We start from the raw sequence: 57,671 nt of genomic DNA on the forward strand, positions 1-57,671 counted from the left end.
CCTGGCGGCCCACACGGTCCACGCGGCGGTACGGCCCGTGTGACGGCTTGACCTGGAGAGCTCTCCAAGTGATGGACTCCCTGGCACGCAACGACACACGGGGGCCATGGCCGATTCTCCGGTAGCGCTCATCACCGGCGGCGGCAGCGGTATCGGCGCCGCCGTCGCACGGCGGTTGCTGGACGCGGGACAGCGGGTGGCCGTCACCGGGCGGGGTGAGGAGCGGCTGCGTGGTTTCGCGAAGGGACTCGGGGAGCCCGAGGACCTGTTGACGATCACCGGGAACGCAGCCGAGTACGACGACGTACGGACGGCGGTGGGCACCGTGCTGACGCGGTTCGGCCGGCTGGACACCGTCGTCGCCAACGCCGGTTTCGCCACCCACGACTCGGTCGCCGAGGGCGACCCCGCCGGGTGGACCGAGATGGTGCTGACCAACGTCCTCGGTCCCGCCCTGCTGATCAGGGCCTCCGTCGACGCCCTGAAGGAGACCCGTGGGCGGATCGTGCTGGTCGGCAGCGTCGCCGGGTTCGTGCACGGGCCCGGCAACCTCTACGGGGCCACCATGGGGGTACCTCCCGCTCGAGCGAAGCCGAGAGTGGGGGAGGGCGGTGACGGGGCTCGCCGAGAACACCCGGCGGCAGGTCACCGAGTGGGGCGTGGGCGTGACCCTGATCGCGCCCGGCCGGACGGAGACGCCGTTCTGGGACTCCTACGGCAGCCTCCCGCCCGGCCGTCCGCTCACCGCCGACCAGATCGCCGACTCGGTCGTGTGGGCCGTGGCGCAGCCGGCCGGTGTCGACGTCAACACCGTGGTCGTACGGCCCGTCGGCCAGCCCAACTGAGCACCGCGTCCCACGGGCGCACGACGGCCTCCCCCGGAGCGGGGGAGGCCGTCGTGCGCGTGGGATCAGCTGTTGACCTCCGCCGGGTCCGACCCGATGCGCCGGTCCTCGTTCAGCGCGCTGATCGCGGCGAGGTCCTCCGCGTCCAGGCTGAACCCGAACACGTCGATGTTCTCCTCGATCCGGGACGGCGTCACCGACTTCGGGATGACGACGTTCCCCAGCTGCAGGTGCCAGCGCAGCACCACCTGCGCCGCCGTACGGCCGTGCTTCCGCGCGATCGCCACGATCGCCGGGATCTCCAGGATCCCCTTGCCGGAACCGAGCGGCGACCACGCCTCGGTCGCGATGCCCTGCTCCGCGTGGTACTCACGCGCGGCGCCCTGCTGCAGGTGCGGGTGCAGTTCGATCTGGTTGACCGCCGGGACGACGGACGTCTCGGCGATCAGCCGGTCCAGGTGCTCCGGCAGGAAGTTGGACACGCCGATGGAGCGGACCCGGCCGTCGGCGAGCAGCTTCTCGAACGCCTTGTACGTGTCGACGTACCGGTCCCGGGCGGGCGTCGGCCAGTGGATCAGGTAGAGGTCCACGTACTCCAGGCCGAGCTTCGACAGGGACGTGTCGAACGCCCGCAGGGTGGAGTCGTACCCCTGGTCGCTGTTCCAGAGCTTGGTGGTGACGAAGAGGTCCTCGCGCGGGACGCCCGACTTCGCGAGGGCCCGTCCGGTGCCCTCCTCGTTGCCGTAGATCGCCGCGGTGTCGATGCTGCGGTAGCCGGCCTCCAGCGCCGTCGTCACGGCCGTCTCGGCCTCCGCGTCCGGCACCTGCCAGACGCCGAAACCCAGCTGGGGCATCTCGACGCCGTTGTTCAGGATGATCGGGGGGACCTTGCTCACGAGCTCTCGATCCTTCGGTTGTGGTCAGGTACTACAGGTGTTACCCCCATCGTCAACGATCACCGCCCGTGGCGCATTCCTGACCGGGAAATTCATGTCCGGTAGAGGGCCTCGACCTCGGCCGCGTACGCCTCTTCGATCGCCCTCCGCTTCAGTTTCAGCGACGGCGTGAGCAGTCCGTGCTCCTCGGTGAACGGCTGCGCCAGGATCCGGAACGTGCGGATCGACTCGGCCTGCGAGACCAGGGTGTTCGCCGTGACCACGGCCCGCCGCACCTCCGTCTCCAGGTCCGCGTCCCGCACCAGGTCGGCCGGTGGCAGCCGCGGCTTGCCGCGCATCGCCAGCCAGTGCTCGACGGCCTCCTGGTCCAGGGTGACCAGCGCGGCGACGTACGGGCGGTCGTTGCCGACGACGATGCACTGGCTGACCAGCGGATGGTCCCGCACCCGCTCCTCCAGCGCCCCCGGCGAGACGCTCTTGCCGCCGGAGGTCACCAGGATCTCCTTCTTGCGGCCGGTGATGGTGAGGTAGCCGTCCTCGTCGAGGGAGCCGAGGTCACCGGTGGCCAGCCAGCCGTCGTGCAGGGCCTCGTCGGTGGCCTCGGGGTTGTTGAGGTAGCCGTCGAAGACGTTGTCGCCGTGCAGCCAGATCTCGCCGTCGTCCGCGATGTGCACGGTGACCCCGGGGATGGGCCGGCCGACCGTCCCGTAGCGGGTGCGCTCGGGCGGGTTGGCGGTGGCCGCAGCCGTCGACTCCGTGAGCCCGTACCCCTCGTAGACGTGCACGCCCGCGCCCGCGAAGAACAGTCCGAGCCGGCGGTCCATCGCCGAGCCGCCCGACATGGCGTGCCGGATCCTGCCGCCCATCGCCGCCCGGATCCTGGCGTAGACGAGCTTGTCGAAGAGCTGGTGCCGCATCCGCAGCACCGCGGACGGGCCGGGTCCGGTGCCCCAGGCCTTCGCCTCCATCGCGTCCGCGTACCTGACGGCCACGTCGACGGCCTTCTCGAACGGCCCCGAGCGGCCCTCCCGCTCCGCCTTGCGCCGCGCCGCGTTGAACACCTTCTCGAAGATGTAGGGCACGGCGAGGAAGAACGTCGGCCGGAACGCGGCCAGATCGGGCATCAGCGCCGCCGCGTTCAGCTGCGGCTGATGGCCGAACTTCACCTTCCCGCGGATCGCCGCGACCTCCACCATCCGCCCGAAGACGTGCGCGAGCGGCAGGAACAGCAGCGTCGCCGCCTCGTCGCCCCTGCGGGAGTGGAACACCGGCTCCCAGCGCTCGATGACGGTGTCCGCCTCGTACATGAAGCCGCCGTGCGAGAGCACACAGCCCTTGGGGCGGCCGGTGGTGCCCGAGGTGTAGATGACCGTCGCGACGGAGTCGGGGGTGACCGCCCGCCGGTGCCGGTGCACCACGTCGTCGTCGAGGTGCGCGCCCGCGTCGTACAGCTCCTGCACCGCGCCCGCGTCGAGCTGCCACAGCCGGCGCATCCGCGGCAGCCGGTCGATGACGGTGGCGATCGTCATCGCGTGGTCCTCGTGCTCCACGATCGCGGCCGTCACCTCCGCGTCGTGCAGCATCCACAGGCACTGCTCGGCGGAGGACGTGGGGTAGACGGGCACGACCTGCGCGCCGATCGTCCACAGCGCGAAGTCGAAGAGCGTCCACTCGTACCGGGTACGGGACATGATCGCGACCCGGTCGCCGAACCGGACGCCGCCCGCGAGGAGGCCCTTCGCGAGGGCGAGCACCTCGTCGCGGAACTCCGCGCTGGTCACGTCCCGCCACCGGCCGGTGGTGTCCTTGCGGCCGAGCGCGATGCGCGACGGGTCCTCCTCGGCATACCGGAAGACCACGTCGGCCAGACCGCCCGCCGGGGGCTCCAGGGCCGACGGAGGGCTGGTGAACTCGCGCAATCCCGCTCCCCGCTCATCGGCGCCCGGACTGGTGCGGCGACGTCCTCGTCCCGCACGGCGCCGTGAAAGCTACCCCACGCGACCGGAGGGCGGGAGGGGGTCGGAAACCGGGCGGAGCTCATGTCCACGCCGGCCGGTGAAGGAAAAAGCGCTCACATGGGGAAGGGCCGGACAGAATCCTGACGGTCGAGTAAGTTCCGGTGCCGCAATCTCCACCGAATCCGTACGACCGCATGACCGTTCCTTGGGATGCCGCACCGGTCCCACTGGGTCAGCGTGCGGCAGGGCCGAAACGTCACCCCCGCCCGCCCCGGTGCAGCCGGTCGCCGCCCGCGAGGATCGCCGACGCCAGCGCGTCCGCCGCACCCTGCGCGGAGGGGCGGCGCCGCCCGTGCACCACCACGAAGTCCACCTCGCCCGGTTCCGGCAGCCCCGCCCGCTCCGGCATCCGCACCAGCCCCGGCGGGATCAGTCCGCGCGAGTGCACCATCACCCCGAGCCCGGCGCGGGCCGCCGCGAGCAGCCCGTTGAGGCTGCCGCTGGTGCACACGACGCGCCACTGACGGCCCTCCCGCTCCAACGCCCGCAGGGCGAGGGCCCGGGTGATGCCCGGCGGTGGGTAGACGATCAACGGCACCGGACGGTCCGGGTCGAGCCGCAGCCCCGGCGCGCCGATCCACACCAGCTCGTCGTGCCAGACCAGCTCGCCCCGCGGGTCCTCCGGCAGCCGCTTGGCCAGCACCAGGTCCAGCCGGCCCGCCGTCAGCCGCTCGTGCAGGATGCCCGACAGTTCGACCGTCAGTTCCAGATCGACCTCCGGGTGCTCGTGCCGGAACCGCTTCAGGATCTCCGGCAGCCGGGTCAGCACGAAGTCCTCCGACGCGCCGAACCGCAGCCGTCCGCGCGGCCGGGTGCCGGTGAAGAACTGCGTCGCCTGCTCGTGCACGTCCAGGATCCGCCGGGCGAAGCCGAGCATCGCCTCCCCGTCCTCGGTCAGCTCCACCGAGTGGGTGTCCCGCGTGAACAGCTGCCGCCCGGCGGCCTCCTCCAGCCGCCGTACGTGCTGGCTCACCGTCGACTGGCGCAGCCCGAGCCGCCGCGCCGCCTGCGTGAAGCTCAGCGTCTGCGCCACCGACAGGAAGGTCCGCAGCTGCGTCGGGTCGTACATGCGGCCAGAGTAGCGGCGGTCATCGCGGAACGTGATGACAGTGAGAGCGGTATACCGGATTCCCGATCACGGCGGGAGGGAGCAGGATGGGGAGGGGACGCCCGTGCACCCCTGAGTACCGAGCACATGAGCAAGTGGAGCACCGTGAAACGCCTGCGTCGGCCGAGTCGGCTGCCGATCGACCCGTACATCCTGCTGCTGCTCGGGACGGTGGGCCTCGCCGCGCTGCTCCCCGCCCGGGGGACCGGCGCGGACCTCGCCTCCGGCGCCTCCACCGCCGCGATCGCCTTCCTGTTCTTCCTCTACGGCGCCCGGCTGTCCACCCGTGAGGCCCTGGACGGGCTGAAGCAGTGGCGGCTCCATGTCGCCGTGCTGGCCTGCACCTTCGTCGTCTTCCCGGTGCTGGGCCTGGCCGCCCGCGGACTCGTCCCGGTGTTCCTGACCGACCCGCTCTACCAGGGCCTGCTCTTCCTCACCCTGGTCCCGTCCACCATCCAGTCGTCGATCGCGTTCACCTCGATCGCCCGCGGCAACGTGCCCGCCGCGATCTGCGCCGGCTCCTTCTCCTCCCTGGCCGGCATCGTCGTCACCCCGCTGCTCGCGGCGACACTGCTGGGCGGCAGTGGGGGCGGGTTCTCGGCGAACTCGGTGGTGAGGATCGTGCTCCAGCTGCTGGTGCCGTTCGTCGCCGGGCAGCTGCTGCGCCGCTGGATCGGCTCCTTCGTCTCCCGGCACCGGAAGGTGCTGGGGCTGGTCGACCGCGGCTCGATCCTGCTCGTCGTCTACACCGCGTTCAGCGAGGGCATGGTCCAGGGCATCTGGCACCAGGTGAGCCCCGCCCGGCTCGGCGGACTGCTCGCGGTGGAGGCCGTGCTGCTCGCGGTGATGCTGCTGCTGACCTGGTACGGCGCCAAGGCGCTGCGGTTCGGCCGGGAGGACCGGATCGCGATCCAGTTCGCCGGTTCGAAGAAGTCGCTGGCCGCCGGCCTTCCCATGGCGAGCGTGCTGTTCGGGGCGCAGGCCTCGCTGGCCGTGCTGCCGCTGATGCTGTTCCACCAGATGCAGCTGATGGTGTGCGCGGTGATCGCCAAGCGCCGGTCGCACGACCCGGTCGGGACGGACGCCGAGGAGGTCACCGTCCCGGACCGAGCCGGACGCTCACGAACCGAGGCCGGTACGGGGACACGTTCCGGCTGAGCGTCCCGGCCGCTCCGGCCGGTGAGGACCGGCATCACGGGCACGTCGTGCCGGCCCGGGGGGTCGTGCCGTGGAGGAGGTACGCGTCGACGGCCTCGGTCGCGCAGCGGTTGAAGGGGTACGACCCGTGGCCCTCGTCCCGCACCGTCAGCAGCACGCCGACCCCCTCGCCCAGCTCGGCCGCCATCCGCTCGGCGCCCTCGTACGGCGTCGTCGGGTCGCCGGTGTTGGCGACGACGAGGATCGGGGCGGCACCGTCCGCGCTGACGTCGGGGGTGGCGCTCTCGCCGCCGAACGGCCACTCGTAGCAGAGGTGGACGCCGGTGGCCCAGGTCTCGCCGAAGACGGGGGAGGCCGCCTCGATCCGCTTCGTCATCTCCTCGGCTTCGGCGAAGTCGGGGCGCAGGTCGGAGTCGGCGCAGGTGATCGCCGCGAAGGCGGACGTGCCGTTGCCGCCCGAGGTCCCGCCGCGGGCTCCGGCGCCGGCCCGGGTGCCGCGTGACTGGGTGTCCGGGCCGTGGTCGTACGCCTCCTCCAGCAACGCGTCGCCGGTGCCCCGCTCCATGACCTCGCGGAGCGCCTTCACCAGCGGCCCCCAGCCCTCCTTGCCGCTGTCCAGGTGGTTCGCGATGGCGTGGGCGGCGAGACCGTCGTCGAGTTCCCCGCCGCCGTCGGTGGGCGCGGGCTTCTCCCCGAGCTCGTCCAGCAGCTCGGTGACGCGTTGTCCGGCCTGCTCGGGGCCGCTGCCGGTGGGGCAGTCGTCGTAGGCCTTCGCGCAGTGTTCGGCGAAGCGGTCGAAGGCGCGCTGGACGGCCTTGACCTGGCTGAGCTCGCCCTGCAGGCGGTCCAGCGTCGGGTCGGCCGGGGCTTCGAGCACGAGCCGGCCCACGTTCCCCGGGAACAGGTGGGCGTAGACGCCGCCCAGTCTGGTGCCGTAGGAGACGCCGAAGTAGTGCAGTTCCTCGTCACCGAGGAGATAGCGCATCAGGTCCATGTCGCGCGCCGTGTGGGAGGTGCCGACGTACGGCAGCAGTTCACCGGAGTGCTTCCCGCAGGCGGCGGCGCCCTCGTACTCCTTCTCCCCGCAGATCACGGGGGCCGTCCCGCCGATGCCTCGCGGATCGAAACTGACCAGGTCGTACTGCTCGCCCAGCGCGGCGTAGTCGCTCGCGAACTCGGGGAGCCCCACGACGCCGGACTGGCCGGGGCCGCCGAAGTTGAGGAGGAGCGATCCGATCCGCTTCCGCTCCGGTCCGGTGGCCCTCTTCCGGATCATGGCGACGTCGATCGTGTCGCGGCCGGGCCGCCCGTAGTCCAGCGGCGCCTTCATCGTGGCGCACTCCCAGCCGTCGCCCGGGGCGTCACCGTCCCCCTGCGCCCCGGACGGCGCCGGGCAGGCCGACCAGTCGAGCCGCTGGCCGGTGGTGAAGGCCGCGGGCAGCCCCGGTGGCGGGTTCGTCGCCTTGCGCTCGTCCCTGCGGGGCGCCTCGCCGCCCTCGGAGGACGCGGACGGACCCGAGCCCGAGCCTCCGACGACATCGCACCCGGCCCCCGCGGCCACCACGAACACGACGGCGAGGGCGAGCAGGCCCGCGGCGGCGCGCCGGGGTGCGGCGGCGCGCACCGCGGCACCCCGCGAGAGACCACCGGACCCGTCCGCCCCCGTACCGACAGACCGGGTCGAGCGACCCGAGTTCCGACATCGCGTACGCATCCGCGAGTCCCCCTCCCCCTGGCACACCGGAACAGCGTGCCGTTCGATATTCGACGTCCCGAACCTACTGATCGTCGTTCTTCGGTGGCAATTGATCAGACGTCCGGAGGGGAGACGTGAGGGGGCGGCGCGGTACGGGATCGAGGCGGGGCCCCGCGGCGCAGGGGGCGCTCCCCGCCGGCAGGGGCCCCGCCGCCGTGCAGCGAGCGGGACCGGTCAGCCCCGGGCGGCCGCGGCCCGCAGGGCGATGCGGTCCTCACCCGCGTACACGTTCATGGAACCGCCCCGCAGGAAGCCCACCAGGGTCAGGCCCGTCTCCGCCGCCAGGTCCACGGCCAGCGAGGACGGCGCGGAGACCGCCGCCAGCATCGGAACGCCGGCCATGACCGCCTTCTGCGCCAGCTCGAACGAGGCCCGGCCGGAGACCAGCAGGATCGTTCGGGACAGCGGCAGGTTCCCGCTCTGCAGGGCACGGCCGACCAGCTTGTCGACCGCGTTGTGCCGGCCCACGTCCTCCCGTACGTCGAGCAGCTCGCCGTCCTCGTCGAACAGGGCCGCCGCGTGCAGGCCGCCCGTGCGGTCGAAGACCCGCTGGGCCTCGCGCAGCCGGTCGGGCAGGCCCGCCAGCAGTTCCGGCTCGACACGCAGCGGGGGAGTGTCGGCGATGGGGTGGCGGGCCGTCGTGCGCACGGCGTCGAGGCTGGCCTTGCCGCACAGACCGCAGGAGGACGTGGTGTAGACGTTGCGTTCGAGTGTGATGTCCGGGATCACCACTCCGGGGGCGGTCTTCACGTCGACCACGTTGTAGGTGTTCGAGCCGTCGACCGTCGCGCCCGCGCAATAGACGATGTTCTGCAGGTCCGAGGCGGTGGCGAGTACTCCCTCGCTCACCAGGAAGCCCGCGGCGAGCGCGAAGTCGTCGCCGGGCGTGCGCATGGTGATCGCCAGCGGCCTGCCGTTCAGCCGGATCTCCAGGGGTTCCTCGGCGACGAGCGTGTCGGGGCGGCTGGAGACCGCCCCGTCCCGGATGCGGAGCACCTTGCGTCGTTCCGTGACTCGTCCCATGTCCCTACCAGTTCCGTTCAGTCCCGGTTCTGCACGTGCGAAAAGCCGAAGCGGCCCTTGATGCACAGGTTGCCGTGGGTCACCGGATTGTCGTGCGGCGACGTGACCTTCACGATCTCATTGTCCTGCACATGGAGGGTGAGGTTGCAGCCCACACCGCAGTACGCGCACACGGTCGTCGTCTCCGTCTGACGCGACTCGTCCCACGTACCCGCCGCCCGCATGTCGAACTCCGACTTGAACGACAGGGCCCCGGTGGGGCAGACCTCGATGCAGTTGCCGCAGTACACGCACGCCGAGTCGGTCAGCGGGGCGTCGTGCTCCACGGCGATCCGGGCGTCGAAACCGCGGCCCGCGACCGAGATCGCGAAGGTGTTCTGCCACTGGTCGCCGCAGGCGTCCACGCACTTGTAGCAGAGGATGCACTTGTCGTAGTCGCGGACGTACAGGTCGTTGTCGATCCTGGGTTCCTCGCCGAGCCGGGCCGCGTCCGGGCCGAAGCGGTCCGGTTTCGCCTCGTACTCCTTCATCCAGTCGGCGACGCGGGGGGTCGTCGACAGGTCGACCGAGGACGCGAGGAGTTCCAGGACGACCTTGCGGCTGTGCCGGGCCCGCTCGGTGCCGGTGCGCACCTCCATGCCCGGCTCGGCCCTGCGGGAGCAGGCGGGGACCAGGGTGCGGGAGCCCTCGACCTCCACCACGCAGACGCGGCAGGCGTTCTTCGGGGTGAGGGTGTCGCCCTCACAGAGGGTCGGGATGTCCTTCCCGGCGGCACGGCAGGCGTCCAGGACCGTCGACCCCTCGGGCGCCCGGACCGGCTCTCCGTCGAGGGTGAACTCCAGCAGGCGGCGGGGGATCCCCAGCGGTGTCACGGTCATTCGTACGCCCCCAGACGGTCGATGGCGGATTCCACGGCGTTCCACGCGGTCTGTCCCAGACCGCAGATCGAGGCGTCCCGCATCGCGCGGCCGACCTCGCGCAGCAGGGTGATGTCGGCGGCGGCGTCGGCGCCGGTGCGGTCGGCGATCCGGCGCAGCGCCTCCTCCTGGCGGACGGTGCCGATCCGGCACGGGACGCACTGGCCGCACGACTCGTCGCGGAAGAACTCGGCGATGCGCAGGAGGAGGCGGGGGAGCGGGACCGTGTCGTCGAAGGCCATGACGACCCCGGAGCCGAGGGTGGTGCCCGCCTCCCGGGTGCCTTCGAAGGTGAGGGGGACGTCCAGTTCGTCGGGGCGTACGAAACCGCCGGCGGCTCCGCCCAGGAGGACCGCCCGGAGGTTGTCGCGGACGCCGGCGAGCCGGAGGAGTTCGCGAAGGGTCGCCCCGAAGGGGAGTTCGTAGACGCCGGGGCGGGCCACGCTGCCCGAGACGCAGAAGAGTTTGGGGCCGGTGGACCTCTCCGTGCCGGTCGCCGCGTAGGCCTGGGCGCCCATGGTGAGGACGGGCAGGACGTTGACCAGGGTCTCCACGTTGTTCTCGACGGTCGGCTTGCCGAACAGGCCCTTCTCCACGGGGAAGGGGGGCTTGGCGCGGGGCTCGCCGCGGTAGCCCTCGATGGAGTTGAAGAGGGCTGTCTCCTCGCCGCAGATGTAGGCGCCCGCGCCGCGCCTGATCTCGATGTCGAAGGCGTAGCCGTGGTTGAGGATGTCCTCTCCGAGGAGGCCGCGGGCCCGGGCCTGGGCGATGGCGTGCTCCATGCGGTGCAGGGCGCGTGGGTATTCGCCGCGGAGGTAGAGGTGGCCCCGGTGCGCGCCGGTCGCGTACGCCGCGATGGTCATGGCTTCGACCAGCGCGAACGGGTCGCCCTCCATGAGGACGCGGTCCTTGAACGTGCCCGGCTCGGATTCGTCGGCGTTGCAGACGAGGTAGTGGGGATGATCCGGCTGGGAGGCCGTGGCCTGCCACTTGCGGCCGGTGGGGAAGGCGGCGCCGCCGCGGCCGAGGAGGCCGGAGTCGGTGACCTCGCGGATGACGGCGGCGGGGCCGAGGGCGAAGGCGCGGCGGAGGGCGGTGTAGCCGCCGTTCGCGCGGTAGTCGTCGAGGTCGGTGGGGTCGGCTCTGCCGATGCGGTGGAGGAGGGTGAGGGTGGGGTCGCCGGCCTGGGGGACGGCGGCGGTGGGTGGGGGTTCGGGGGGTGCGGTCTCGGGGGCGGTGGCGGCGTGGATCGCGGTGTCGGGGGTGGCGGGGGCGACGACGGCGGTGGCTCGTGTGGTTTCTCGCCCCCGCCGCCCCTTCCCGTTCCCGTCCCCCGGGGGCTGCGCCCCCGGACCCCCCATCGGCCCTGAACGGGCCTCGTCCTCAAACGCCGGACAGGCTGATTCGCCGGCTCGGATTACCAAGGTTGCCGGTGCTCGTTCGCACAGGCCCAGGCAGGGGCTTCGTTCGACCTGGACGCCGGATTCCGGGCCCAGGCGGGATTCCACCGACTCGCACAGCTGTGCCGCGCCCGCCGCCGTGCAGGCCAGGTCCGTGCAGAGGTGCAGGACCGTCGCCGGGCGGGGGCGGACGGAGAACATCGCGTAGAAGGTGGCGACGCCGTAGGCCTCCGCCGGGGGGACCGTCAGGCGGCGGCACAGGTAGTGCAGGGCGCCCTCGCTGATCCAGCCGACCCGGTCGTTGACGGCGTGCAGCCCCGGCAGCAGCAGGTCGCGGCGGTCGCGGGCCTCGCGGCCGCCGCGGGCCCACCTGAGGTCGGCGTCGGAGCGGTCGGCGCCCTCCCAGGACGACTCGGGGGGACCGAGCAGGGCGTCCACGGCCGCACGCTCGTCGTCCGTCGGTTCGCTGTCACCGAAGTGCAGGTCCACTGGTGCTCACCTTCTCGATCCGGATCGCCGACGCCTTGAACTCCGCCGTCCCCGCGATCGGGCAGTTCGCCTCGATCGTCAGCCGGTTGGTGTCCACCTCGTCGGGAAAGTGGAACGTCATGAACGCGAGTCCGGGTCGCAGTCCGGTGTCGACCCAGACCGGCGCCAGCACGGAACCGCGCCGCGAGGTGACCCGCACCTCCTCGCCGACCACGACCCCGTACCGCTCGGCGTCCTCCGGGCACAGCTCGACGTACTCGCCGCGACGGAGAGGTGACGCGAAACTGCCGCTCTGCACGCCCGTGTTGTAGGAGTCGAGGCGGCGGCCCGTGGTGAGCCGGATCGGGTACCGCTCGTCGGTGAGGTCGACCGGCGGGTCGTGCCGGACGATGCCGAAGGGGGCGGGCCTGCCCCGGAGTTCCGGGTCCGGGTTCCACAGGCGGCCGTGCAGGTAGGTCGGTTCCAGCGCGTCCGTGGCGGGGCACGGCCACTGGATGCCCTGGTGTTCGTCCAGCCGCTCGTACGTCATGCCGTAGTGGTCCGGGGAGACCGAGCGCAGCTCGTTCCACACCGCCTCGGCGTCGGCGTACTTCCAGTCGTGGCCGAGGCGGGAGGCGAGGTCGCAGAGGATGTCGATGTCCTCGCGCGCCTCACCGGGCGGGACCACGGCCCGGCGGACCCGCTGCACCCGGCGCTCGCTGTTGGTGGTGGTGCCCTCGGTCTCCGCCCAGCCGGCGGTCGCGGGGAGGACGACGTCGGCCAGTTCGGCGGTCCTCGTCAGGAAGATGTCCTGGACCACCAGGAAGTCCAGCTCCTTCAGCCGGCGCACCGCCTGTTCGCCGTCCGCCTCCGACTGGGCCGGGTTCTCGCCGATGCAGTAGACGGCGCGCAGGGAGCCGTCCTCCATGGCCTCGAACATCTCCGTCAGGGTCAGTCCGTGGTGCGGCTGGATGACGGTGTCCCAGGCCGCCCCGAACTTCAGGCGGGTGCCGGTGTCGAGGATGTCCTGGAAGCCGGGCAGCCGGTTGGGGATCGCGCCCATGTCGCCGCCGCCCTGCACGTTGTTCTGGCCGCGCAGGGGCTGCAGGCCCGAGCCGTAGCGGCCGACGTGACCGGTGAGCAGGGAGAGGTTGATCAGGGCGCGCACGTTGTCGGTGCCGTTGTGGTGCTCGGTGATGCCGAGGGTCCAGCACAGCTGGGCGCGCTCGGCGCGGGCGTAGGCGTGCGCCAGCTCCCGTATCGCGGGCGCCGGTACGCCCGTCACCTTCTCCGCGAGGGACAGGGTCCACGGCTCGACGAGCTCCCTGTACTCCTCGAAACCCGTGGTGGCCCGCCGTACGAACGCCTCGTTGACCAGGCCCGCGTGGATGATCTCGCGGCCGATCGCGTGCGCCATCGCGATGTCCGTGCCGACGTTCAGCCCGAGCCAGCCCTCCGCCCACTCGGCGGTGGAGGTCCGGCGCGGGTCGACCGCGTACATCCGGGCGCCGCCCCGGATCCCCTTCAGCACGTGCTGGAAGAAGATCGGGTGCGCGAAGCGGGCGTTGGAGCCCCACATCACGATGACGTCGGTGTGCTCGACCTCCTCGTACGACGACGTGCCGCCGCCCGAGCCGAACGCGGCCGACAGGCCGGCCACGGACGGGGCGTGGCAGGTGCGGTTGCAGGAGTCGACGTTGTTGGTGCCCATGACGACCCGGGCGAACTTCTGCGCCACGTAGTTCGTCTCGTTGGTCGCGCGGGAGCAGGAGAACAGTCCGAACGCGCCGCGCGCCGCCGCCAGGCCCCGGGCGGTACGGTCCAGGGCCTCGTCCCAGGTCGCCCGGCGGAAGGGCGCGTCGCGCGTATCCCGGACGAGGGGGTGGGTGAGGCGGGTGTAGGTCTTGGGGTTCCGGTCGCGTTTCCTCATGCGGCGCTCCTCAGCGCGAGCAGGTCCGACAGGGCGTGCACGGTGCGCAGGGTGGGCACCGGGACACCGGTGATCTCCGCCAGTTCGACGACGGCCGCGAGCAGGACGTCGAGTTCGAGCGGCTTGCCGCGCTCCAGGTCCTGGAGCGTGGAGGTGCGGTGGTCGCCGACCTTCTCCGCGCCCGCGAGGCGGCGCTCGATGGAGACGCCGACCTCGCAGCCGAGGGCCCCGGCGACCGCCAGCGTCTCGGCCATCATCGTCTCGATGACCCGCCGGGTGCCGCCGTGCAGGCACATCTGCCGCATGGTGGCGCGGGCCAGGGCGCTGATCGGGTTGAAGGAGATGTTGCCCAGCAGCTTCAGCCAGATGTCGTTGCGCAGGTCCGGCTCGACCGGGCACTTCAGGCCCCCGGCCCGCATCGCCTCGCTCAGGGCCAGACAGCGCGCGGAGACGCTCCGGTCCGGCTCGCCGATCGAGAAGCGGGTGCCTTCCACATGGCGTACGACGCCGGGCTGCTGGAGTTCGGTGGCCGCGTAGACGACGCAGCCGACGGCCCGTTCGGGCGCGAGCACCGCACTGACCGCGCCGTCCGGGTCCACGCTCTCCAGGCGGCGGCCGTCGTACGGCCCGCCGTGCCGGTGGAAGTACCACCAGGGGATGCCGTTCTGGGCGGCCACGACCGCCGTGGTGCCGTGCAGCAGCGGCTCGATCAGCGGCCCGCACGCCGCGTACGAGTTCGCCTTGAGACCCAGGAACACGTAGTCGACCGGGCCGACTTCGGCCGGGTCGCCGGTGGCGCGGGGGTGCGCGGTGAAGTCGCCGCGCGGGCTGCGCACGCGTACGCCGTACTGCCTCATGGCCGCCAGATGCGGTCCACGGGCGATGAGATGCACGTCGGCGCCCGCACGGTGGAGCGCGGCACCGACGTAGGCGCCGATCGCCCCGGCACCGAGGACTGCGACTTTCATGGCGAGGGGAGCTCCGTTCGGTCGAGGGACACCGAGGACCGGGAACCGCCGAATCTCTGTCGACGAAATATTGTCTACAGTATGGAAGAGGCCCCAGCAAGGCTTTGTGCAGTACCAGTGGTTGTCTGCTCAACTGCCTTCTCAATGGCCCCCGTCGTCCCTACGGTGGGGGACTCATGAGCCCCCCTGTCGCACCCCCGGGCTGGAGCCGCTGGCTCGTGCCGCCCGCCGCGCTCTCCGTCCACCTCTCCATCGGCCAGGCCTACGCGTGGAGCGTGTTCAAGCCGCCGCTGGAGTCCGCGCTCGGCCTCAGCGGCACCCAGAGCGCGCTGCCCTTCCAGCTCGGCATCGTCATGCTCGGCCTGTCCGCCGCGTTCGGCGGCACCCTCGTCGAACGCCGGGGCCCGCGCTGGGCGATGACCGTCGCCCTGGTCTGCTTCTCCTCCGGCTTCCTGCTCTCCGCCCTGGGCGCGGCCACCGAGCAGTACTGGCTGATCGTCCTCGGCTACGGCTTCGTCGGCGGCATCGGCCTGGGCATCGGCTACATCTCACCCGTCTCGACGCTCATCAAGTGGTTCCCGGACCGGCCCGGCATGGCCACCGGCATCGCCATCATGGGCTTCGGCGGCGGCGCGCTGATCGCCTCGCCCTGGTCGGCGCAGATGCTCGAGTCCTTCGGTGCCGACAGCGCCGGCATCGCGCTCGCCTTCCTCGTGCACGGGCTGACGTACGCCGTGTTCATGCTGCTCGGCGTGGTGCTGGTGCGGGTGCCGCGCACCGCGCGTCCGGTGGCCGGAGCGCCCTCCGTGCTCACCGGGCCGCAGGTCTCGGCCCGTTCGGCGGTGCGCACCCCGCAGTTCTGGCTGCTGTGGCTCGTGCTGTGCCTGAACGTCACCGCGGGCATCGGCATCCTGGAGAAGGCCGCGCCGATGATCACCGACTTCTTCGCGGACACCTCCGCACCGGTGTCGGCGACCGCCGCCGCCGGGTTCGTCGCCCTGCTGTCGGCGGCCAACATGGCGGGCCGCATCGGCTGGTCCACCACCTCCGACCTCATCGGCCGCAAGAACGTCTACCGGGTCTACCTCGGCGCCGGCGCGCTGATGTACGCGCTCATCTGGCTGCTGGGCGACTCCTCCAAGCCGCTGTTCGTGCTGTGCGCCCTGGTGATCCTCTCCTTCTACGGCGGCGGCTTCGCCACGGTCCCGGCGTACCTGAAGGACCTCTTCGGCACCTACGAGGTGGGCGCCATCCACGGCCGGCTGCTCACCGCCTGGTCCACGGCCGGTGTGCTCGGACCGCTGATCGTGAACTGGGTCGCCGACCGCCAGGAGGAGGCGGGCCGGCACGGCCCGTCCCTGTACGGGCTGTCGCTGGTGATCATGATCGGGCTGCTCGTCGTCGGCTTCGTCGCCAACGAGCTGGTCCGGCCCGTCCACCCCCGCCATCACCTCCCCGACCTCGACCCCGGCCCCGAGACGCCGAAGGAGGCCGCCGATGACCGGCGACAGCAGCCAGAGTCCGCCTAGCCCCGACCGCCGCGGACTGATCGCCTTCTCCTGGCTGTGGGTGGGCGCGCCGCTCGCCTACGGACTGTACGAGCTCGTGCGCAAGGCGGCACAACTGTTCACCGGCTGACCGCGGAGCCGCGGCGCCCCCTCTCCGGAGGCTGACGGAAGCCGACAAGCCCGGCACCCGTTTCCTGTCGCTTCACCTGCCCTCGTACCGGTGAGTCACTGATCAGACTGGTGCATCCCGCACCCGACCACCGAGGGGGATCCACCCATGATCGGCTCGCGCATCGCCGCCGTCGGCCACTACCAGCCCGCCCGGGTCCTCACCAACGAGGACCTGGCGGGCATGGTCGACACCAGCGACGAGTGGATCACGAGCCGGGTGGGCATCCGCACCCGTCACGTCGCCGGCCCCGACGAACCGGTCGACGAGCTGGCCGCGCACGCCGCCGCCAAGGCGCTGGCGGCGGCCGGCCGGACGGCCGCCGAGATCGACCTCGTGCTGGTCGCCACGTCCACCGCCATCGACCGCTCGCCCAACATGGCCGCCCGGGTCGCGGCCCGCCTCGGCATGCCCGGGCCCGCCGTCATGGACATCAACGTGGTGTGCGCCGGATTCACCCACGCCCTCGCCACCGCCGACCACGCCGTACGGGCCGGCGGCGCGAGCCGGGTGCTGGTCGTCGGCGCCGACAAGATGACCGACGTGACCGACTGGACCGACCGCACCACCTGCGTGCTCGTCGGCGACGGGGCGGGCGCCGCCGTGGTGGAGGCCTGCGCCCCCGGCGAGGAGGCGGGGATCGGCCCGGTGCTGTGGGGCTCGGTGCCCGAGATGGGGCACGCGGTGCGGATCGAGGGGACGCCGCCGCGGTTCGCGCAGGAGGGGCAGAGCGTCTACCGCTGGGCCGCCACCCAGCTGCCGGTCGTCGCCCGCCAGGCCTGCGAGAAGGCGGGGCTGGCGCCCGAGGACCTCGCCGGGGTCGTACTGCACCAGGCCAACCTGCGGATCATCGAACCCCTCGCCCGCCGGCTCGGCGCCGTCAACGCCGTCGTCGCCCGCGACGTCATCGAGTCCGGCAACACCTCGGCCGCCAGCATCCCGCTCGCCTTCTCCAAGCTCGTCGAACAGGGCGCGGTGTCGTGCGGCGACCCGGTGCTGCTCTTCGGGTTCGGCGGGAACCTGTCGTACGCGGGGCAGGTCGTGCGCTGTCCCTGAGCCCGTCGCGGGTGTGACGAGGCCGACTCCTCGATCCCCTGGTGTCCGTGCGCCGTAGACTGTAGACGAAAGACAATCACTACTGGCGTTGCGGTGCACCGGCGTTCGCGGCGGTGCGCGGCGCCGCCGAGGAGGGGGACCGCGATGTTGTCGACCGGACTGCCCCAGGGGGCGGTGCCCAGGCTCGAACGGCCCGGACCGCTGCGCGACCGGGTCTACGAGGCGCTGCTCGAACTCATCACCACCCGCGCCCTCCAGCCCGGCCAGCACCTCGTCGAGAGCGAACTCGCCGGCCACCTCGGCGTCTCCCGCCAGCCGGTGCGCGAGGCGCTGCAGCGGCTCAACACCGAGGGCTGGGTCGATCTGCGGCCCGCGCAGGGCGCGTTCGTGCACGAGCCGACGGAGGAGGAGGCCGACCAGCTCCTCACCGTCCGCACGCTGCTGGAGGCGGAGGCGGCCCGGCTGGCCGCGAGCAACGCCGACGGCGCGGGTGTGGCGGCCCTGGAGGAGATCCTGGCCGAGGGGCTCAAGGCCGTCGACGCCGACGACGTGGACGCCGCCGTCGCCCTCAACGCCCTCTTCCACGCCAAGGTCATGGAGCTGGCCGGGAACGCCGTGCTCGCCGAACTCGCCGCCCAGGTCGACCGGCGCGTGCGCTGGTACTACACGCCCGTCGCCCGGCAGCGCGGCGGGCAGTCCTGGGTCGAGCACCGCGAGCTGATCGCCGCCATCGCCGCCCACGACGAGCAACTGGCCACCCGGCTCATGCGCGAACACACCGAGCACACCCGGCGCTCGTACCACGAGCGCGCCGATTCCTGAGCAGCCCGAAGGTCCCTTTTCGCCCCCTTTGCGACCTGTTTCCCGGTGCCTTCACGGACTCCTTTGTCCTGTGAGTGGAAAAAGTAGGGGGCAATTCCTGCGCGACTTCTTCCCACCTCCGGCAGGCGCTGCTACTTTCCCATCCGAAAGCACGCCACACACGTGGCCGGAATCCGGCGCGCACATGCCGATCGAGGCGGGGAGGGGTTCGTGAGACGCATGACAGCGCGACCCGCCAACGCCCACCAGGCACGACTGCTCAGGCTGCTGCGCGACGGCGGACCCAACTCCCGTGCCCAACTGGGCGACCAGGTCGACCTCTCCCGGTCGAAACTGGCCGTGGAGGTGGACCGGCTGCTGGAGACGGACCTCGTCGTGGCCGACGGACTCGCCGCCTCGCGCGGCGGCCGGCGCTCCCACAACATCCGGCTCAACCCGCACCTGCGGTTCCTCGGCGTCGACATCGGCGCGACCTCGGTCGACGTCGCCGTCACCAACGCCGAGCTGGAGATCCTCGGGCACATCAACCAGCCCATGGACGTACGCGAGGGACCGGTCGCGGTCTTCGAGCACGTACTCGCCATGGCCGCGAAGTTGAAGGCCTCGGGGCTCGCGGAGGGGTTCGACGGCGCCGGTATCGGCGTCCCGGGCCCGGTCCGCTTCCCCGAGGGCATCCCGGTGGCTCCGCCGATCATGCCGGGCTGGGACGGCTTCCCCGTGCGGGAGGCGCTCAGCCAGGACCTCGGCTGCCCGGTCATGGTCGACAACGACGTGAACCTGATGGCGATGGGGGAGCAGCACGCGGGCGTCGCCCGCACCGTCGCCGACTTCCTCTGCGTCAAGATCGGTACCGGCATCGGCTGCGGCATCGTCGTCGGCGGTGAGGTCTACCGCGGTACGACGGGCAGCGCGGGCGACATCGGGCACATCCAGGCCGTGCCCGACGGCCGTCCGTGCGCCTGCGGCAACCGGGGCTGCCTGGAGGCCCACTTCTCCGGCGCGGCCCTCGCCCGGGACGCCATGGAGGCCGCCGAACAGCGGCTCTCCACCGAACTCGCCGGCCGGCTGGAGGCGAACGGCACGCTCAGCGCCGCCGACGTCGCCGCCGCGGCCGCGGCCGGTGACGCCACCGCCCTCGACCTGATCCGCGAGGGCGGCAACCGCACCGGCCAGGTCATCGCCGGCCTGGTCAGCTTCTTCAATCCCGGCCTGGTGGTGATCGGCGGTGGGGTGACCGGCCTCGGCCACACCCTGCTCGCCGCGATCCGCACCCAGGTCTACCGCGGCTCGCTGCCCTTGGCCACCGGCAACCTGCCCATCGTGCTGGGGGAGCTGGGACCCACCGCCGGAGTCATCGGCGCGGCCCGGCTCATCAGCGACCACCTGTTCTCACCCGCGTAAGCAGCCCCACCGCTTCTTCGTCCTCCTCGTCACACCTGCTCCGAGCACCACCGCATCCGCGCCACGGCACCTGATCCAGGCACCACCGCATCCGCGTCACGGCACCCGCTCCCAGCACCACCACCGCACCCGCTCCCAGCACCACCACCGCATCCGCGTCACGGCACCCGCTCCCAGCACACCTGCTCCCACCGCACGGAACAGCCCACCCGTACCGGCACGCCACCGCCCTACCCCGCCCTGCCCGAAAACGCCTGCCCCGCAAGGGGATCGCCCTGACACCGGCCCGTACGCCCGCCGAGGGGAATCCGCATGGCACCACAACCACCGCTGCTCAGCATGTCCGGCATCACCAAGTCGTTCCCCGGAGTCCGGGCCCTGGACGGCGTCGACCTCGACGTCCAGGCCGGCGAAGTGCACTGCCTGCTCGGCCAGAACGGCGCCGGGAAGTCCACCCTGATCAAGGTGCTGGCCGGTGCCCACCAGCCCGACACCGGCACCATCCGCTGGCGCGGCGAGGACGTCGTCCTGCGCTCGCCGATCGCCGCCATGCGCCTCGGCATCGCCACCATCTACCAGGAACTCGACCTGGTGGAACACCTCTCGGTCGCCGAGAACGTCCACCTGGGCCACGAGCCGACCACCGCCGGTTTCGTCGTCCGGTCGGGAACGGCCAAGGCGTCGACGGCCCACCTGCTCAAGCGGCTCGGACACCCCGAGATCGACCCGGCCCGGCTGGTCGGCGAACTCTCGGCGGCGCAGCAGCAGATCGTGTCCATGGCGCGGGCGCTCTCCCACGACGTACGGCTCATCGTGATGGACGAGCCGTCCGCCGCCCTCGACCCGGACGAGGTCGACAACCTCTTCCGCATCGTCGGCGACCTCACCGCCGACGGAGTCGCCGTCGTCTACATCTCGCACCGCCTGGAGGAGATCCGCCGCATCGGCGACCGGGTGACCGTGCTGAAGGACGGCCGGGCCGTCGCCGGTGGGCTGCCCGCGAAGTCGACGCCGACCCGCGAGGTCGTCGCGCTGATGACCGGGCGCAACGTCGAGTACGTCTTCCCGGAGCGGCCCGCCGACGCCCCGTCGGGCGAACCGGTGCTCACCGTCGAAGGGCTGTCCCGCCAGGGCGAGTTCGCCCCGCTCGACCTCCAGGTGCGGCCCGGGGAGATCGTCGGGCTCGCCGGACTCGTCGGCTCGGGACGCTCCGAGATCCTGGAGACGATCTACGGCGCCCGCAAGCCCGACACCGGCCGGGTCCTCGTCGACGGGCGCCCCCTGAAACCGGGCAGCGTACGGGCCGCCGTGCGCGCCGGACTCGGGCTCGCCCCCGAGGAACGCAAGGCGCAGGCCCTGCTGATGCTGGAGTCCGTCACCCGCAACGTGTCGGTCTCCTCCATGTCCCGCTTCGCCAAGGCCGGCTGGATCGACCGCGGCGCCGAACTGGGGGCGGCCCGCGCGGCGGTCCGCGAACTGTCGCTGCGCCCCGACAACCCGGACGTGCCCGTGCGCACCCTGTCCGGCGGCAACCAGCAGAAGGCCGTGCTCGCCCGCTGGCTGCTGCGCGGCTGCCGGGTGCTGCTGCTCGACGAACCCACCCGCGGCGTCGACGTCGGCGCCCGCGCCGAGCTCTACGCGGTCGTCCGCCGGCTGGCGGACGAGGGCCTCGCCGTGCTGCTGGTCTCCAGCGAGGTCCCCGAGGTCCTCGGCCTCGCCGACCGCGTCCTGGTGCTGCGCGAGGGCAGCGTCGTCCACACGGCGCCCGCCCGCGAACTCGACGAACACCGTGTACTCGACCTCGTCATGGAAGGAAGCCCGGCGTCATGACGCAGCCCGTCTCCCCGCCGCGGGACAGCGCCCCCAAGGTGCCGTCGGCCGGCGAAACGCCCGCCTGGCGCGCCGTGCTGTTCCGCGCCGACGTCCGCACGCTGTCGCTGCTCGGCGTGCTCGCCGCACTGATCCTCATCGGCGGCATCACCAAACCGGACGAGTTCCTGGACACCCGCAACCTCCAGCTCGTCCTCACCCAGGCCTCCGTCATCGGCGTCGTCACCGTCGGCATGACCTTCGTCATCATCTCCGGCGGCATCGACCTGTCGGTCGGTGCGATCGTCGCCCTCGCCTCGGTGTGGGCCACCACCGTCGCCACCCAGGAGTACGGCTTCGGCGGCATCCTCTTCACCGCCGTCCTCGTCGGACTGGGATGCGGCCTGGTCAACGGGGTGCTCATCGCCTACGGCGGGATGGTCCCGTTCATCGCCACCCTCGCCATGCTCGCCTCGGCCCGCGGCCTCGCCCTGCAGATCACCGACGGGCGGACCCAGATCGTCACCGTCGACGGCGTCCTCGACCTCGGCGAGCGCGACTCCTACGTGCTCGGCATCCCGCCGCTGGTCCTGGTGTTCGCCGCGGTCACCGTCATCGGCTGGCTGCTCCTCAACCGGACCACCTTCGGTCGCCGCTCCGTCGCCGTCGGCGGCAACGCGGAGGCCGCCCGGCTCGCCGGCATCGACGTGCGCCGCCAGCGGCTCTACCTCTACCTGCTGTCCGGGCTGTGCTGCGGCATCGCCGCCTTCCTGCTGATCGTGCTGGCCGGCTCCGGCCAGAACACCAACGGCAACCTCTACGAACTCGACGCCATCGCCGCCGCGATCATCGGCGGCACCCTGCTCACCGGGGGCCGCGGCACCATCGTCGGCTCCGTCCTCGGCGTCCTGATCTTCACCACGATCACCAACATCTTCGCCCTGAACAACCTGCAGAGCGACGTCCAGCAGATCGCCAAGGGCGCGATCATCGTCGCCGCCGTGCTGGTCCAGCGCCGTACCGCGAGCACGACCTGAAGAAGGGGTTCACCGCCATGCCAGAGTTCACCAGCCGCAGAGGGCTGCTCTTCGGAGCGGCCGCCGTGTCCGCCGGAGTCCTCGTCACCGGCTGCACCAGCAACGAGTCCAGCGACGACGAGCCCGCCGCGAACGACCAGCCGGCCGCCGACGACAAGCCCGGCAAGCCGGTCACCATCGGCTTCGCCGGACCGCAGGCCGACCACGGCTGGCTCAACGCCATCAACGACAACGCCAAGAAGCGGGCCGAGAAGTACTCGGACGTCACCCTGGAGATCACCGAGGGCTCCAACGACACCGCCCAGCAGATCGGCCAGATCGAGACCCTCATCAACAAGAAGGTCGACGTCCTGGTGATCCTGCCCGCCGACGGCAAGGCCCTCACCCAGGTCGGGCTGAAGGCGATGCGCGCCGGCATCCCGGTCGTCAACCTCGACCGGATCTTCAACACCCCGCAGGCGTACCGCTGCTGGGTCGGCGGCGACAACTACGGCATGGGCCTCAACGCCGGCCACTACATCGGCGAGAAGCTCAAGGGCAAGCAGGGCGCCAAGGTCGTCGAGCTGGCCGGCCTGGACAACCTGGAGCTGACCAAGCAGCGCACCCAGGGCTTCGACGACGCGCTGAAGAACTACCCCAACATCCAGAAGGTGGCCCGCCAGGCCGCCGAGTTCACCGTCGAGTCCGGCCAGGCCAAGATGGCCCAGCTGCTCCAGGCCCAGTCGCGGATCGACGCGCTGTGGAACCACGACGACGACCAGGGCGTGGGCGCGCTGCGCGCCATCGAGCAGGCCGGACGCGACGAGTTCCTGATGGTGGGCGGCGCGGGCGCGCTCGCCGCCTTCGAGGCCATCAAGGCCGACAACGGTGTTCTGAAGGCCACCGTCCTGTACCCGCCGACGATGGCCGCCTCCGCGATCGACCTGGCCCGCGCCCTCGGCCAGGGCAAGGGCGTGAGCGGCCTCGCGGAGTTCGAGATCCCCTCGACGGTGACCTGCTACTCGGCCGTCGTCGACAAGGAGAACGTGGACCAGTACATGTCCACCGGCTTCAAGTGAGGAGCCCCGCCCCACGGGCCTGACCAGCCCCCCGGGCGGGGTCCACCCCCGCCCGTCACGACGACGAGGAGGACATCCGAATGGCACAGCCGCAAGCGTCCGACGGGGATCGGGCGGGGAAGCCACCGCTGCGCATCGGCATGGTCGGTTACGCCTTCATGGGCGCCGCCCACTCCCAGGGCTGGCGCACCGCGGGCCGCGTCTTCGACCTGCCGATGAGCCCCGACATGGCCGTGATCTGCGGCCGGGACGCCGACGCCGTGCGCGCGGCGGCGGACCGGCACGGCTGGGCGGAGGCCGAGACCGACTGGCGCGCCCTGGTCGAACGGGACGACATCGACCTCGTCGACATCTGCACCCCGGGCGACAGCCACGCCAAGATCGCGCTCGCCGCGCTCGCCGCCGGCAAGCACGTGCTGTGCGAAAAGCCCCTCGCCAACAGCGTCGAGGAGGCCGAGGCGATGACCCGCGCCGCCGAAGAGGCACGGGCGCGGGGTCAGCTGGCGATGGTCGGCTTCAACTACCGCCGGGTCCCCGCGACCGCGCTGGCCCGGCGGATGGTGGCCGAGGGCCGGATCGGAAGACTGCGGCACGTGCGGGTCGCGTACCTGCAGGACTGGCTGGTGGACCCGCAGTTCCCGCTGACCTGGCGGCTGCGCCGCGAGCACGCCGGCTCCGGTTCGCTCGGCGACCTCGGCGCGCACATCGTCGACCTGGCGCAGTACCTGGCCGGCGAGCGGCTGGCGGGCGTCTCCGCGCTCACCGAGACCTTCGTGCGGGAACGGCCGCTGCCCACCGCGCCCAGTGCCGGTCTGGCCGCCGTCTCCGCCGCCGGCACCGGACAGGTCACCGTCGACGACGCCGCCCTGTTCACCGGCCGCTTCACCTCCGGCGCCCTCGCCTCCTTCGAGGCCACCCGGTACGCCACCGGACGCAAGAACGCCCTGCGCATCGAACTCAACGGCGAGCGCGGCTCGCTCGCCTTCGACCTGGAGCGGCTCAACGAGCTGTCGTACCACGACGGCACCGAGCCCGGCACGCACGCCGGCTTCCGCCGCATCCTCGTCACCGAACCCGACCACCCCTACCTCGAGGCCTGGTGGCCGCCGGGCCACGGCCTCGGCTACGAGCACACCTTCGTGCACCAGGCGCGCGACCTGGTCCACGCGGTCGCCGAGGGCCGGGGTCCCGAACCCTCCTTCGCCGACGGGCTCCAGGTGCAGCGCGTCCTGGCGGCGGTGGAGGAGAGCGCCGAGAAGAACTCCGTCTACACACCGATCGCCGCTTGAGGAGGACGGACAGAGATGCCGCGCAACTTCACGCTGTTCACCGGCCAGTGGGCGGACCTGCCGCTGGAGGAGGTCTGCCGACTCGCCCGCGACTTCGGCTACGACGGCCTCGAACTCGCCTGCTGGGGAGACCACTTCGAGGTCGACAAGGCGCTCGCCGACCCGTCCTACGTGGCCGGCCGCCACCAGCTCCTGGAGAAGTACGGCCTGAAGTGCTGGGCGATCTCCAACCACCTGGTGGGGCAGGCGGTGTGCGACGCCATCATCGACGAACGCCACCAGGCGATCCTGCCCGCCCGCATCTGGGGCGACGGCGAGGCCGAGGGCGTACGGCAGCGGGCCGCCGCCGAGATCAAGGACACCGCGCGCGCCGCGGCCCTCCTCGGCGTGGACACCGTCATCGGCTTCACCGGCTCCGCCATCTGGCACCTGGTCGCCATGTTCCCGCCCGCGCCCGAGTCGATGATCGAGCGCGGCTACGAGGACTTCGCCGAGCGGTGGAACCCGATCCTGGACGTCTTCGACGCCGAGGGCGTGCGGTTCGCCCACGAGGTCCACCCCAGCGAGATCGCCTACGACTACTGGACGACCGTACGCGCCCTGGACGCGGTCGGCCGGCGGCCGGCCTTCGGCCTCAACTTCGACCCCTCCCACTTCGTGTGGCAGGACCTCGACCCGGTCGGCTTCCTCCTGGACTTCCGCGACCGGATCTACCACGTCGACTGCAAGGAGGCCCGCAAGCGCCTCGACGGCCGCAACGGCCGCCTGGGCTCCCACCTGCCGTGGGGCGACCCCCGGCGCGGCTGGGACTTCGTCTCCGCCGGTCACGGCGACGTCCCCTGGGAGGACGTCTTCCGCATGCTGCGCTCCATCGACTACCAGGGCCCGGTCTCCGTTGAGTGGGAGGACGCCGGCATGGACCGGCTCCAGGGTGCCCCGGAGGCGCTCACCCGCCTCAAGGCCTTCGACTTCGAGCCGCCCAGCGCGTCCTTCGACGCCGCTTTCAACAGCTGATCCGCGCCCGACGGCAGGTCGGGGACGGGGGCCGGAGCATCCGCCGGCCCCCGGATCCGGCCTGCCCGGATCCCGCTTTGTCCTGAGTTGGGAAAAAGCTGGACCAGTCCTGGTCCAAGGGGTGTTCGCCCCGGAAGAACGCGGTTACCGTCCCTGAAGTGTTCAGGACACCCACGCCCCCGGGGTGACGGCGCACCCCGGCGCCCGCACGCACCACACGTCTTCGCACCTGTTCCGTACGGCTCCACCCCGTTCCCGGAGGGACTTCGTGCACAGAAGCAGACTCACATCCACCCGCGCCACGAGGCGTCCCGGACTTCGCACCACGCTCGCCCTGTTCACCGGCCTGCTGCTGGCCGTGGGCACCCCGGCGACCGTCGCCGGCGCCCACCCCGGCCACCCGGAACACGACGAACCGGCCGCGGCCGAGGGGCAGTTCCAGCAGGTGCCGCTCGCCAAGGGCGAACCCGAGACGGGCGAGCCGATGTCGCTCGCCGTGCTCCCGGACCGCAGCGTCCTGCACACCTCGCGCGACGGCACACTGCGCCTCACCGACCAGGGCGGCGTCACCAAGGTCGCCGGCAAGCTCGACGTCTACAGCCACGACGAGGAGGGTCTGCAGGGCGTCGGCATCGACCCGGACTTCGAGAACAACCGGGCGATCTACCTCTACTACGCCCCGCCGCTCGACACCCCCGCGGGCGACGCCCCGGAGACCGGCACCGCCGAGGACTTCAAGAAGTTCGACGGCGTCAACCGCCTCTCCCGGTTCGTCCTCAACCCCAACGGCACGCTGGACCTGGCCAGCGAGAAGAAGGTCCTGGACGTCGCGGCCTCCCGCGGCACCTGCTGCCACGTCGGCGGCGACATCGACTTCGACGCCGAGGGCAACCTCTACCTGTCCACCGGCGACGACACCAACCCCTTCGCCTCCGACGGCTACACGCCGATCGACGAGCGGGCGAACCGCAACCCGGCCTTCGACGCCCGCCGCAGCTCCGGCAACACCAACGACCTGCGCGGCAAGATCCTGCGCATCAAGGTCGCCGAGGACGGCTCGTACACCGTCCCGGAGGGCAACCTCTTCGCCCCGGGCACCGAGAAGACCCGCCCCGAGATCTACGCGATGGGCTTCCGCAACCCGTTCCGGATGAGCGTCGACGACAAGACCGGCATCGTCTACGTCGGTGACTACGGCCCCGACGCCGGCGCCGCCGACCCGAACCGGGGCCCGGCGGGACAGGTCGAGTTCGCCAAGGTGACCGGACCCGCCAACTTCGGCTGGCCGTTCTGCACCGGGAACAACGACGCCTACGTCGACTACGACTTCGCCACCGGCACCTCCGGCGAGAAGTTCGACTGCGCCGCCCCGAAGAACACCTCGCCGCACAACACCGGCCTCGTCGACCTGCCGCCCGCGCAGGCCGCCTGGATCCCCTACGACGGCGGCAGCGTGCCCGAGTTCGGCAGCGGCTCCGAGTCCCCGATGGCCGGCCCGGTCTACCGCTACGACCCCGAGCTCGAGTCCTCGGTGAAGTTCCCCGAGGCGTACGACGGCGACTTCTTCGCGGGTGAGTTCGGCCGCCGCTGGATCAAGCGGATCGAGCAGAACGAGGACGGCACGGTCGCGAAGATCAACGACTTCCCGTGGACCGGCACCCAGATCATGGACATGGAGTTCGGCCCCGACGGCGCGCTCTACGTCCTGGACTACGGCGTCTCCTGGTTCCAGGGCGACGAGAACTCCGCGCTGTACCGGATCGAGAACGCCGAGGACGGCTTCTCCCCGATCGCCGAGGTCAGCGCGGACAAGACCTCCGGCGCGGCCGGCCTGAAGGTGAAGTTCACCGCCACCGTCAAGGACGCCGACTCCCCGGACCTCACCTACAGCTGGGACTTCGGCGACGGCACCAAGGGCGAGGGCCTCACCCCCACCCACAAGTACAAGAAGGTCGGCACCTACACCGCGACCTTCACCGCCAAGGACCCCGAGGGCAACACCGGCAACGCCAGCGCCCGGATCGTGGTCGGCAACACCGAGCCCACGGTGAAGATCGAGGTCCCCGGCAACGGCAGCCTGGCCGCCTTCGGCGAGCCCGTCCCGTTCAAGGTGAGCGTCACCGACCCCGAGGAGACGGTCGACTGCTCCAAGGTCAAGGTCGTCTACAGCCTCGGCCACGACTCCCACGCCCACGAGCTGACCAGCGAGATGGGCTGTGAGGGCACCCTCAAGCCGCCCGCCGGCGACGGCGGCCACGACCCCAACGCCAACATCTACGGCGTCGTCGGCGCCAGTTACACCGACGGCGGGGCGAACGGCCAGGAGGCGCTGACCGGCACCGCGCGCACCGTGCTCCAGCCGCTGCACCGCCAGGCCGAGCACTTCTCCACCCAGCAGGGCGTGTCGGTGATCGACAAGACCGGCGCCAACGGCGGCAAGACCGTCGGCAACATCGACGACGGCGACTGGATCTCCTTCAGCCCCTACAAGTTCGACGGGCAGAAGAAGATGACCGTACGGGCCTCCTCCGGTGGCTCCGGCGGCTTCATCGAGCTGCGCACCGGCTCGCCCACCGGCAAGCTGCACGGCTCGGCGTACATCCCGCCGACCGGCGGCTGGGAGACGTTCCAGGACGTCGACGTGCCGCTGCGGTCCCTGCCGAAGAAGACCACGGAGATCTACCTGGTCTTCCGGGGCGGCGAGGGCGCGCTGTACGACGTGGACGACTTCGAGTTCTCCACCGAGCCGTTCAAGAAGGGCAAGAAGGTCCTGGTCTTCTCCAAGACGGCGGGCTTCCGGCACGACTCCATCCCGGAGGGCGTCGCCGCGCTGAAGGAGCTGGGCGCCCCGGCCGGCATCTCGGTCACGGCCACCGAGGAGGCACGGCAGTTCACCACCACCAACCTCGCCAAGTACGACGCGGTCGCCTTCCTCTCCACCACCGGTGACGTGCTGAACGCCGACCAGCAGAAGGCGTTCGAGGACTACGTCGCGAACGGCGGCGGCTACATGGGCATCCACGCCGCCGCCGACACCGAGTACGACTGGGAGTTCTACGGCGGACTCGTCGGCGCCCACTTCGACTCGCACCCGGCCATCCAGAAGGCCACCGTGCGCGTCCACGACCACGACCACCCGTCCACCGCGCACCTGGGCGACGCCTGGGAGCGCACCGACGAGTGGTACAACTACCGCACCAACCCGCGTGAGCAGGCCAAGGTCCTCGCCACCCTGGACGAGACCACCTACCAGGGCGGGAACATGAAGGGCGACCACCCGATCGCCTGGTGCCAGAGCTACGGCGGCGGCCGGTCCTTCTACACGGGCGGCGGCCACACCAAGGAGTCGTACGCCGACGAGGCCTTCCGCACCCATCTGCTCGGCGGCATGCAGTACGCCACCGGCCAGGTGAAGGCGGACTGCAAGCCGGACAAGGGCTACCGGGACATCTTCAACGGCCAGACCCTGGACGGCTGGAAGCAGGCCGGCCCCGGAAAGTTCGTCGTCAAGGACGGCACCATGGAGTCCGAGGGCGGCATGGGCCTGCTGTGGTACCAGGCCAAGGAGCTGAAGTCGTACTCCCTCAAGCTCGACTGGAAGATGCGGGGCGACGACAACTCCGGGATCTTCGTGGGCTTCCCGGCCTCCGACGACCCCTGGTCCGCGGTGAACAAGGGCTACGAGATCCAGATCGACGCCACGGACGCGGCCGACCGCACCACGGGCTCCGTCTACTCGTTCAAGTCGGCGAACATCAAGGCCCGTGACCAGGTCCTGCGTCCGCCCGGCCAGTGGAACTCCTACGAGATCAAGGTCCAGGGCGAACGCCTCCAGGTGTTCCTCAACGGAGTCAAGATCAACGACTTCACCAACAAGGACCCCCAGCGGAGCCTGGCCGACGGCTACATCGGCCTGCAGAACCACGGCGCCGACGACCATGTCTCCTTCCGCGACATCCAGCTGAAGGAACTGCCCTCCTAGGGCGAACCGCCCCCCTGGGGCGAACCGCCCTCCCGGGGCGACCAGAACGGCGGCGGGTGGAGGACGCCGGACCTCCGCCCGCCGTCCCGCCGGGCCCCGCGCCCGGCACCCTGACCGGGCCCAGTGCCCGGCACCCTGACCGGGCCCAGTGCCCGGCACCCTGACCGGGCCCAGTGCCCGGCACCCTGACCGGGCCCCGTGCCCGGCATCCCGACCGGGCCCCCGCGCCCGGTACTCCGCTGGTCCACTTCCGGCGCTCGCACCAGGTTCGCGTACGACAAGGAGGCTGCCCATGTCCGCCGAACCGCTCCTCCCCACCCCCGCACCCGCCCCCTCCCCGGCCCCGCGCTTCGGCGTCTGGCTCATCGGGGCGCGCGGATCCGTCGCCACGACCGCGATCGCGGGCTGCGCCGCCGTCGCCGCCGGGCTCCACCCGCCGACCGGCATGGTCACCGAGACCCCCGACTTCACCTCCTGCGGTCTGCCGTCGTTGTCGTCCCTCGTCTTCGGCGGTCACGACACCGTCGACTGCCCGCTGCCCAAGCGTGCCGAGCACCTGGCCGACGGCGGTGTCCTGCCGCACGGCCTGCCGTCCGCCGTGCACGCCGAACTCGTCGCCGCCGACCGGGAGGTCAGGCCCGGCGGCCCCCTGCCCGGGGACACCGGCCGCACCCAGGACCAGTGGACCGACGTGTTCGCGGCCGACATCCGCGACTTCGTGCGCCGCCAGGACCTCGCGGGCGCCGTCGTGATCAACGTCGCCTCCACCGAGCCGGCGCCCACCGACGGCTCCCTGCCGCCCAGCTCCCTCTACGCGGCGGCCGCGCTGCGCGCCGGCTGCCCCTACGTCAACTTCACCCCGTCCACGGGCCTGCACCACCCGGCGCTGGCTCCGCTCGCCGCGTCCTCGGGCCTGCCGTACGCGGGCCGCGACGGCAAGACGGGGCAGACCCTGCTGCGCTCCGTGCTCGGCCCGATGTTCCTGCAGCGCGCCCTCGCCGTGCGCGCCTGGTCCGGCACCAACCTCCTGGGCGGCGGCGACGGCGCCGCCCTCGCCGACCCCGCTGCCGCCGCCGCCAAGAACGCCGGCAAGGAACGCGTCCTCGCCGACACCCTCGGCACCACCCCCGAGGGCGAGGTCCACATCGACGACGTGCCGGCCCTCGGCGACTGGAAGACGGCCTGGGACCACATCGCCTTCGACGGCTTCCTCGGCGCCCGCATGGTCCTGCAGACCACCTGGCAGGGCTGTGACTCCGCCCTTGCCGCCCCGCTCGTCCTCGACCTGGCCCGGCTGGTCGTCCGCGCCCGGGAGAAGGGCCTGACCGGCCCGCTGAGCGAGCTGGGCTTCTACTTCAAGGACCCGGTCGGGGACGGCCCGTCGTCCCTGGCCGAGCAGTACACGGAGCTGAGGCGCTTCGCCGAGCGGCTGCGGGACGACGCCACCGCTCCCGAGGCCCACCGGTGAGCCGCCCGGCGCCCGGCGCCCGGGACATGCCCGCACGGGGGGAGCCTGCGCGGGACAGGGCTGCGCAGGAGGTGCGCGGTCAGGACGACTCCCCAGGGGCGCGGGGAACCGCGCGAACAACCACAACGCACCCGCACAGGACCACGACGGGACTCGCGCAGGGCACGCCCGTGCAGGACACGCCCGTGCAGGACACGCCTGCGCGGGGCGAGCCCGCGCAGGGCGGCCTCGCGCCGGCAGGCGGCCCGGCCCCCGGGGATGCCGCCCTGTCCTCCGGTGGCGGCGCCGCGTCCCGCACCGCCCGTTGTCGCTCGGGCCGCGCGGGCGTGTGGGCCGAACTGCTGCGGCTGCCCGCCCTCTTCACCGTCCCCGGTGACGCCCTGGCCGGCGCGGCGGCGGCCGGTGTGCGCCCCGGCCCGCGGACCCTGCTCGCGATCGGCTCCTCCGTGTGCCTGTACGAGGCCGGCATGGCCCTGAACGACTGGGCGGACCGCGCCGAGGACGCCGTGGAGCGCCCGCACCGCCCGCTGCCGTCCGGCCGCATCCGTCCGGCCGCCGCCCTCACCGCGGCCGGCGCCCTCACCGGCGCCGGACTGGCGCTCGCCGCCGGTGCGGGACGGCCCGCCCTCGCGGTGGCCGTGCCCCTGGCGGCGACCGTCTGGGCCTACGACCTCGCCCTGAAGCACACGCCCGCCGGTCCCGCGGCCATGGCTACCGCCCGCGGACTCGACCTGCTCCTGGGCGCCGCGGCCACCGGCGGCGGCACCCGCGCCGCACTGCCCTCCGCCGCGCTGCTCGGCAGCCACACCCTCGCGGTCACGGCCGTGTCCCGCCGGGAGACCACCGGCGGCTCGGCCCTGGCCCCGCTGGCGGCCCTCGCGACGACGGGGGTGCTGACCCGGCTGGTCACCCACCGCCGCACCCGACCCCCGGCAGGCCGGCGGGCAGCAGCCGCCCCCGGCCTGCCGGGCTCCAGCCCGGCCGAGGGAACGCCGTCCCGGGCCGCCGGCGCCCTCGCCACCGCTCTGGGCGCCGCCTACGCCGCCACGGCCGCCCGCCCCTACGTCCACGCCGCGCTCAACCCGTCACCCCCGCTCACCCAACGCGCCGTCGGTGGCGGCATCCGCGCCACGATCCCGCTCCAGGCCGCCCTCGCCGCCCGTTCCGGCGCTACCGCCACCGCCCTCCTGGTCGCGGCCCTGGCCCCGGCCGGCCGGATGTTCGCGAGGAGGGCCGGTATGAGGAAGGTGAGCATCACGTGAGCCCGAACTCGAACCAGGGCGTGCCCCAGGACGTCACCGGGGACGGTCGTGCCCCGGCCCCGGCCCCGGAGGCGAGCCGGAACGCGGGCGGCCGCCCGGCCCGCCGCGTGAGCCGGGAGACGAGCGGGGACGTCCGTGCCCGGGCCCGGGAGACGAGCCGGGGCACAGGCGCGGACCCGGCCCGGGACGCAGACCCGGACCCGGCCCGGGACGCAGACCCGGACCCGGCCCGGGACGCGAGCGGGCACGCCCGCACCCCCCTCCGCTTCGGCTACGGCACCAACGGCCTCGCCGACCTCCGCCTCGACGACGCCCTCGCCCTCCTCGCCGACCTCGGCTACGACGGCGTGGGACTGACCCTCGACCACATGCACCTCGACCCGCTCGCCCCCGACCTCGCCGCCCGCACCCGCCGGGTCGCGCACCGGCTGGACGAGCTCGGTCTGGGTGTCACCGTGGAGACGGGCGCCCGCTATGTGCTCGACCCCCGCCGCAAGCACGGCCCGTCGCTGCTGGACGCCGACCCGGACGACCGCGCCCGCCGCGTCGACCTCCTCCTGCGGGCGGTCCGCGTCGCCGCCGACCTCGGCGCACACGCCGTGCACTGCTTCAGCGGCATCGTCCCCGACGGCACCGACGAGGACACCGCCTGGAAACGCCTCGCCGAGACCCTCACCCCCGTCCTGGACGCCGCCGCCACCGCCGGCGTCCCCCTCGCCGTCGAACCCGAACCCGGCCACCTCCTCGCCACCCTCGCCGACTTCCACCACCTGCGCCGCACGCTCGGCGACCCCGAGCCCCTCGGCCTCACCCTGGACCTCGGCCACTGCCAGTGCCTCGAACCCCTCCCGCCCGCCGACTGCGTACGCGACGCCGCCCCCTGGCTGCGCCACGTCCAGATCGAGGACATGCGCCGGGGCGTCCACGAGCACCTCCCCTTCGGCGACGGCGAGATCGACTTCCCGCCCGTCCTCGCGGCCCTCGCCGCCACCGGCTACCAGGGCCTGACGGTCGTCGAACTGCCCCGCCACTCCCACGCGGGCCCCCACTTCGCCGCCCACTCCCTTCCCTTCCTCCGCCACGCCGCCTCTCCCGTCCCCGCCCCACCGCACGGCGATCCCTCCGCCACCCCCGAAGGGAGCAGCACCCCATGACCCGCCCCCGTGCCACCCCGGCCACCCCGGAGGCAGACACCACCGGCGGACCGGCGACCCCCGGTGACAGCACCACCCCCGCCCTCACCCCGCCCGCCGAACTGCGCCGCCGCCTCGCCGACCGGCTGGGCGGAGCCGCCCGCGCCTGGCTCGACCAGGCCCTGGACGAGGCCGCCGCCCACCCCGGCACCCACGGGCCCATCTCCGTGTGGGAGCTGCGCCTGGCCGAGGCCGGCCGCCGCTGCGGCCCCGCCCACGCCGACGCCGCCCGCGTCCTCATCCTGCACGCGGCCCACGCCGACGCCGACGCCCTGACCCGGGTCTACTTCCAGGGCACCGCCGACGAACGCCGTGCCGTCCTGCACGCCCTGCCGCACCTCGTGCCCGACGCGCCCGACGCCCTCCCGCTCGTCGAGGACGCCCTGCGCACCAACGACACCCGGCTCGTCGCCGCCGCCCTCGGCCCCTATGCCGCCCGGCACCTGGACGCCCACGCCTGGCGGCACGCGGTCCTGAAGTGCCTGTTCACCGGCGTCGGCCTCGACCACGTGGCGGACCTGGACCGGCGCGCCCGGGGCGACGGCGAACTCGCCCGCATGCTCGGCGACTACGCCGCGGAACGCACCGCCGCCGGCCGCCCCGTCCCCGAGGACCTGCACCGCGCCCTGGCCCTGGCCGGCGCCGCCCCCGCCACCCCGCCGCACGGCACGGACGACCCCCACGGCAAGGAGTCCTGATGCGCATCTTCGACCCCCACATCCACATGACGTCGCGCACCACCGACGACTACGAGGCCATGTACGCCGCGGGCGTCCGCGCCGTCGTCGAGCCCTCCTTCTGGCTCGGCCAGCCCCGCACCTCCCCGGCCTCCTTCCTCGACTACTTCGACGCCCTCCTCGGCTGGGAACCCTTCCGCGCCGCCCAGTACGGCATCGCCCACCACTGCACGCTCGCCCTCAACCCCAAGGAGGCCAACGACCCGCGCTGCACGCCCGTCCTCGACGCGCTGCCCCGGTATCTCGTCAAGGACAACGTGGTGGCGGTCGGCGAGATCGGCTACGACTCCATGACGCCCGCCGAGGACACCGCCCTCGCCGCCCAGCTCCAGCTCGCCGCCGACCACGGCCTGCCCGCGCTGGTGCACACCCCGCACCGCGACAAGCTCGCCGGGCTGCGCCGCACCCTGGACGTGGTCCGCGAGTCCGCCCTCCCCGCCGACCGCGTCCTGGTCGACCACCTCAACGAGACCACCGTCAAGGAGGCCAAGGACAGCGGCGCCTGGCTCGGCTTCTCCGTCTATCCCGACACCAAGATGGACGAGGAGCGGATGGTCGCCATCCTGCGCGCGTACGGCCCCGAGCAGGTCCTGGTGAACTCCGCCGCCGACTGGGGGAGGAGCGACCCCCTCAAGACCCGCAAGGTCGCCGACCTGATGCTCGCCGAGGGCTTCACCGAGGACGACGTCGACCGGGTGCTGTGGCGCAACCCCGTCGCCTTCTACGGACTCAGCGGCCGCCTGAACCTCGACGTCGACGTCCCCGGCGCCACCCACGAGGGCAACTCCATCCTGCGCGGCGCACCGAGAGACGAGCCCCAGCCGGCCGGCGCCCCCGCCGCGGAGGCGTGAGCCATGCGCTTCCGCCACCCCGACGGCTCCACCGTCCACCTCGCCTACTGCACCAACGTGCACCCCGCCGAAACCCTGGACGGTGTCCTCGCCCAGCTCCGCGACCACTGCGAGCCGGTCCGCCGCCGCCTCGGCCGGGACAGGCTCGGCATCGGCCTGTGGCTCGCCAAGGACGCCGCGCACGCCCTCGTCACCGACCCCGCCGCCCTGCGCGGACTGCGCTGCGAACTCGACCGGCGCGGCCTGGAGGTCGTCACCCTCAACGGCTTCCCCTACGAGGGCTTCGGCGCCGAGGAGGTCAAGTACCGCGTCTACAAACCGGACTGGGCCGATCCCGAGCGCCTGGAGCACACCACCTCCCTGGCCCGCGTCCTCGCCGGACTCCTCCCCGACGACGTCACCGACGGCAGCATCTCCACCCTGCCGCTGGCCTGGCGCACCGCCTACGACGAGCAGCGGGCGGAGACGTCCCGCACCGCCCTGCGCACCCTCGCCGAACGCCTCGACGCCCTCGAGGAGCTGACCGGGCGCTCCATCCGCGTCGCCCTGGAACCGGAACCCGGCTGCGTCGTCGAGACCACCCGGGACGCCATCGCCCCGCTCACCGCGATCGCCCACGACCGCGTCGGCATCTGCGTCGACACCTGCCACCTCGCCACCTCCTTCGAAGACCCGCACACCGCCCTGGACGACCTCACCCGGGCCGGCGTGTCCGTGGTCAAGTCCCAGCTCTCCGCCGCCCTGCACGCCGAACAGCCCCACCTCCCCGAGGTCCGCGAGGCCCTGGCCGCCTTCGCCGAACCCCGCTTCCTGCACCAGACCCGCACCTCCACCCTCGCCGGACTGCGCGGCACCGACGACCTCGACGAGGCCCTGGCCGGCGACACCCTGCCCGACGCGGCTCCCTGGCGCTCCCACTTCCACGTCCCGCTGCACGCGGCCCCCACCGCGCCCCTCACCTCCACGCTGCCCGTCCTGAAGTCCGTCCTGACCCGGCTCGTCGGCGGCCCGCACCCCCTCACCCGCCACCTCGAGGTCGAGACCTACACCTGGCAGGCCCTCCCGCCCGAGCTGCGCCCCCGCGGCCGCACCCAGCTCGCCGACGGCATCGCCGCCGAACTCACCCTGGCCCGCGACCTGCTGACGGACCTCGGCCTGAAGGAACTCCCATGACCGGTCCCACCCCCCTCCTCGTCCTCGACGTCGTGGGCCTCACCCCCCGTCTCCTCGACCACATGCCCCACCTCAAGGCGCTCGGTCAGTCCGGCTCCCGCGCCCCGCTCGGCACCGTCCTGCCCGCCGTCACCTGCGCCGCCCAGTCCACCTTCCTCACCGGCACCATGCCCGCGGAGCACGGCATCGTCGGCAACGGCTGGTACTTCCGCGAGCTCGGCGACGTACTGCTGTGGCGGCAGCACAACGGCCTCGTCGCCGGCGACAAGCTCTGGGACGCCGCCCGCCGCGCCCACCCCGGCTACACCGTCGCCAACATCTGCTGGTGGTACGCCATGGGCGCCGACACCGACATCACCGTCACCCCCCGCCCGGTCTACTACGCCGACGGCCGCAAGGAACCCGACTGCTACACCCGGCCGCCCGCCCTGCACGACGAACTCACCGAGAAGTTCGGCACCTTCCCCCTGTTCCACTTCTGGGGCCCCGGCGCCGACCTGGTCTCCAGCCGGTGGATCATCGACGCCACCCGCCACATCATGCGCACCCGCCACCCCGACCTGACGCTCTGCTACCTCCCTCATCTCGACTACGACCTGCAGCGCTTCGGCCCCGACGACCCGCGCTCCCTGAAGGCGGCCGCCGACCTCGACGCCGCCCTCGCTCCGCTGCTGGACGACGCCCGCGCCGAGGGCCGCACCGTCGTCGCCCTGTCCGAGTACGGCATCACCCGCGTGAACCGGCCCGTGGACATCAACCGCGCCCTGCGCCGCGCGGGCCTCCTCGAGGTCCACACCCAGGACGGCATGGAGTACCTCGACCCGATGGCCTCCCGCGCCTTCGCGGTCGCCGACCACCAGCTCGCCCACGTCTACGTGCGCCGCCCCGAGGACCTCGACGCCACCCGCACCGCCCTCGACGGACTGCCCGGCATCGAGCAGCTCCTCGACGACGAGGGCAAGAAGACCCACCACCTCGACCATCCGCGCGCCGGCGAACTCGTCGCCGTCGCCGAACCCGACGCCTGGTTCACGTACTACTACTGGCTCGACGACGACCGCGCGCCCGACTTCGCGCAGCTCGTCGAGATCCACCGCAAACCCGGCTACGACCCGGTCGAACTCTTCATGGATCCCCTCGACCCCTACGTCAAGGTCAAGGCGGCCACCGCACTGGCGCGCAAGAAACTCGGCATGCGCTACCGCATGGCGGTCGTGCCCCTGGACCCCTCACCTATTCGCGGCAGCCACGGCCGCCTCCCCGCGAGCGACGACGACGGTCCGCTCCTCATCTGCTCCACCCCCCGCGCTGTCGGAGACCGCGTCGCGGCCACCGATGTGAAACAACTCCTGCTCCGGCTCGCCGGACTCGGCTGACACCGCACCACGCACGGCCGCCGAAATCCGACTACCGAGAGTGAAACACACGGCACTGACAACGGCCGGTCCCGGCGGGACCGGAACCGGCCACGACCGAGAAGGCAGGCCACTCGTGACCCCGTACTCCGCCCCTTCACGCACCGAAGCCGCCGACGCCCCCGACGAGGGACTGCGCCGCACCCTCGGTGTGGACCGGCGCCGTTTCCTCAGCACCTGCACCGCCGTGGCGGCCGGAGCCGTCGCGGCCCCCGTCTTCGGCGCCGCCCCCGCCCTGGCCCACGACCGGGACAGAGACCACGACCACGGACATGACCACGGACACGGGCGCGGGCAGGTGCTCGTCCCGCCGCACAAGCGCGGCATCATCCTCTACACCGTCCGTGACGCCACCGCCCGCGACCCGCTCGCCACGGACCTGCCCTCCGGCTTCCGCGAGGTGTTCAAGCAGCTGTCCCGCCACGGCTACCGCCAGGTGGAGTTCGCCGGCTACCGCCAGCACGCGAACGCCCCCGGCGGCGCCAACCTGGAGACCGTCGAGGGCGCCAGGCTGCTGCGCTCCTGGCTCGACGACTACGGGCTGCGCGCCCAGGGCAACCACGGCTTCATCCCGCCGTCCTGGCCGCTGACCACCGCGGACCTGGACACCTTCAAGAAGCACCTCGAGATCGCCAACATCATCGGCATGGACCACATGGGCACCGGCGGCGACCCCACCGGCAGCTCCCACCGCGCCGACTGGGACGTGGCCGCCGACAAGTGGAACGCCCTCGGTGCGATCGCCCGCCGCGAGGGCATCAAGCTCTACACCCACAACCACGACAGCGCCTACGGCTTCCTGCTCGACGGCGGCCCGCTGGACGACCAGGGCCGGCCGACCCGCAGCTCCGGCATCCGGAAGCTGGAGTACTTCCTCGAGGTCACCGACCCCAGGCTCGTCTGGCTGGAGATGGACATCTTCTGGGCGCACGTCGCCCAGTACAAGTTCCACACGTACACCGCCCACGACGGCTCCACCCGGAAGAGCGTCTTCGACCCGGCCGACCTGGTCGCCCGCAACAACAGGCGCTACCCGCTGTTCCACGCCAAGGACGGCGTCGTCAGCACGACCAACGGCATGGGCTACGACATGGTGCCCTTCGGGACCGGCGTCATCGACTACACGACGTTCTTCTCGCGGGTCGGCGAGCGGAACTACCACAACCCGATGGTCGAGGACGACAACTCCCCGAGCGCCACCGACCCCGCGCAGTCGCTGCGCGAGGCCAAGATCAGCTACGACAACATGGCGGCCCTGCGCAAGCGGTGCCGCTGACCCGGAACACGGACCGGGCGGCCCCTCCCACGTGCTGCGGGAGGGGCCGCCCGGTCCGTGCGGGGGCGGCTTCGCCAGGTCATCCCTCGCCGAGCGGGCGGGGGTTGGGGGTGATGCGCTTGTCCTTCGAGCGTCCCGGTGGTTGCAGGAACAGCGCCACGCATCCGGCGAAGAGCGAGATGCAGCCCGCCAGGGTGAAGGCGCCGTTGTAGCCCCAGGCGCCGACGACCACGGCCCCCATGCCCGCGCCCAGTCCGGAGACGAGCTTGGAGCTGTAGACCATCCCGTAGTTGGTGGCGTTGTTGTTCTCACCGAAGTAGTCCGCCGTCAGCGCCGCGAACATCGGGAAGATGGCTCCGCCGCCGAAGCCGGAGACGGCGGAGAAGACCAGGAACAGCGGCAGGTTCTTGATCTCGGCCGACCAGATGATGCCGAACTGGGCGAGGCCCAGGATCGCGCACACGTAGAGCAGGCACTGCTTGCGGCCGTAGAGGTCGGAGAGCCAGCCGATGACACCGCGCCCGGTGCCGTTGACGATCGCCTTCAGCGACATCGCGGTGGCCACGATGCCGGCCGCGAAGCCCGCGTCCTCACCGATGTCGACCTGGAAGGCGATGCCGAAGATGTTCACGCCGGAGGTGCAGGCCAGACAGAACCACATCAGCGCCACCCGGCCGGTCCTCCACGCCTCCAGCGGGGAGTACTGCTTGACGGCCGGGGGGTTCTTCTCCAGCGAACGCCGGGCCCGCGGGTCGTCCGGCGGGTTCAGCGGGTCGACGGAGGCCGGCCACCAGTTCTTCGGCGGGTCCCGGAAGTAGAAACCGGCGATCGCCACCGTCGCGGCGAGGAAGACACCCGCCGAGACCAGCACCCAGCGGAAGTTGGAGCCGTCCATGTAGCCGTGGAAGATGAAGACGAACGGCACCGAGCCGTAGGCGAAACCGCCGTTGACGAAGCCGGTCTTGCCGCCCCTGCGCTCCGGGTACCACTTGCCGACCATGTTGACGCAGGTCGCGTACACCATGCCCGCGCCCATGCCGCTGAACACGCCGAACCCGATGAAGGCGAGCGCGACATGCGGCGCGAACGCCAGCGACAGATAGCCGAGCAGCGTGCCGGCCGAACCCAGCATCATCGCCCAGCGCGCGGGCAGTTTGCCGTTCTCCCGCAGCCGCCCCGCCGGAAAGGCGACCGCGGCCTGGCAGAACACCCAGGCGGTCATCATCCAGTAGATGCTGCCGCTGGACCAGTGGTGGGCCTCGTGGAGCGTGTCCTCGGCGGACGCGAACGCGTACTCGGCGGAGGAGATGCCCATCATGCCGATCCAGGGCAGGATCACCATCCACTTGCGTTTGCGCCCCATGATGTCGATGTCGGACTCGCCCACGCGGTAGACGCGTCCGTTCCTGTCGGTCACCTCCCGGTAGGCGGCGACCCGTGTGACATCGGTGGTTGTCATGTCGATTGCACCCCTAGCGTCGAAAGTTCTGGCCAGCGCCCCCTGTCCAATGCCTTTCGTGCGCGCGCGGGTCCCCGGGACCGGCCGACGCGCACCCGTCGGCCGGCCCCTCGCGGCCTCACCTCATGAACCGCCCCCCAACAGGCCGGCGGCACGCGCCCACCGGTACTTGGCGCCCAGCACGGCCACCGGCTGCTCGGTGGTGTACGGATACGCCACGACCCCGCGTTCGAAGAGGTACTGGCAGGCCTCCTCCACCTCCACGTCACCCGCGAGGGACGCCACCACCGGCTTCTCGATCCCGCGCTCCCGGAACTCGGCCACCACCCGCGCGGTGAGTTCGGCGAACACCATGGGAGGAGTGACGATCGTGTGCCAGTAACCGAGCACCAGCGCATGGACGCGCGGGTCCTCGAGACCCAGCCGGATCGTCGCCTCGTACGTCGACGGCGGCTCGCCCCCGGTGATGTCCACCGGGTTGCCCGCGGCCCCGAACGGCGGGATGAACTCCCGGAACGCCGCGTCCAGATCGGCCGGGATCTCCATCAGCGACAGCCCGTTGTCCGTCACCGCGTCCGACAGCAGCACCCCGCTGCCGCCGGCTCCGGTGATGATCACCACGTTGTCGCCCCGCGGAGCAGGCAGCACCGGCAGTGCGCGCGCGTACTCCAGCATGTCGTTCAGACCCGGCGCCCGGATGACGCCCGCCTGCCGCAGGACGTCGTCGTACACGGCGTCGTCGCCCGCCAGCGCGCCGGTGTGCGAGCCCGCGGCCTTCGCGCCCGCCGCCGTGCGCCCCGCCTTCAGCACCACGACCGGCTTCTTCGGCACGGTCGCCCGCGCGGCCTCGACGAACGCGCGCCCGTCCTTGAGGTCCTCCAGGTGCATCGCGATGCACTCGGTGTGCGGGTCCTCGCCGAACCAGGTCAGCAGGTCGTCCTCGTCCAGGTCCGACTTGTTGCCGAGGCCGACGATCGCCGACACACCCGTCTTCGTGGTCCGCGCGAAGCCCAGGATCGCCATGCCGATGCCGCCCGACTGGCTGGTCAGCGCGACCCCGCCCTTGACGTCGTACGGCGTGCAGAACGTGGCGCACAGGTCCTGCCAGGTCGAGTAGTAGCCGTAGATGTTGGGCCCGAGCAGCCGGACGCCGTGCCGCTCGGCGATCGCCACGATCTCCTCCTGGAGCTCGTGCTCACCGGTCTCCGCGAACCCGGAGGGGATCAGCACGGCGTTCGGGATCCGCTTGCGCCCCACCTCCTCCAGCGCCGCGGCCACGAACCGGGCGGGAATCGCGAAGACCGCCACATCCACCTCACCGGGAACGTCGGTGACACTCTTGTACGCCTTGCGGCCCAAGATGTCATCGGCCCTGGGGTTCACCGGGTGGATCTCCCCGGCGAAACCGCCGTCGACGAGGTTGCGCATCACCGAGTTGCCGATCTTGCCGGACTCGTTCGACGCGCCGATCACCGCCACCGAACGCGGCTGCATCAGCCGCCGCACGGAGGCCAGGATCTCCTCCCGCGAGTAGCGCCGCCGTTCCTTCGGCGCCCCGGTGGAGAGGATCACCCGGATGTCGGCGGCGACCGCCCCGTCCGCGGTGGCGATCACCGGGTTGAGGTCCACCTCGGCGATCTCCGGGAAGTCCGCGACCAGGTGCGACACCCGGCGGATCTGCTCGGCGAGGGCCCACCGGTCCACACCCTCCCGGCCCCGCACCCCGCGCAGGACCTCCGCCGCCCGGATGGAGTCCAGCATCGACAGCGCCTCGTCGGCGTCCACCGGCGCCAGCCGGAACGTGACGTCCTTCAGCACCTCGACGAGCACCCCGCCGAGCCCGAACGCCACCACCTTCCCGAACGTCGGATCGGTGACCGCGCCGACGATGACCTCCTGCCCCTTCGGCAGCAGCTCCTGCACCTGCACGCCGTCGATCCGCGCCTGGGGGGCGTACGCCCGCGCGTTCTCCACGATCCGGTGGAACGCCGCCCGCACGTCCGCCGCGCCCTCCACGCCGACGACCACACCGCCGGCGTCGGTCTTGTGCAGGATGTCCGGCGACACGATCTTCATGACGACGGGCCGCCCGCCGAACCGGGCCGCGCACGCCACGGCCTCGTCGACGTCGGTCGCCAGCTCCTCGCCGGGTACGGCGATCCCGTACGCGTCGGCGATCACCTTGCCCTCGGGCGCGGTGAGCGAGGTGCGCCCCTCGGCGCGCACCGCGTCCAGCAGCGCCCGGACCCGCAGCGTCCGGTCCTCGGCCATCACCTCAGATCACCCCGTTCGACTTGAGCAGGCGCAGCTCCTCGTCCCCGAGGCCGAGTTCACCGACGTAGACCTCTTCGTTGTGCTCGCCGAGCAGCGGGGAGGCCACCACGTCGACGGGGGAGTCGGACAGCTTCAGCGGGCTGCCGACGGTGACGAACTCGCCGCGCTCGGGGTGCGGGACGGTGACGACCATCTCGTTGGCGACCAGCGAACGGTCCTCGATGATCTCCCGGGTGGACAGGATCGGCCCGCACGGGATGTTGTGCGCGTTCAGCCGCTCCAGCACCTCCCACTTGGGCAGCGTCGAGGACCACTCCTCGATCAGCTGGAACATCTTGTTCAGCTTCGGCAGCCGGGCCTCCGGCGTCGCCCACTCGGGGTCGTCGGCCAGCTCCGGCCGGCCGATGAGCTCGCTCAGCGGCTTCCAGCCGACGGGCTGCACGATGACGTACACGTAGTCGTTGGGGCCGCCCGGCGCGCACTTCACCGCCCAACCCGGCTGGCCCCCGCCGGAGGCGTTCCCGGACCGGGGAACCTCGTCGCCGAAGTCCTCGTTGGGATATTCGGCGAGTGGACCATGGGCCAGGCGCTGCTGGTCGCGCAGCTTCACCCGGCAGAGGTTGAGCACCGCGTGCTGCATGGCCACGTTCACCCGCTGCCCGCGCCCGGTGCGCTCCCGCTGGAACAGGGCGGCGAGGATGCCCGCCACCGCGTGCACACCCGTGCCCGAGTCCCCGATCTGGGCCCCCGTCGCCAGCGGTGGCCCGTCCTCGAAGCCGGTGGTCGACATCGACCCGCCCATGGCCTGCGCGACGACCTCGTACGCCTTGAAGTTGGTGTACGGGCCGTCCCCGAACCCCTTGATGGAGGCGTAGACGATCCGTGGATTGATCTCCCTGACGCGGTCCCAGGTGAAGCCCATCCGGTCGATGGCGCCCGGCCCGAAGTTCTCGACCATGACGTCCGAGCGCCGGATCAGCTCGGTGAGGATCTCCTTGCCGCGCTCGGTCTTGGTGTTGAGGGTGATGCTCCGCTTGTTGCAGTTGAGCATCGTGAAGTAGAGGGAGTCGACGTCCGGCAGGTCGCGCAGCTGCTTGCGCGTGATGTCACCGGTGGGCGCCTCCAGTTTGACGACGTCCGCGCCGAGCCAGGCCAGCAGCTGGGTCGCGGAGGGCCCGGACTGGACATGCGTCATGTCGAGGACGCGGATGCCCTCAAGTGCCTTGGGGGTCATGGGCGTGCACCTCACTTGTACATGGTCTGGTTCATGGTTCCGGGGGCGTACGCGTCCGGGTCCACCCAGACGTTGATCAGCGACGGCTTGCCGGACTCGCGGGCCCGGCGCAGCGCGGGGCCGATGTCGGCGGGGTCCCGGACCTCCTCGCCGTGACCGCCCAGCATCCGCGCGAACTCGTCGTACCGGACGTCGCCGAGGGTGTTGCCGACCCGCTCGCGCTCCTTGCCGTACTTGGCGGCCTGGCCGTAGCGGATCTGGTTCATCGAGGAGTTGTTGCCGACGATGCCGACGAAGGGGAGGTCGTAGCGGACCAGGGTCTCGAAGTCCCAGCCGGTGAGGGAGAAGGCGCCGTCGCCGAAGAGGGCGACGACCTCCTTGTCGGGCCGCGCCTGCTTGGCGGCGAGCACGAAGGGGACACCGACGCCGAGGGTGCCCAGCGGCCCCGGGTCCATCCAGTGGCCGGGCGACTTGGGCTGCACGACCTGACCGGAGAAGGTGACGATGTCGCCGCCGTCGCCGATGTAGATCGAGTCCTCGGTGAGGAAGTCGTTGATCTCGCTGACCAGCCGGTACGGATGGATGGGCGAGGCGTCCGACCTCAGCTGCGGCAACCGCTTCTCCAGGGCGGTCTGCTCGGCCGCCCGCAGCTCGTCCAGCCACTCCTTGCGCCTGGACGCACCTCCGTTCACCCGCCCGGAGGCCGCCTCGGTCACCGACTTCAGCACCAGCCCCGCGTCACCGACGACGCCGAGGTCGATGTCGCGGTTCTTGCCGACCGTGCGGTAGTCGAGGTCGATCTGCACGACGGTCGCGTCGGGGGAGAGGCGCTTGCCGTAGCCCATGCGGAAGTCGAAGGGCGTACCGACGATCACGATGACGTCGGCGTTCGAGAAGGCGTACCGGCGGGACAGCTGGAAGTGGTGCGGGTCGCCGGGCGGGAGCGTGCCGCGCCCCGCGCCGTTCATGTACGCGGGGATGTTGAGGGTGCGGACGAGTTCGATGGCGGCCTCGGTGCCCCGGGTCGTCCACACCTGGCTGCCGAGCAGGATCGCCGGCTTCTCCGCGTGCACCAGCAGATCGGCCAGCCTCTCGATCGCCTCGGGATCTCCGGCCGACCGGGTCGAGGCCCGGTACGCGCCCTGCTGCGGCACCCGCGCCTTGGACACGGGCACCTTGGCGTCCAGCACATCGCGCGGGATCTCCAGGAAGGAGGGCCCGGGGGCGCCGTGGTAGCACTCGCGGAAGGCCATCGACACCATGTCCGCCGCACGCGCCGTGTCCGGCACGGTCGCCGCGAACTTGGTGATGGGGTTCATCATGTCGACGTGCGGCAGGTCCTGAAGGGACCCCATCTTGTGCTGGGTGAGCGCCCCCTGACCACCGATCAGCAGCATCGGGGACTCCGCGCGGAAGGCGTTGGCGACTCCGGTGACGGCGTCGGTCGTCCCCGGCCCGGCGGTGACGACCGCGCAGCCGGGCCTGCCGGTGATGCGCGCGTAGCCGTCGGCGGCATGGGCGGCGACCTGTTCGTGCCGTACGTCGACGACTTCGATGCCCTCGTCGACGCAGCCGTCGTAGATGTCGATGATGTGGCCGCCGCACAGTGTGTAGATGCGGTCGACGCCCTCGGCCTTGAGTGCCTTGGCGACGAGATGACCGCCGGAGATGACGTCCTGGGTGTCGTCGGGCATGGCGAAGTCCTTGTCCCTTTCCTAGGGGGCGGGGAACGCTCTCGCGGTACATTGCATACAGTCGACGAATACTGTATGAAGCTTGTTATCCCGCATCCGATGGGTGGTGTCCAGAGGGTGCGCGGCACTTTTCAGTCGCCGGCCTCGTGGCCTTCCGGGCCCCCTTTTTCGGACCTTCCGGCGACTTCGCAGACAGGAGCCGAGATGGACCTGTACGAGCACCAGGCAAGGGAACTCTTCGCAGAACACGGCATCGTGGTGCCGCCGGCCGAGGTCACCGACTCGCCCAAGCGGGCCCGTGAGATCGCGCGCCGGCTCGGCGGCCGAGTGGTCGTCAAGGCGCAGGTCAAGACCGGCGGACGGGGCAAGGCGGGCGGCGTCAAGCTCGCCGCCGACCCGGCCGCCGCCGAACTCACGGCACGCCAGATCCTCGGCATGGACATCAAGGGCCACACGGTCGGCACGGTGATGCTGGCCCGGCCCGTCGACATCGCCGAGGAGTTCTACGTCTCCTACGTCCTCGACCGCGCCGCCGGCCGCTTCCTGGCCATCGCCTCCGCCGAGGGCGGCATGGACATCGAGGAGGTCGCCGCCACCCGCCCGGAGGCGGTCGCCCGCATTCCCGTCGATCCGGCCGAGGGGGTCACCCCGGTGACGGCGTCCCGCATCGCCGAGGCGGCCGGACTGCCACCGCAGACGGTCGACGTGCTCGTCCGGCTGTGGGACGTCCTCGTCCGCGAGGACGCCCTGCTCGTCGAGGTCAACCCGCTCGTCCGCACCCGGGACGGGCGGATCGTGGCCCTCGACGGCAAGGTCACCCTCGACGACAACGCCGTCTTCCGCCAGGCACGCCGGTGCGCCGAGGACGGCACCCGTCACGACCCGCTGGAGGCCGCCGCGACCGCGAAGGGCCTCGACTACGTCAAGCTCGACGGCGAGGTCGGCATCATCGGCAACGGCGCCGGACTCGTCATGTCCACCCTCGACGTGGTGGCCGGCTGCGGAGCCCGTCCCGCCAACTTCCTCGACATCGGCGGCGGCGCCTCCGCGCAGGTCATGGCGGACGGTCTGTCGGTCGTCCTCTCCGACCCGTCCGTGAAGTCCGTCTTCGTCAACGTCTTCGGCGGCATCACCGCCTGCGACGCGGTCGCCGACGGCATCGTCCGCGCCCTGGACACCGTACGGCTCACCAAACCGCTCGTCGTACGCCTCGACGGCAACAACGCGGCCCGCGGCCGGGCCGTCCTCGACTCGTACGCGCACCCGCTCGTCGAGCAGGTCGCCACCATGGACGGCGCCGCGAGCCGGGCCGCCCACCTCGCCACCACACCCTGAGGAGACCGGACGACATGGCGATCCACCTCACCAAGGAGAGCAAGGTCCTCGTCCAGGGCATGACCGGCGGCGAGGGCATGAAGCACACCCGGCGGATGCTCGCCGCCGGCACGAACGTCGTCGGCGGGGTCAACCCCCGCAAGGCGGGCCGCAGCGTCGACTTCGACGTCCCCCAGGGCCTGAACGGCCTGGGAGGCACCCCCATCGCCGTCCCCGTCTTCGGCTCCGTAGCCGAGGGCATGGACGCGACGGGAGCCGACGTCACCGTCGTCTTCGTACCGCCCGCCTTCGCCAAGTACGCCGTCGTCGAGGCCGCCGACGCCGGCATCGGCCTCGCGGTCGTCATCACCGAGGGCATCCCCGTCCACGACTCCGTCGCCTTCCTCGCCCACGCCCGGCACAAGGGCACCCGCGTCATCGGCCCCAACTGCCCCGGCCTGATCACCCCCGGCCAGTCCAACGCCGGCATCATCCCGGCCGACATCACCAAGCCCGGCCGCGTCGGACTGGTCTCCAAGTCCGGCACCCTCACCTACCAGCTCATGTACGAACTGCGGGACACCGGCTTCTCCACCTGCGTCGGCATCGGCGGCGACCCCGTCGTCGGCACCACCCACATCGACTGCCTCGCCGCCTTCCAGGACGACCCCGACACCGACCTGATCGTCCTCATCGGCGAGATCGGCGGCGACGCGGAGGAACGCGCGGCGGCCTACATCCGCGACCACGTCACCAAGCCCGTCGTCGGCTACATCGCCGGTTTCACCGCGCCCGAGGGCCGCACCATGGGCCACGCCGGCGCGATCGTCTCCGGCTCGTCCGGTACGGCGCGGGCGAAGCGGGAAGCGCTGGAGGCGGCCGGAGTCAGGGTGGGCGCCACCCCGACGGAGACGGCCCGGCAGGTGCTCGCCGTCCTGAACGCCGACGGCTGACGCCTTTCGCCGAGCCCCCTTTCTCCCGACTTTCTCTCGACCGTGCACCGAGAGCGGAGCGAACCGCATGCCACCGACCACCCTCACCCTCAAATCAGGCACCTCCTGGACCGACGCCTGGCAGCGCTGCCTCAGCGTCGCCCCCGAGGCCTTCCGGGACGACCGCGTCCTCAACCTCTGGAACGCCGCCTGGCGGCCGGACGGCAGGGCGCTGCCCGCCGTCAGTCCCGTCGACGGCGGTCCCGTCGCGGGCCCGCCGCGCCTGGACCGGGCCACCGCCCGGCAGGCCGTGCGCGCCGCGCTCGACCAGCACCGCGCCTGGCGGCACGTTCCGCTGCCGGAGCGCAAGGCCCGCGTCGCCGCCACCCTCGACGCCCTCGCCCAGCACCGCGAACTCCTCGCGCTGCTGCTCGTCTGGGAGATCGGCAAGCCCTGGCGGCTCGCGCAGGCGGACGTCGACCGCGCCGTCGACGGCGTGCGCTGGTACGCCGACGGCATCGACGGCATGCTCGCCGGCCGCTCCCCGTTGGACGGACCCGTCTCCAACATCGCGAGCTGGAACTACCCGATGAGCGTGCTCGTTCACGCATTGCTGGTACAGGCACTGGCGGGCAACGCGGTCATCGCCAAGACCCCGACCGACGGCGGCGTCGCCTGCCTCACCCTGGCCTCGGCACTCGCCGCCCGCGAGGGGGTCCCCGTCACCCTCGTCAGCGGCAGCGGGGGCGAGCTGTCCGAGGCCCTGGTGCGGGCGCCGGAGGTCGGCTGCGTCTCCTTCGTCGGCGGCCGCGACACTGGCGCCGCCGTCGCCACGGCCGTCGCCGACCTCGGCAAGCGGCACATCCTCGAACAGGAAGGACTCAACACCTGGGGCATCTGGAACCACTCGGACTGGGACACCCTGAGCGCGGTGATCCCCAAACTCTTCGACTACGGCAAGCAGCGCTGCACGGCCTACCCGCGCTTCGTCGTCCAACGCCGCCTCTTCGACGACTTCCTGGCCGCCTACCTCCCCGCGGTCCGCACGCTCCGGGTCGGCCACCCGCTCGCCGTCGAACACCCCACCGACCCCCACCCGCGCCTGGACTTCGGGCCGGTGATCAACGCGGCCAAGGCGAAGGAGCTCCACGACCAGGTCGCCGAGGCCGTCGACCGCGGCGCCGTCCCGCTGCACCGGGGCACGCCGTCCGAGGCCCGCTTCCTGCCCGGCCAGGACACCTCGGCGTACGTCCAGCCGGTCACGCTGCTGAACCCGCCCCGGTCCTCCCCGCTGCACCACGCGGAGCCGTTCGGCCCGGTCGACACCATCGTCCTGGTCGACACGGAGGCGGAACTGCTGGCCGCCATGAACGCGTCCAACGGCGCGCTGGTGGCCACGCTGTCCACGGACGACCGGTCCACCTACGACCGGCTGGCCCCGCACATCCGCGCATTCAAGGTCGGCCACGGCGTCCCGCGCTCCCGCGGCGACCGCGACGAGCTGTTCGGCGGCTTCGGCGCGTCCTGGCGCGGCGCGTTCGTCGGCGGCGACCTCCTGGTCCGCGCCGTGACCCGGGGCCCGGCCGGGGAACGCCTGCCCGGCAACTTCCCGGAGTACCAGCTCATGCCCTGACCCGCGTGACCGCCCCGACACGAACGGTGCACCCCGGACCACCACCGCCCGGAGGCACGGAAAACGCAGGTGAAAGGCACTGCGAAACCTTGGTATGGTTGTCCATGTCGCCGCGGGGGAACACCCCGCCGAGGCGACGGACACCTTGTCCGGGTGGCGGAATGGCAGACGCGCTAGCTTGAGGTGCTAGTGCCCTTTATCGGGCGTGGGGGTTCAAGTCCCCCCTCGGACACATCGCTCGATCGATGGCCCCGACCGAAACGGTCGGGGCCATCGATCGTTCTCGTGTCACCGAGGGTGATGCGTGATGGCGCGGAGGGGGTGTGCCCAGGGAGCCGCGCCGCTCGGCCGGACACATCCCGCTCGTGCGACCTGGTTCCGCTCTGACCGATTCCGCCGGAAAGAGAATGCGAACCGTGACCCGAACCGCGTGGGAGGCCGCTGTCGTGCGGCTCCTCGACGACGTGTACTCCTTCGCGGCGACCGGCCCCAGGACCCCTGCCGGCTGGCGGAAGGACGCGCTGGCGGTGATGAACCGGGAGGTGGACGATCCTCGCGGATGGATCACCCTCGACTGGGACGAGGAGAACGACGGGGAGCCGGAGAAGAACCGTCCCTGCCACCCCTTCGTCCCGCTCTCCGAGGCGGAACTGGGAAGCCGGTTGTACCCCGTCACGGCCGAGACGGCCACTCGCCTGTTGGCTGAGATGACGTACGAATGGGGACCGACCGGAACGAAGGAGCAGACCAGGGCGGCACTTGCCGACGCCCGAACCGTGCTCGACCGGTACGGAGCCCGGATCTCCTGTTACAGCAACGTCACCGAAGCCAGGAGAACCCCGTCACCGGACCTCACAGACGGGGTCACCGGCTGGAATCCTCTGACCGAGTTCATCGGCGACTTCGGCTTCGTCGCCGTCTCACCCGAAGAGGTCGCGGTCTACTGGTCGTTCGATGCCAGGTGAGGGGGGCCACCACCATGCCCACCCGAAGCGCCACGAACCCCGGCCCGGCGGAGCTCTTGGGACGGCTGGCGCATGAGCTGAGCGTGTACGTGAGGGCCGGACGGCTTCCCGGATCCGGTTCTGCCCCGGCCGGATCACAGCATCTGTCCTCCGCCGTCGCCGCCGAGGTTCACGCCCTCGTGCGCCGACTGCACAAGGAGTACTGGCACCGGTACGGCTCGGACCCGGTACCCGTCGGGAAGGTCGAGGCGTCGCTCGTGCCGTGGGACGCCCCGGACGCCGCCGCGTTGATGGGGGGACTCGCCTCGGTGAGCCTGCTGTGGCCCTCGCACGCGTACATGGACCGGGACGAGGCCGATGCCGTCGCCCGGCGCGTGGTGGCCGCACTCGGGCCCGGGGCGTGCTGGTGGTCCAACCGGGACGACGGCGGCGTGGACGGTGTCACCGGCGCCACCATGGACACCTTCGTCGCCGGTAGTGACGGTGACCGCTTCGTCGTGCTGATCCAGGTACAGGAAGACTGACGTGTCCGGCCGCGTGAGGTCGCCGACGCCCATCCGTTTCCACGGCAGCACCGTCTGAACTCGCAGAGAAAGGCAAGCACCACATGTCCGTCGACCAGACCTCCTGGGAAGCCGCGGTACGCCACCTGTTCGAGGACGCGTACCCGTACGACGCCACGGGCCCGCGGCACCACGAGGACTGGGTTCTCGACGTCATCGCGTTGATGGCGCGGGTCCCGGACCCACGAGGCTGGGCCGGTCTCGATGACGCGGCCCACGCCCCGGAGCGTGAGGCCTCACCCACGTATCCCTTCGTCGCCCATCCCCCGGAGTACATCGCGCCGCGTCTTCAGGAGATAGACCGTGCCAGCGCCGAGAATCTGCTCCTGGCCCTCACGGATGATTGCTGCACCCTGTCCAGCCTGGAGCGTTTCACGGAGAGCGAGGAGGAACTGCGGGCGATGGCACGCACGATCCTCGCGCGGTACGGGGACGCGGCCACCTATCACACCAACGCCAACAGGCCGGGTCATGTGCGTGGCACGCTCGACTTCACGTCGTCGGGCTGGGCGTACAGCCCGTTCAGTGTCTACTCGGAGGACTACGGCCTGATCGTCGTCTCCGACACCGAGGTGGGCATGTTCTGGAACTTCTCCGACTACTGACCCGTCGGAGCGCAGCCCTTCACCAGGTCGTTTGAGCAGATTTACCTCTGCTGACCCGTTCCGCCTCCTGCCCCGGCCGGGAGACCGCCCACCGGGCATGCGGTGCCCACCACCGCCCACACGGTCTTGCCGGGGCCGCCGCGGCGGTCGGTGACGCCCCAGGCGTCGGCGAGGGCGGTGACGAGGAGGAGGCCGCGGCCGGACTCGGACTCGGCGCCGGGGTCCGCGGGCGTGGTGGCGGCGGGCCGGCGTTCCGCGCGGGTGTCGGAGACCTCCACGCGCAGCCGTCCGCCGTCCGCCTCGGCGGCCAGCCGGACGTGGAAGTCCCGGCCGGGGACGCGTCCGTGCCGGACGGCGTTGGCGCACAGCTCGGCGGTGATCAGGCTCAGTGTCTCGTTGACGTGACTGTCGTACGGGTGCCCCCAGGCGTCCAGGCAGTGCGAGACGAACAGCCGGGCCAGCCGAGCGCCTCTCGGGGTGGAGGTGAAGGCCATCGCGAACTCGGCGGTGTCCGTGGGGCGGGCGGGAGGGAGCGGGGAAGGGAAGCTGTGCATGGGCTCAGCGTTGTGGCTGCACCGGTCCCGCCACCAGCGGCGACGCTTGTACGACGGGGTGCTGTACGCCAGTGCGGGGTGGGTGGGGGGAAGGGGCGCCGGGTCGGGGTGGATGCGGTGCGTGCCGCCTTTGGTGGGCGGAAGGCGAGGAGCGCGTTCCGTACGGACGGATTCTGTACGGGCGCGGGCGCGTCCGCGAGAGAGGTCTGCAACACGGCTGACGTCGGCGCCGGGGGTCGGTGCGGATGCGGGCGGCCGGGCCGTCCGAGCAGGAGTCCGGGCCGTCGGAGGCCGCGTGGCGCCCGCCGGCCACCCGCTCCGGCACGGCCCGTCCCTTCCCGTCGCCGCTCGGACAGCCGCCCGCGTTCCCTCGCTCGAGCACGCGCACCTCACCGTGCCCGGCCGTTACGGTTTCCGCGCCTCCACTCCGGCCGGCGGCGGCCTGCGCCCCCTGCGCGACCCGGGTGCGGGCGGTCCAGACGAGGACGGGGAGGAAGAGGAAGGGGAAGGGGAGCAGCGGGCGGTCCGGTCAGCCGTACATCGCCACGCGGTACAGGGCCGCGAGCGCGTCGTCGATGGGATGGGGCTGCGGCCTGCCGGAGGAGTCGAGCCTGTTCCACCTCTGCAGGTTCACCGCGACCGCCATCTGCCGCTTGCCGTCGGCCCGGATCATGGCCAGCGCTCCACCGCCCCAGACCGTGCCGCCGTGGCCCCAGAAGGTGCCCTGACCGGGACTCTCCATCGGGTGCAGCCCGAGGCCGTAGTCGATCGTCCTCCCCTCCTGGGAGACGACCGGGACGGTGCGCCGCATCTGTGCCAGCGACGACGGGCTGACGATCTCCCCGGCCAGCAGCATGCCGAAGAAGCGGTTGAGGTCCGAGACGGTCGATATCAGCGAGGCCGACGGCCCCACCCAGGACATGTCGTAGACGCTGTAGTCGCGCGGTGGGTCGATCATGCCGAACCACGCCTCGTAGAGCCGCGAGTGCGGCCCGTCGACGTACGGTCCGGTGGGCAGCTCGGTGTTCTGGAGCCCGGCGCGTTCGATGACGTTCCGGGTGATGCAGTGCTCGGCGGTGGTGCCGGTCACCTGTTCCAGGAGTTGGACCAGGAGCAGGTAGTTGGTGTTCGAGTACACGCCCGGAGTGCCGCCCGGGGCGCCGACGGCGGGTGCGGTGACCCCCATCTCGATCAGTTCGGTGGGGTCGAACCGCGTGAACCGGTGGTCGTCCAGGCTCTGGGGTCCGGTGTCCGCGAGGACGGGGTACGCCTTGAGGGAGGGGTAGGCGTACGGGAGGTACTCGGCGAGGCCGCTGGTGTGGTTGATCAGCATCCGGACCGTGATCGCGTCACCGCGTTCTCCGGGAACCAGCGCCGGAAGGTACCGGCCGATCGGTGCGTCGAGCCCGATCCGACCGCTCTCGACCTGCTGCAGCACCGCGGCGGCGGTGAAGGTCTTGGTGATGCTGCCGACGCGGTGCCGCATGCCGGCGGTGACGGGGCGGCCGGTGGCGACATCGGCGACCCCGGCGGCGCCGCGCCAGACCCGGTCGCCGTCGCGCACCTCGGCGAACAGGCCCGGCATCCCGGCGCGGTGGACGTTCTCGAGGGCGGCGTCCAGCGCCGCGCAATCCAGTGGGTTCTTCACGTCATGCGTCCTTTCGTGTCGCCCGGGGTGAGCTCCGCACCGGTCGCCTGACCCGGACGACCGGGCACGAGTGGCATGCCGACCCGCCCGGCACACTCATGCCCTCATTATGCACGCGGTGCGTGCATCACCAAGTGCACAGGTAGGCTGAGATCCGGTGAGAGGAGCGAGATGGCAGGTCGAAGGCGTTGGACGACCGAAGAGATCCTGGACGCGGCGGCAGAGCTGCTGCGCACGAGCGACGCGGATTCGTTCAGCGTGCGCAAGCTGGCCGCGGTCCTCGGGACGGATTCCTCCAGCCTCTACCGGCACTTCCGCAGCAAGACCGAACTGCTGCGCGCGGTCGCCGACCGGATCCTCCTGGCCGCGATGGACGGCTACCGTCCCGAGGGCGACTGGAAGCAGCGCATCACCGCCCTGGCCCTGTGCATGAGGGAGGCCTTCGGCCGGCAGCCCCAGCTCGCCGCGGTCTGGGGGCGTTACGCCTCGTCCGGCACCGGTTCCCGGCTGGTCATGGAAGAGGTGCTGCTGGCCCTGCGCGCGTCGGGACTGCCCGACGAGGAGATCCCGGTGCGCTACCACCGGTTGGCGGTCCTCATCGCCGCGCTGATCGCCTCCGAGGCCGGGGTCAGCACCGTCGCCCCCGGAGAGTACGAACAGGCCATGGAGCTGTTCCGCGTCGCGGTCCTGGGCGCCGACCCCGAACGCTTCCCGGCCCTGGCCCACTTCGCCCGCGACGTCCGTCCCCTCGGAGCGGATCGCCGTGCCGCGTTCGAGGAGATCCTCGCCGCCCAGCTCGCCCACATCGAGGCCGCGGTCCGCCCGAGCTAGCCGACCGGCTCGGGAGTGCCGGCCGGCCCCGGACCGTCCCCGCGGGTGCGGGGGGACGGGAGGGCTCCGGGCACGGGTGGCCGAGGACCCGTTCGTGGTCCGTGCCGCCCTGCTGACCGAACTGCGCCACGCCGGCCCGCGGCCTCGCATGTCTCCGCCGCCTGCGGACCTCATTCCGAATTCCGAAACGACCGGTTGTGCGGGGCGGGCCACGCTCGGCGTGGGGACAGCCGTGGTGCCGGCGGCAGCGGGCAGGGTAGTGTGCGGGAGCGTCGCGTGCTGGTGGCAGACCGTGTCAGGCATGGAGGCGCCGGATCGAAGGAGGCCGACGATGCACTCGTCGCACCCTTCGCTCTCGCGTGACTGAGCGCGAGACGAACAGGCTCGTCGCCTGGAGCCAAGAACTCCGCCGGGTGCACGGCCGACTGCGAGAAGCGCTGTCCGTGACCCGCGCGTCCCTTGCCGACGGCACCCCCGGTGAGGCGGCCACCCGTGAACTGCTGCTGTACTGCCACGGCTTCTGCGCGGCTCTCGACGGCCACCACCGGGGCGAAGACCGCACCCTGTTCCCGGCCGTCGCAGCCGCACACCCGGAGCTGCGCCCGGTGCTGCGCTCGCTCGAGCAGGATCACTCGATGATCGCCCACCTGCTGGGCAGCCTGCGCAACGCTGTCGACCGGGCCGCACCGCCCGAGGAACTCGACCAGCATCTCGAAGGCATTGCCGCGATCATGGAGAACCACTTCCGCTACGAGGAGCGGCAACTGCTCACCGTGCTCGAAACCCTCGAGCCGGCAGCCGTACCGGGAGAGGCGCTGGGCCCGCTGTGACCCTCGACCGGGTGGTGGGCGGTGGCGGCCGCCGCCGGACCGGTCAGTCCCGTTGCGCCTCGTACCGGGTCAGGTCAGGCTCGGGGGACCCGCTGCCGCTGGGAGCCGCCGGCGGCGATCGGGAGACTGCGCAGCGTCAGCGTACTCGGCGGAGGCAGCGGCCCGTTGGCCGTGTCGGCGCGGAACGACTGGAGCAGGTAGGCCACCAGGCGCCGGGACGCCGCGCCGTCATTCGGCAGGGCGGTCACCAGGGCGCAGTGTGCCAACAGGACCACGGCGAGGTCGGAAGGGTGGAAGTCGGCCCGCAGCGCGCCCGACGCCTGAGCCCTGCGCACCAGGGCCGTGAAGTCCCGCTCGACTCGTCGCCGGGACCCCGCGTGCTGCGACGTGCTTTCCGGGAAGGCCGCGACGAACGCGGCCGGGAACCCGCGTTCCTCCCGTTGCAGAGCGCAGACCGTCTCGACCAGCTGCTGGAAGCCCTGCCACGGGTCGGGGGCGGCCAGAGCCTCGGTGAGCGCCCGCACACAGGTCTCCGTCTGCTGCGCGAACGCGCCCCGCACCAGGGCGTCCCGGGTCGGGAAGTGCCGGTACAGCGTCGCCACGCCGACTCCGGCCCGACGCGCCACGGCCGCCATCGGGGCGTCGATCCCGTGCTCCGCGAAGACCGCACGGGCGGCCGCGAGGACGCGCTCCCGGTTGCGCCGGGCGTCGGCCCGCAGCCCGTCCCGGGCGGCGATCCGAGAGGATTCCACCATCACTGCCTCTCGCTTCGGCTCCAAACGGACGATCGCGTCCGCTTGGAGCCTACCGTCGGTGCCGGTTCCCCGTAAGACGACCGGTGGCAAAGGCAGGACGATGAACGACCGCATGATGAAAGCCGTGCTCCACGACCGCTACGGCGGCCCCGACGTGCTGTACCTGGGCCGCGTGCCGCGCCCCGAGCCGGCCGCCGGCGAGGTGCTGGTGAAGGTGCGCGCGTTCAGCGTCAACGGCGGCGAACTGGCGGCCCGGGCCGGCCGTCTCCGCCTCGTGACCGGCCGGAGGTTCCCCCAGCGCGTCGGCCTGGACTTCACCGGCGAGGTCGCCGCACCGGGTGCCGGCGTCACACGGCTCGCGGCCGGCGACCGCGTGTGGGGGGTCCTGGGCCGCACCGCCGGGTTCGGCAGCGCCGCCGAGTACGTGACCGTGCCCGCCGAGCGGATCGGCCTGGTCCCCGACGGGCTTGACCTGGTGGCCGCCGCCGCGCTGCCGGTGGCCACCACGGCCGTCACCGCCCTGCGGGACAAGGCCGGGCTGCGCCCCGGCGAGCGACTCCTCGTCCGGGGCGCGGCGGGCGGCGTCGGGAACGCCGCCGTCCAGCTCGGACGCGCGTACGGCGCCGAGGTCACGGCCCTCGCCCGTGCGGCCAACCTCGACTTCGTGCGCGGGCTCGGCGCGCACCGGGCCGTCGACCACCGGGGCGTCCGGTTGGCGGAACTGGGCCGCTTCGACGTGGTCCTGGACACCGTGGGCACCGACCTGCGGGCCTTGCGCCGCCTGCTGAGTCCCGGCGGGCGCATGGTCACCATCGCCTTCGACCTGAAGCGGCCCGCTGCGTCGCTCGGCTACCTCGCGGCCAGCGCGGTCCACGGGCGTGGCCGGGTGCGCTTCTTCAGCGGCAACCCCACGCGGGCGGACTTCGACGACCTCGCCCGCCACGTGGTCGAGGGCAAGCTGAGCCCCGCGGTGGACACCGTCTTCCCCCTGGAGGAGACCGCGGCGGCACACCGGGCGCTGGAGGCGGGCGGCGTCCAGGGCAAGTACGTGGTCAGGGTCGCGTAGGACCCCTGTGGAGGTGCTGGTCACAGCCACTCGGCGACGGCCGCTACGAGTACCGTCGAGCCGTGACCCGCGTGCGGGCCGACGGTCTCCGCGCCGCACGGTCGGGACGTCCCGTCAGGCGTCCGCATGGTGGGAACGGGTGGCGCGGCCGCCTCAACGGGCGGGCGGGAGCGGGGTCCTGGTGCTGCCGGGGCGCGTGGTGCGGCCGGACGTCGCCTGCCGGGGCCGCTACGCCTTCCGGGCCAGCCCGGCGACGATGAGGCGTTCCCAGACGCTGAGCTCCCGTTCCGCACCGCCGGCGCCCCAC

General features: G+C 72.0%; 47 protein-coding genes, 1 tRNA gene and 1 pseudogene (2 of these 49 running past the window's edge). 32 read left to right on the forward strand and 17 right to left on the reverse strand.

Annotated features, from left to right (window positions below; genetic code table 11):
- Both AB0A94_RS08460 and AB0A94_RS08465 read left to right on the forward strand, forming a co-directional pair.
- Positions 1-43, forward strand: the end of a protein-coding gene (locus AB0A94_RS08460) for a class I SAM-dependent methyltransferase (protein WP_361740785.1). Its footprint begins 860 nt before the window's first position; the window shows 43 of its 903 coding nt (coding positions 861-903); the start codon falls outside the window, past its left edge; the stop codon is at positions 41-43.
- Positions 44-106: 63 nt separating this feature from the next.
- Positions 107-845, forward strand: a pseudogene (locus tag AB0A94_RS08465) (SDR family oxidoreductase).
- 65 nt (positions 846-910) lie between these two features.
- Here the strand turns inward: AB0A94_RS08465 and AB0A94_RS08470 are convergent.
- From AB0A94_RS08470 to AB0A94_RS08480, 3 genes are all read right to left on the reverse strand, one after another.
- Complete coding sequence (locus AB0A94_RS08470) at positions 911-1,699, reverse strand: aldo/keto reductase (protein WP_361741324.1); 789 nt, start codon at positions 1,697-1,699, stop codon at positions 911-913.
- Positions 1,700-1,833: 134 nt separating this feature from the next.
- Positions 1,834-3,660, reverse strand: a complete 1,827-nt coding sequence (locus tag AB0A94_RS08475) for an AMP-dependent synthetase/ligase (protein WP_361740788.1) — start codon at positions 3,658-3,660, stop codon at positions 1,834-1,836.
- A 295-nt stretch (positions 3,661-3,955) separates the two neighbouring features.
- A complete protein-coding gene (locus AB0A94_RS08480; RefSeq protein ID WP_361740791.1) occupies positions 3,956-4,828 on the reverse strand; it encodes a LysR substrate-binding domain-containing protein in 873 nt (290 codons plus the stop codon).
- 126 nt (positions 4,829-4,954) lie between these two features.
- Between AB0A94_RS08480 and AB0A94_RS08485 the strand changes: the two genes are divergently transcribed.
- Positions 4,955-6,025: a bile acid:sodium symporter family protein gene (locus AB0A94_RS08485; protein ID WP_361740794.1), complete on the forward strand. Its 1,071-nt coding sequence runs from the start codon at positions 4,955-4,957 to the stop codon at positions 6,023-6,025.
- 34 nt (positions 6,026-6,059) lie between these two features.
- Here the strand turns inward: AB0A94_RS08485 and AB0A94_RS08490 are convergent, their stop codons facing one another.
- The 6 genes from AB0A94_RS08490 to AB0A94_RS08515 form a co-directional block, all read right to left on the reverse strand.
- Complete coding sequence (locus tag AB0A94_RS08490) at positions 6,060-7,739, reverse strand: alpha/beta hydrolase (RefSeq protein ID WP_361740796.1); 1,680 nt, start codon at positions 7,737-7,739, stop codon at positions 6,060-6,062.
- A gap of 216 nt (positions 7,740-7,955) precedes the next feature.
- Positions 7,956-8,804, reverse strand: a complete 849-nt coding sequence (gene fdhD, locus AB0A94_RS08495; RefSeq protein WP_361740799.1) for a formate dehydrogenase accessory sulfurtransferase FdhD — start codon at positions 8,802-8,804, stop codon at positions 7,956-7,958.
- A gap of 17 nt (positions 8,805-8,821) precedes the next feature.
- A complete protein-coding gene (locus tag AB0A94_RS08500) occupies positions 8,822-9,682 on the reverse strand; it encodes a 2Fe-2S iron-sulfur cluster-binding protein (RefSeq protein WP_361740802.1) in 861 nt (286 codons plus the stop codon).
- Entirely contained in the window at positions 9,679-11,610 is a 1,932-nt protein-coding gene (locus tag AB0A94_RS08505; protein ID WP_361740805.1) for an NAD(P)H-dependent oxidoreductase subunit E, read from the reverse strand. Before AB0A94_RS08505 ends, AB0A94_RS08500 begins: the two co-directional genes overlap by 4 nt.
- Positions 11,591-13,519, reverse strand: a complete 1,929-nt coding sequence (locus AB0A94_RS08510; protein ID WP_361740808.1) for a molybdopterin-dependent oxidoreductase — start codon at positions 13,517-13,519, stop codon at positions 11,591-11,593. Before AB0A94_RS08510 ends, AB0A94_RS08505 begins: the two co-directional genes overlap by 20 nt.
- Positions 13,516-14,487, reverse strand: coding sequence for a 2-dehydropantoate 2-reductase (locus tag AB0A94_RS08515; RefSeq protein WP_361740811.1), 972 nt, complete (start codon positions 14,485-14,487; stop codon positions 13,516-13,518). The genes AB0A94_RS08510 and AB0A94_RS08515 overlap by 4 nt, the downstream gene beginning before the upstream one ends.
- A 176-nt stretch (positions 14,488-14,663) precedes the next feature.
- On the opposite strand from AB0A94_RS08515, the gene AB0A94_RS08520 reads away from it, so the two are divergent.
- From AB0A94_RS08520 to AB0A94_RS08610, 19 genes are all read left to right on the forward strand, one after another.
- Positions 14,664-16,016 (forward strand): OFA family MFS transporter, encoded by a 1,353-nt coding sequence (locus tag AB0A94_RS08520; protein ID WP_361740814.1) that lies wholly within the window; start codon positions 14,664-14,666, stop codon positions 16,014-16,016.
- Complete coding sequence (locus AB0A94_RS08525; protein WP_361740817.1) at positions 15,985-16,125, forward strand: hypothetical protein; 141 nt, start codon at positions 15,985-15,987, stop codon at positions 16,123-16,125. Before AB0A94_RS08520 ends, AB0A94_RS08525 begins: the two co-directional genes overlap by 32 nt.
- 147 nt (positions 16,126-16,272) lie before the next feature.
- Positions 16,273-17,220, forward strand: a complete 948-nt coding sequence (locus tag AB0A94_RS08530; protein WP_361740820.1) for a beta-ketoacyl-ACP synthase III — start codon at positions 16,273-16,275, stop codon at positions 17,218-17,220.
- Between the two features lie 144 nt (positions 17,221-17,364).
- Positions 17,365-18,042 carry a GntR family transcriptional regulator gene (locus AB0A94_RS08535; RefSeq protein WP_361740823.1) on the forward strand — a complete coding sequence of 226 codons (678 nt, stop codon included), beginning with the start codon at positions 17,365-17,367 and terminating at the stop codon, positions 18,040-18,042.
- Between the two features lie 219 nt (positions 18,043-18,261).
- Positions 18,262-19,443 carry an ROK family transcriptional regulator gene (locus AB0A94_RS08540; RefSeq protein ID WP_361740825.1) on the forward strand — a complete coding sequence of 394 codons (1,182 nt, stop codon included), beginning with the start codon at positions 18,262-18,264 and terminating at the stop codon, positions 19,441-19,443.
- 312 nt (positions 19,444-19,755) lie between these two features.
- Positions 19,756-21,273: a sugar ABC transporter ATP-binding protein gene (locus AB0A94_RS08545; protein WP_361740828.1), complete on the forward strand. Its 1,518-nt coding sequence runs from the start codon at positions 19,756-19,758 to the stop codon at positions 21,271-21,273.
- On the forward strand, positions 21,270-22,289 hold the full coding sequence (locus AB0A94_RS08550) for an ABC transporter permease (protein ID WP_361740831.1): 1,020 nt from the start codon (positions 21,270-21,272) through the stop codon (positions 22,287-22,289). Before AB0A94_RS08545 ends, AB0A94_RS08550 begins: the two co-directional genes overlap by 4 nt.
- 17 nt (positions 22,290-22,306) lie before the next feature.
- Complete coding sequence (locus AB0A94_RS08555) at positions 22,307-23,347, forward strand: substrate-binding domain-containing protein (RefSeq protein WP_361740834.1); 1,041 nt, start codon at positions 22,307-22,309, stop codon at positions 23,345-23,347.
- Positions 23,348-23,427: 80 nt separating this feature from the next.
- On the forward strand, positions 23,428-24,636 hold the full coding sequence (locus AB0A94_RS08560) for a Gfo/Idh/MocA family oxidoreductase (RefSeq protein WP_361740836.1): 1,209 nt from the start codon (positions 23,428-23,430) through the stop codon (positions 24,634-24,636).
- Between the two features lie 15 nt (positions 24,637-24,651).
- On the forward strand, positions 24,652-25,650 hold the full coding sequence (locus tag AB0A94_RS08565; RefSeq protein ID WP_361740839.1) for a sugar phosphate isomerase/epimerase family protein: 999 nt from the start codon (positions 24,652-24,654) through the stop codon (positions 25,648-25,650).
- A 268-nt stretch (positions 25,651-25,918) separates the two neighbouring features.
- Complete coding sequence (locus AB0A94_RS08570; RefSeq protein WP_361740842.1) at positions 25,919-29,632, forward strand: ThuA domain-containing protein; 3,714 nt, start codon at positions 25,919-25,921, stop codon at positions 29,630-29,632.
- A gap of 292 nt (positions 29,633-29,924) precedes the next feature.
- Positions 29,925-31,100, forward strand: a complete 1,176-nt coding sequence (locus AB0A94_RS08575) for an inositol-3-phosphate synthase (RefSeq protein WP_361740845.1) — start codon at positions 29,925-29,927, stop codon at positions 31,098-31,100.
- Positions 31,101-31,426: 326 nt separating this feature from the next.
- A complete protein-coding gene (locus AB0A94_RS08580; protein WP_361741327.1) occupies positions 31,427-32,362 on the forward strand; it encodes an SCO3242 family prenyltransferase in 936 nt (311 codons plus the stop codon).
- On the forward strand, positions 32,359-33,516 hold the full coding sequence (locus AB0A94_RS08585; protein ID WP_361740848.1) for a sugar phosphate isomerase/epimerase family protein: 1,158 nt from the start codon (positions 32,359-32,361) through the stop codon (positions 33,514-33,516). Before AB0A94_RS08580 ends, AB0A94_RS08585 begins: the two co-directional genes overlap by 4 nt.
- Positions 33,513-34,253: an EboA domain-containing protein gene (locus AB0A94_RS08590; RefSeq protein ID WP_361740851.1), complete on the forward strand. Its 741-nt coding sequence runs from the start codon at positions 33,513-33,515 to the stop codon at positions 34,251-34,253. The genes AB0A94_RS08585 and AB0A94_RS08590 overlap by 4 nt, the downstream gene beginning before the upstream one ends.
- Positions 34,253-35,143 (forward strand): TatD family hydrolase, encoded by an 891-nt coding sequence (locus AB0A94_RS08595; RefSeq protein ID WP_361740855.1) that lies wholly within the window; start codon positions 34,253-34,255, stop codon positions 35,141-35,143. Before AB0A94_RS08590 ends, AB0A94_RS08595 begins: the two co-directional genes overlap by 1 nt.
- 3 nt (positions 35,144-35,146) lie before the next feature.
- The gene (eboE, locus tag AB0A94_RS08600) at positions 35,147-36,316 is read left to right on the forward strand and encodes a metabolite traffic protein EboE (RefSeq protein ID WP_361740858.1); all 1,170 of its coding nucleotides are present in this window, start codon (positions 35,147-35,149) and stop codon (positions 36,314-36,316) included.
- Positions 36,313-37,692, forward strand: a complete 1,380-nt coding sequence (locus tag AB0A94_RS08605; RefSeq protein ID WP_361740861.1) for a nucleotide pyrophosphatase/phosphodiesterase family protein — start codon at positions 36,313-36,315, stop codon at positions 37,690-37,692. Before eboE ends, AB0A94_RS08605 begins: the two co-directional genes overlap by 4 nt.
- Before the next feature lie 115 nt (positions 37,693-37,807).
- Positions 37,808-39,007 carry a sugar phosphate isomerase/epimerase family protein gene (locus AB0A94_RS08610; protein ID WP_361740864.1) on the forward strand — a complete coding sequence of 400 codons (1,200 nt, stop codon included), beginning with the start codon at positions 37,808-37,810 and terminating at the stop codon, positions 39,005-39,007.
- Positions 39,008-39,086: 79 nt separating this feature from the next.
- Here the strand turns inward: AB0A94_RS08610 and AB0A94_RS08615 are convergent, their stop codons facing one another.
- The 4 genes from AB0A94_RS08615 to AB0A94_RS08630 all read right to left on the reverse strand — a co-directional run bounded on the left by AB0A94_RS08615 (position 39,087) and on the right by AB0A94_RS08630 (position 45,668).
- Positions 39,087-40,466 carry an OFA family MFS transporter gene (locus tag AB0A94_RS08615; RefSeq protein WP_361740867.1) on the reverse strand — a complete coding sequence of 460 codons (1,380 nt, stop codon included), beginning with the start codon at positions 40,464-40,466 and terminating at the stop codon, positions 39,087-39,089.
- Positions 40,467-40,589: 123 nt separating this feature from the next.
- Positions 40,590-42,737: an acetate--CoA ligase family protein gene (locus AB0A94_RS08620; RefSeq protein WP_361740870.1), complete on the reverse strand. Its 2,148-nt coding sequence runs from the start codon at positions 42,735-42,737 to the stop codon at positions 40,590-40,592.
- Positions 42,738-42,741: 4 nt separating this feature from the next.
- Positions 42,742-43,974, reverse strand: a complete 1,233-nt coding sequence (gene frc, locus AB0A94_RS08625) for a formyl-CoA transferase (RefSeq protein WP_361740873.1) — start codon at positions 43,972-43,974, stop codon at positions 42,742-42,744.
- A gap of 11 nt (positions 43,975-43,985) precedes the next feature.
- Complete coding sequence (locus AB0A94_RS08630) at positions 43,986-45,668, reverse strand: thiamine pyrophosphate-binding protein (protein ID WP_361740876.1); 1,683 nt, start codon at positions 45,666-45,668, stop codon at positions 43,986-43,988.
- 204 nt (positions 45,669-45,872) lie between these two features.
- Between AB0A94_RS08630 and sucC the strand changes: the two genes are divergently transcribed.
- The 7 genes from sucC (at position 45,873) to AB0A94_RS08665 (ending at position 51,680) form a co-directional block, all read left to right on the forward strand.
- Positions 45,873-47,003 (forward strand): ADP-forming succinate--CoA ligase subunit beta, encoded by a 1,131-nt coding sequence (gene sucC, locus AB0A94_RS08635; protein WP_361740879.1) that lies wholly within the window; start codon positions 45,873-45,875, stop codon positions 47,001-47,003.
- Between the two features lie 14 nt (positions 47,004-47,017).
- On the forward strand, positions 47,018-47,935 hold the full coding sequence (gene sucD, locus AB0A94_RS08640; RefSeq protein WP_361740881.1) for a succinate--CoA ligase subunit alpha: 918 nt from the start codon (positions 47,018-47,020) through the stop codon (positions 47,933-47,935).
- Positions 47,936-48,002: 67 nt separating this feature from the next.
- On the forward strand, positions 48,003-49,547 hold the full coding sequence (locus tag AB0A94_RS08645) for an aldehyde dehydrogenase family protein (protein ID WP_361740884.1): 1,545 nt from the start codon (positions 48,003-48,005) through the stop codon (positions 49,545-49,547).
- 147 nt (positions 49,548-49,694) lie between these two features.
- Positions 49,695-49,779 (forward strand) — tRNA-Leu (locus tag AB0A94_RS08650).
- Between the two features lie 184 nt (positions 49,780-49,963).
- Positions 49,964-50,512 (forward strand): hypothetical protein, encoded by a 549-nt coding sequence (locus tag AB0A94_RS08655; RefSeq protein WP_361740887.1) that lies wholly within the window; start codon positions 49,964-49,966, stop codon positions 50,510-50,512.
- Positions 50,513-50,691: 179 nt separating this feature from the next.
- On the forward strand, positions 50,692-51,036 hold the full coding sequence (locus tag AB0A94_RS08660; protein WP_361740890.1) for a hypothetical protein: 345 nt from the start codon (positions 50,692-50,694) through the stop codon (positions 51,034-51,036).
- An 83-nt stretch (positions 51,037-51,119) separates the two neighbouring features.
- Positions 51,120-51,680, forward strand: coding sequence for a hypothetical protein (locus tag AB0A94_RS08665; protein WP_361740893.1), 561 nt, complete (start codon positions 51,120-51,122; stop codon positions 51,678-51,680).
- 41 nt (positions 51,681-51,721) lie between these two features.
- Here the strand turns inward: AB0A94_RS08665 and AB0A94_RS08670 are convergent, their stop codons facing one another.
- Both AB0A94_RS08670 and AB0A94_RS08675 read right to left on the reverse strand, forming a co-directional pair.
- Positions 51,722-52,234: an ATP-binding protein gene (locus AB0A94_RS08670; protein WP_361740896.1), complete on the reverse strand. Its 513-nt coding sequence runs from the start codon at positions 52,232-52,234 to the stop codon at positions 51,722-51,724.
- Between the two features lie 529 nt (positions 52,235-52,763).
- Positions 52,764-53,882, reverse strand: a complete 1,119-nt coding sequence (locus tag AB0A94_RS08675; RefSeq protein WP_361740899.1) for a serine hydrolase domain-containing protein — start codon at positions 53,880-53,882, stop codon at positions 52,764-52,766.
- Positions 53,883-54,053: 171 nt separating this feature from the next.
- Between AB0A94_RS08675 and AB0A94_RS08680 the strand changes: the two genes are divergently transcribed.
- Entirely contained in the window at positions 54,054-54,713 is a 660-nt protein-coding gene (locus AB0A94_RS08680) for a helix-turn-helix domain-containing protein (RefSeq protein WP_361740902.1), read from the forward strand.
- A 359-nt stretch (positions 54,714-55,072) separates the two neighbouring features.
- On the forward strand, positions 55,073-55,543 hold the full coding sequence (locus AB0A94_RS08685; RefSeq protein ID WP_361740905.1) for a hemerythrin domain-containing protein: 471 nt from the start codon (positions 55,073-55,075) through the stop codon (positions 55,541-55,543).
- A 74-nt stretch (positions 55,544-55,617) separates the two neighbouring features.
- Here the strand turns inward: AB0A94_RS08685 and AB0A94_RS08690 are convergent, their stop codons facing one another.
- A complete protein-coding gene (locus AB0A94_RS08690; protein ID WP_361740908.1) occupies positions 55,618-56,298 on the reverse strand; it encodes a helix-turn-helix domain-containing protein in 681 nt (226 codons plus the stop codon).
- Between the two features lie 100 nt (positions 56,299-56,398).
- Here AB0A94_RS08690 and AB0A94_RS08695 point away from each other — a divergent pair, with 100 nt between their 5' ends.
- On the forward strand, positions 56,399-57,364 hold the full coding sequence (locus AB0A94_RS08695) for an NAD(P)-dependent alcohol dehydrogenase (RefSeq protein WP_361740911.1): 966 nt from the start codon (positions 56,399-56,401) through the stop codon (positions 57,362-57,364).
- Positions 57,365-57,592: 228 nt separating this feature from the next.
- Here AB0A94_RS08695 and AB0A94_RS08700 read toward each other — a convergent pair whose 3' ends face one another.
- Positions 57,593-57,671, reverse strand: the 3' portion of a protein-coding gene (locus tag AB0A94_RS08700; protein WP_361740914.1) for an SAM-dependent methyltransferase. Its footprint extends 755 nt past the window's final position; the window shows 79 of its 834 coding nt (coding positions 756-834); its start codon lies off the right edge, out of view; the stop codon is at positions 57,593-57,595.

The organism is Streptomyces sp. NPDC044984 (assembly GCF_040646935.1).
GTDB lineage: Bacteria > Actinomycetota > Actinomycetes > Streptomycetales > Streptomycetaceae > Streptomyces.

Excerpts from the sequence above, each read along its gene's own strand:
- AB0A94_RS08470 (WP_361741324.1), bottom strand. The coding sequence starts at position 1,699 with ATGCCCCAGCTGGGTTTCGGCGTCTGGCAGGTGCCGGACGCGGAGGCC.
- AB0A94_RS08480 (WP_361740791.1), bottom strand. The coding sequence starts at position 4,828 with ATGTACGACCCGACGCAGCTGCGGACCTTCCTGTCGGTGGCGCAGACG.
- AB0A94_RS08485 (WP_361740794.1), top strand. The coding sequence starts at position 4,955 with ATGAGCAAGTGGAGCACCGTGAAACGCCTGCGTCGGCCGAGTCGGCTG.
- AB0A94_RS08490 (WP_361740796.1), bottom strand. The coding sequence starts at position 7,739 with ATGCGTACGCGATGTCGGAACTCGGGTCGCTCGACCCGGTCTGTCGGT.
- fdhD (WP_361740799.1), bottom strand. The coding sequence starts at position 8,804 with ATGGGACGAGTCACGGAACGACGCAAGGTGCTCCGCATCCGGGACGGG.
- AB0A94_RS08500 (WP_361740802.1), bottom strand. The coding sequence starts at position 9,682 with ATGACCGTGACACCGCTGGGGATCCCCCGCCGCCTGCTGGAGTTCACC.
- AB0A94_RS08510 (WP_361740808.1), bottom strand. The coding sequence starts at position 13,519 with ATGAGGAAACGCGACCGGAACCCCAAGACCTACACCCGCCTCACCCAC.
- AB0A94_RS08515 (WP_361740811.1), bottom strand. The coding sequence starts at position 14,487 with ATGAAAGTCGCAGTCCTCGGTGCCGGGGCGATCGGCGCCTACGTCGGT.
- AB0A94_RS08520 (WP_361740814.1), top strand. The coding sequence starts at position 14,664 with ATGAGCCCCCCTGTCGCACCCCCGGGCTGGAGCCGCTGGCTCGTGCCG.
- AB0A94_RS08525 (WP_361740817.1), top strand. The coding sequence starts at position 15,985 with ATGACCGGCGACAGCAGCCAGAGTCCGCCTAGCCCCGACCGCCGCGGA.
- AB0A94_RS08530 (WP_361740820.1), top strand. The coding sequence starts at position 16,273 with ATGATCGGCTCGCGCATCGCCGCCGTCGGCCACTACCAGCCCGCCCGG.
- AB0A94_RS08535 (WP_361740823.1), top strand. The coding sequence starts at position 17,365 with ATGTTGTCGACCGGACTGCCCCAGGGGGCGGTGCCCAGGCTCGAACGG.
- AB0A94_RS08540 (WP_361740825.1), top strand. The coding sequence starts at position 18,262 with ATGACAGCGCGACCCGCCAACGCCCACCAGGCACGACTGCTCAGGCTG.
- AB0A94_RS08545 (WP_361740828.1), top strand. The coding sequence starts at position 19,756 with ATGGCACCACAACCACCGCTGCTCAGCATGTCCGGCATCACCAAGTCG.
- AB0A94_RS08550 (WP_361740831.1), top strand. The coding sequence starts at position 21,270 with ATGACGCAGCCCGTCTCCCCGCCGCGGGACAGCGCCCCCAAGGTGCCG.
- AB0A94_RS08555 (WP_361740834.1), top strand. The coding sequence starts at position 22,307 with ATGCCAGAGTTCACCAGCCGCAGAGGGCTGCTCTTCGGAGCGGCCGCC.
- AB0A94_RS08560 (WP_361740836.1), top strand. The coding sequence starts at position 23,428 with ATGGCACAGCCGCAAGCGTCCGACGGGGATCGGGCGGGGAAGCCACCG.
- AB0A94_RS08565 (WP_361740839.1), top strand. The coding sequence starts at position 24,652 with ATGCCGCGCAACTTCACGCTGTTCACCGGCCAGTGGGCGGACCTGCCG.
- AB0A94_RS08575 (WP_361740845.1), top strand. The coding sequence starts at position 29,925 with ATGTCCGCCGAACCGCTCCTCCCCACCCCCGCACCCGCCCCCTCCCCG.
- AB0A94_RS08590 (WP_361740851.1), top strand. The coding sequence starts at position 33,513 with ATGACCCGCCCCCGTGCCACCCCGGCCACCCCGGAGGCAGACACCACC.
- AB0A94_RS08595 (WP_361740855.1), top strand. The coding sequence starts at position 34,253 with ATGCGCATCTTCGACCCCCACATCCACATGACGTCGCGCACCACCGAC.
- eboE (WP_361740858.1), top strand. The coding sequence starts at position 35,147 with ATGCGCTTCCGCCACCCCGACGGCTCCACCGTCCACCTCGCCTACTGC.
- AB0A94_RS08605 (WP_361740861.1), top strand. The coding sequence starts at position 36,313 with ATGACCGGTCCCACCCCCCTCCTCGTCCTCGACGTCGTGGGCCTCACC.
- AB0A94_RS08615 (WP_361740867.1), bottom strand. The coding sequence starts at position 40,466 with ATGACAACCACCGATGTCACACGGGTCGCCGCCTACCGGGAGGTGACC.
- AB0A94_RS08620 (WP_361740870.1), bottom strand. The coding sequence starts at position 42,737 with ATGGCCGAGGACCGGACGCTGCGGGTCCGGGCGCTGCTGGACGCGGTG.
- frc (WP_361740873.1), bottom strand. The coding sequence starts at position 43,974 with ATGACCCCCAAGGCACTTGAGGGCATCCGCGTCCTCGACATGACGCAT.
- AB0A94_RS08630 (WP_361740876.1), bottom strand. The coding sequence starts at position 45,668 with ATGCCCGACGACACCCAGGACGTCATCTCCGGCGGTCATCTCGTCGCC.
- sucC (WP_361740879.1), top strand. The coding sequence starts at position 45,873 with ATGGACCTGTACGAGCACCAGGCAAGGGAACTCTTCGCAGAACACGGC.
- sucD (WP_361740881.1), top strand. The coding sequence starts at position 47,018 with ATGGCGATCCACCTCACCAAGGAGAGCAAGGTCCTCGTCCAGGGCATG.
- AB0A94_RS08645 (WP_361740884.1), top strand. The coding sequence starts at position 48,003 with ATGCCACCGACCACCCTCACCCTCAAATCAGGCACCTCCTGGACCGAC.
- AB0A94_RS08665 (WP_361740893.1), top strand. The coding sequence starts at position 51,120 with ATGTCCGTCGACCAGACCTCCTGGGAAGCCGCGGTACGCCACCTGTTC.
- AB0A94_RS08670 (WP_361740896.1), bottom strand. The coding sequence starts at position 52,234 with ATGCACAGCTTCCCTTCCCCGCTCCCTCCCGCCCGCCCCACGGACACC.
- AB0A94_RS08680 (WP_361740902.1), top strand. The coding sequence starts at position 54,054 with ATGGCAGGTCGAAGGCGTTGGACGACCGAAGAGATCCTGGACGCGGCG.
- AB0A94_RS08690 (WP_361740908.1), bottom strand. The coding sequence starts at position 56,298 with ATGGTGGAATCCTCTCGGATCGCCGCCCGGGACGGGCTGCGGGCCGAC.
- AB0A94_RS08695 (WP_361740911.1), top strand. The coding sequence starts at position 56,399 with ATGAACGACCGCATGATGAAAGCCGTGCTCCACGACCGCTACGGCGGC.